This window comes from Streptomyces sp. NPDC014861, from assembly GCF_043081625.1.
Lineage (GTDB): Bacteria > Actinomycetota > Actinomycetes > Streptomycetales > Streptomycetaceae > Streptomyces.
Window position 1 is genome coordinate 1 of sequence record NZ_JBIBWV010000020.1, and the last position, 57,671, is coordinate 57,671.

45 protein-coding genes and 1 riboswitch (1 of these 46 running past the window's edge) are annotated in these 57,671 nt (G+C 73.9%); of the genes, 13 read left to right on the plus strand and 32 right to left on the minus strand.

Going from position 1 to position 57,671, the window contains the following annotated elements; genetic code table 11:
- Positions 1-200: ferrochelatase (locus tag ACF1BN_RS28910; RefSeq protein ID WP_392334534.1), on the minus strand; the 200-nt coding region annotated here is incomplete at its 3' end.
- 158 nt (positions 201-358) lie between these two features.
- Between ACF1BN_RS28910 and ACF1BN_RS28915 the strand changes: the two genes are divergently transcribed.
- Together ACF1BN_RS28915 and ACF1BN_RS28920 are read left to right on the plus strand one after the other, a co-directional pair.
- The gene (locus ACF1BN_RS28915; protein ID WP_392334535.1) at positions 359-1,618 is read left to right on the plus strand and encodes an MFS transporter; all 1,260 of its coding nucleotides are present in this window, start codon (positions 359-361) and stop codon (positions 1,616-1,618) included.
- Complete coding sequence (locus ACF1BN_RS28920) at positions 1,560-2,897, plus strand: D-arabinono-1,4-lactone oxidase (RefSeq protein ID WP_392334536.1); 1,338 nt, start codon at positions 1,560-1,562, stop codon at positions 2,895-2,897. Before ACF1BN_RS28915 ends, ACF1BN_RS28920 begins: the two co-directional genes overlap by 59 nt.
- Before the next feature lie 7 nt (positions 2,898-2,904).
- Here ACF1BN_RS28920 and ACF1BN_RS28925 read toward each other — a convergent pair whose 3' ends face one another.
- Positions 2,905-3,945 (minus strand): hypothetical protein, encoded by a 1,041-nt coding sequence (locus tag ACF1BN_RS28925; protein ID WP_392334537.1) that lies wholly within the window; start codon positions 3,943-3,945, stop codon positions 2,905-2,907.
- A 378-nt stretch (positions 3,946-4,323) separates the two neighbouring features.
- On the opposite strand from ACF1BN_RS28925, the gene sepH reads away from it, so the two are divergent.
- The gene (sepH, locus tag ACF1BN_RS28930) at positions 4,324-5,382 is read left to right on the plus strand and encodes a septation protein SepH (RefSeq protein ID WP_392334538.1); all 1,059 of its coding nucleotides are present in this window, start codon (positions 4,324-4,326) and stop codon (positions 5,380-5,382) included.
- 61 nt (positions 5,383-5,443) lie between these two features.
- Here the strand turns inward: sepH and ACF1BN_RS28935 are convergent, their stop codons facing one another.
- Positions 5,444-6,271, minus strand: coding sequence for a sulfurtransferase (locus ACF1BN_RS28935; protein ID WP_392334539.1), 828 nt, complete (start codon positions 6,269-6,271; stop codon positions 5,444-5,446).
- 157 nt (positions 6,272-6,428) lie between these two features.
- Between ACF1BN_RS28935 and ACF1BN_RS28940 the strand changes: the two genes are divergently transcribed.
- Complete coding sequence (locus tag ACF1BN_RS28940; RefSeq protein ID WP_392334540.1) at positions 6,429-7,202, plus strand: VOC family protein; 774 nt, start codon at positions 6,429-6,431, stop codon at positions 7,200-7,202.
- A 21-nt stretch (positions 7,203-7,223) separates the two neighbouring features.
- Here the strand turns inward: ACF1BN_RS28940 and ACF1BN_RS28945 are convergent, their stop codons facing one another.
- The 7 genes from ACF1BN_RS28945 to ACF1BN_RS28975 all read right to left on the minus strand — a co-directional run bounded on the left by ACF1BN_RS28945 (position 7,224) and on the right by ACF1BN_RS28975 (position 18,332).
- Complete coding sequence (locus tag ACF1BN_RS28945) at positions 7,224-8,573, minus strand: polysialyltransferase family glycosyltransferase (RefSeq protein WP_392334541.1); 1,350 nt, start codon at positions 8,571-8,573, stop codon at positions 7,224-7,226.
- A gap of 2 nt (positions 8,574-8,575) precedes the next feature.
- Positions 8,576-9,541 carry a glycosyltransferase family 2 protein gene (locus ACF1BN_RS28950; protein WP_392334542.1) on the minus strand — a complete coding sequence of 322 codons (966 nt, stop codon included), beginning with the start codon at positions 9,539-9,541 and terminating at the stop codon, positions 8,576-8,578.
- A gap of 63 nt (positions 9,542-9,604) precedes the next feature.
- Positions 9,605-12,394, minus strand: coding sequence for a YfhO family protein (locus ACF1BN_RS28955; protein WP_392334543.1), 2,790 nt, complete (start codon positions 12,392-12,394; stop codon positions 9,605-9,607).
- A gap of 193 nt (positions 12,395-12,587) precedes the next feature.
- Complete coding sequence (locus ACF1BN_RS28960; protein ID WP_189851994.1) at positions 12,588-13,238, minus strand: thymidine kinase; 651 nt, start codon at positions 13,236-13,238, stop codon at positions 12,588-12,590.
- A 52-nt stretch (positions 13,239-13,290) separates the two neighbouring features.
- Entirely contained in the window at positions 13,291-14,496 is a 1,206-nt protein-coding gene (locus tag ACF1BN_RS28965) for an alkaline phosphatase family protein (protein WP_392334544.1), read from the minus strand.
- Positions 14,496-15,095, minus strand: a complete 600-nt coding sequence (locus ACF1BN_RS28970) for a DUF5998 family protein (protein WP_392334545.1) — start codon at positions 15,093-15,095, stop codon at positions 14,496-14,498. Before ACF1BN_RS28970 ends, ACF1BN_RS28965 begins: the two co-directional genes overlap by 1 nt.
- Before the next feature lie 39 nt (positions 15,096-15,134).
- Positions 15,135-18,332, minus strand: a complete 3,198-nt coding sequence (locus ACF1BN_RS28975; protein ID WP_392334546.1) for a GNAT family N-acetyltransferase — start codon at positions 18,330-18,332, stop codon at positions 15,135-15,137.
- A gap of 206 nt (positions 18,333-18,538) precedes the next feature.
- Here ACF1BN_RS28975 and ACF1BN_RS28980 point away from each other — a divergent pair, with 206 nt between their 5' ends.
- Positions 18,539-18,820 carry an HPr family phosphocarrier protein gene (locus ACF1BN_RS28980; RefSeq protein ID WP_360318181.1) on the plus strand — a complete coding sequence of 94 codons (282 nt, stop codon included), beginning with the start codon at positions 18,539-18,541 and terminating at the stop codon, positions 18,818-18,820.
- 177 nt (positions 18,821-18,997) lie between these two features.
- Here ACF1BN_RS28980 and ACF1BN_RS28985 read toward each other — a convergent pair whose 3' ends face one another.
- The 4 genes from ACF1BN_RS28985 to ACF1BN_RS29000 all read right to left on the minus strand — a co-directional run bounded on the left by ACF1BN_RS28985 (position 18,998) and on the right by ACF1BN_RS29000 (position 23,749).
- Positions 18,998-19,681, minus strand: a complete 684-nt coding sequence (locus ACF1BN_RS28985; RefSeq protein ID WP_392334547.1) for a GntR family transcriptional regulator — start codon at positions 19,679-19,681, stop codon at positions 18,998-19,000.
- A 191-nt stretch (positions 19,682-19,872) separates the two neighbouring features.
- A complete protein-coding gene (locus tag ACF1BN_RS28990; protein ID WP_392334548.1) occupies positions 19,873-20,643 on the minus strand; it encodes a M23 family metallopeptidase in 771 nt (256 codons plus the stop codon).
- Between the two features lie 8 nt (positions 20,644-20,651).
- Positions 20,652-20,812, minus strand: a riboswitch (cyclic di-AMP (ydaO/yuaA leader).
- A gap of 196 nt (positions 20,813-21,008) precedes the next feature.
- Complete coding sequence (locus ACF1BN_RS28995; RefSeq protein ID WP_392334549.1) at positions 21,009-22,403, minus strand: M16 family metallopeptidase; 1,395 nt, start codon at positions 22,401-22,403, stop codon at positions 21,009-21,011.
- Positions 22,400-23,749, minus strand: a complete 1,350-nt coding sequence (locus tag ACF1BN_RS29000) for a M16 family metallopeptidase (RefSeq protein WP_392334629.1) — start codon at positions 23,747-23,749, stop codon at positions 22,400-22,402. The genes ACF1BN_RS28995 and ACF1BN_RS29000 overlap by 4 nt, the downstream gene beginning before the upstream one ends.
- A 188-nt stretch (positions 23,750-23,937) precedes the next feature.
- Here ACF1BN_RS29000 and ACF1BN_RS29005 point away from each other — a divergent pair, with 188 nt between their 5' ends.
- On the plus strand, positions 23,938-26,397 hold the full coding sequence (locus ACF1BN_RS29005) for a DNA topoisomerase (ATP-hydrolyzing) subunit A (protein ID WP_392334550.1): 2,460 nt from the start codon (positions 23,938-23,940) through the stop codon (positions 26,395-26,397).
- Positions 26,398-26,577: 180 nt separating this feature from the next.
- Here the strand turns inward: ACF1BN_RS29005 and ACF1BN_RS29010 are convergent, their stop codons facing one another.
- On the minus strand, positions 26,578-27,243 hold the full coding sequence (locus ACF1BN_RS29010; protein WP_392334551.1) for a TetR/AcrR family transcriptional regulator C-terminal domain-containing protein: 666 nt from the start codon (positions 27,241-27,243) through the stop codon (positions 26,578-26,580).
- Positions 27,244-27,336: 93 nt separating this feature from the next.
- Between ACF1BN_RS29010 and ACF1BN_RS29015 the strand changes: the two genes are divergently transcribed.
- Positions 27,337-28,824, plus strand: coding sequence for an FAD-dependent monooxygenase (locus ACF1BN_RS29015; RefSeq protein WP_392334552.1), 1,488 nt, complete (start codon positions 27,337-27,339; stop codon positions 28,822-28,824).
- A 10-nt stretch (positions 28,825-28,834) separates the two neighbouring features.
- Here the strand turns inward: ACF1BN_RS29015 and ACF1BN_RS29020 are convergent, their stop codons facing one another.
- Entirely contained in the window at positions 28,835-29,878 is a 1,044-nt protein-coding gene (locus ACF1BN_RS29020; protein ID WP_392334553.1) for a CobW family GTP-binding protein, read from the minus strand.
- Positions 29,879-30,111: 233 nt separating this feature from the next.
- Here ACF1BN_RS29020 and ACF1BN_RS29025 point away from each other — a divergent pair, with 233 nt between their 5' ends.
- Together ACF1BN_RS29025 and ACF1BN_RS29030 are read left to right on the plus strand one after the other, a co-directional pair.
- A complete protein-coding gene (locus ACF1BN_RS29025) occupies positions 30,112-31,962 on the plus strand; it encodes an ATP-binding protein (RefSeq protein WP_392334554.1) in 1,851 nt (616 codons plus the stop codon).
- Positions 31,959-32,639 carry a response regulator gene (locus ACF1BN_RS29030; RefSeq protein ID WP_392334555.1) on the plus strand — a complete coding sequence of 227 codons (681 nt, stop codon included), beginning with the start codon at positions 31,959-31,961 and terminating at the stop codon, positions 32,637-32,639. The genes ACF1BN_RS29025 and ACF1BN_RS29030 overlap by 4 nt, the downstream gene beginning before the upstream one ends.
- Before the next feature lie 20 nt (positions 32,640-32,659).
- On the opposite strand, the gene ACF1BN_RS29035 is transcribed toward ACF1BN_RS29030, so the two are convergent.
- From ACF1BN_RS29035 to ACF1BN_RS29045, 3 genes are all read right to left on the minus strand, one after another.
- Positions 32,660-34,252 carry a cation acetate symporter gene (locus ACF1BN_RS29035; RefSeq protein ID WP_392334556.1) on the minus strand — a complete coding sequence of 531 codons (1,593 nt, stop codon included), beginning with the start codon at positions 34,250-34,252 and terminating at the stop codon, positions 32,660-32,662.
- A complete protein-coding gene (locus tag ACF1BN_RS29040; RefSeq protein ID WP_392334557.1) occupies positions 34,249-34,686 on the minus strand; it encodes a DUF485 domain-containing protein in 438 nt (145 codons plus the stop codon). The genes ACF1BN_RS29035 and ACF1BN_RS29040 overlap by 4 nt, the downstream gene beginning before the upstream one ends.
- 282 nt (positions 34,687-34,968) lie before the next feature.
- Positions 34,969-37,086, minus strand: coding sequence for a type IIA DNA topoisomerase subunit B (locus ACF1BN_RS29045; RefSeq protein ID WP_392334558.1), 2,118 nt, complete (start codon positions 37,084-37,086; stop codon positions 34,969-34,971).
- A 438-nt stretch (positions 37,087-37,524) separates the two neighbouring features.
- Between ACF1BN_RS29045 and ACF1BN_RS29050 the strand changes: the two genes are divergently transcribed.
- Positions 37,525-37,755, plus strand: a complete 231-nt coding sequence (locus ACF1BN_RS29050) for a hypothetical protein (RefSeq protein ID WP_030495106.1) — start codon at positions 37,525-37,527, stop codon at positions 37,753-37,755.
- Between the two features lie 128 nt (positions 37,756-37,883).
- Here the strand turns inward: ACF1BN_RS29050 and ACF1BN_RS29055 are convergent, their stop codons facing one another.
- From ACF1BN_RS29055 to ACF1BN_RS29085, 7 genes are all read right to left on the minus strand, one after another.
- Positions 37,884-38,705, minus strand: a complete 822-nt coding sequence (locus ACF1BN_RS29055) for a serine protease (RefSeq protein WP_392334559.1) — start codon at positions 38,703-38,705, stop codon at positions 37,884-37,886.
- Between the two features lie 166 nt (positions 38,706-38,871).
- Positions 38,872-40,425 (minus strand): RNA polymerase sigma factor, encoded by a 1,554-nt coding sequence (locus ACF1BN_RS29060; protein WP_392334560.1) that lies wholly within the window; start codon positions 40,423-40,425, stop codon positions 38,872-38,874.
- Positions 40,426-40,803: 378 nt separating this feature from the next.
- Positions 40,804-41,694, minus strand: a complete 891-nt coding sequence (locus ACF1BN_RS29065) for a FadR/GntR family transcriptional regulator (RefSeq protein WP_392334561.1) — start codon at positions 41,692-41,694, stop codon at positions 40,804-40,806.
- A gap of 160 nt (positions 41,695-41,854) precedes the next feature.
- Complete coding sequence (locus ACF1BN_RS29070; RefSeq protein WP_392334562.1) at positions 41,855-43,600, minus strand: ATP-binding cassette domain-containing protein; 1,746 nt, start codon at positions 43,598-43,600, stop codon at positions 41,855-41,857.
- A gap of 124 nt (positions 43,601-43,724) precedes the next feature.
- Positions 43,725-44,489, minus strand: coding sequence for an NUDIX domain-containing protein (locus ACF1BN_RS29075; protein ID WP_392334563.1), 765 nt, complete (start codon positions 44,487-44,489; stop codon positions 43,725-43,727).
- Between the two features lie 108 nt (positions 44,490-44,597).
- On the minus strand, positions 44,598-46,655 hold the full coding sequence (locus tag ACF1BN_RS29080; RefSeq protein ID WP_392334564.1) for a glycogen debranching N-terminal domain-containing protein: 2,058 nt from the start codon (positions 46,653-46,655) through the stop codon (positions 44,598-44,600).
- A 115-nt stretch (positions 46,656-46,770) separates the two neighbouring features.
- Entirely contained in the window at positions 46,771-48,159 is a 1,389-nt protein-coding gene (locus ACF1BN_RS29085; RefSeq protein ID WP_392334565.1) for a DUF4192 domain-containing protein, read from the minus strand.
- Positions 48,160-48,302: 143 nt separating this feature from the next.
- Here ACF1BN_RS29085 and ACF1BN_RS29090 point away from each other — a divergent pair, with 143 nt between their 5' ends.
- Complete coding sequence (locus tag ACF1BN_RS29090) at positions 48,303-50,486, plus strand: RecQ family ATP-dependent DNA helicase (RefSeq protein ID WP_392334566.1); 2,184 nt, start codon at positions 48,303-48,305, stop codon at positions 50,484-50,486.
- Between the two features lie 228 nt (positions 50,487-50,714).
- Positions 50,715-51,341 (plus strand): hypothetical protein, encoded by a 627-nt coding sequence (locus ACF1BN_RS29095; RefSeq protein ID WP_392334567.1) that lies wholly within the window; start codon positions 50,715-50,717, stop codon positions 51,339-51,341.
- Between the two features lie 52 nt (positions 51,342-51,393).
- Here ACF1BN_RS29095 and ACF1BN_RS29100 read toward each other — a convergent pair whose 3' ends face one another.
- The 5 genes from ACF1BN_RS29100 to ACF1BN_RS29120 all read right to left on the minus strand — a co-directional run bounded on the left by ACF1BN_RS29100 (position 51,394) and on the right by ACF1BN_RS29120 (position 56,679).
- Positions 51,394-52,020 carry a hypothetical protein gene (locus ACF1BN_RS29100; RefSeq protein ID WP_392334568.1) on the minus strand — a complete coding sequence of 209 codons (627 nt, stop codon included), beginning with the start codon at positions 52,018-52,020 and terminating at the stop codon, positions 51,394-51,396.
- 106 nt (positions 52,021-52,126) lie between these two features.
- Positions 52,127-52,834 (minus strand): ribonuclease HII, encoded by a 708-nt coding sequence (locus ACF1BN_RS29105; protein ID WP_392334569.1) that lies wholly within the window; start codon positions 52,832-52,834, stop codon positions 52,127-52,129.
- Between the two features lie 566 nt (positions 52,835-53,400).
- Positions 53,401-54,315, minus strand: coding sequence for an ADP-ribosylglycohydrolase family protein (locus ACF1BN_RS29110; protein ID WP_392334570.1), 915 nt, complete (start codon positions 54,313-54,315; stop codon positions 53,401-53,403).
- Between the two features lie 12 nt (positions 54,316-54,327).
- Entirely contained in the window at positions 54,328-54,987 is a 660-nt protein-coding gene (locus ACF1BN_RS29115; protein ID WP_392334571.1) for a histidine phosphatase family protein, read from the minus strand.
- A 33-nt stretch (positions 54,988-55,020) separates the two neighbouring features.
- Complete coding sequence (locus ACF1BN_RS29120; protein WP_392334572.1) at positions 55,021-56,679, minus strand: ABC-F family ATP-binding cassette domain-containing protein; 1,659 nt, start codon at positions 56,677-56,679, stop codon at positions 55,021-55,023.
- Positions 56,680-56,729: 50 nt separating this feature from the next.
- Between ACF1BN_RS29120 and ACF1BN_RS29125 the strand changes: the two genes are divergently transcribed.
- Positions 56,730-57,407, plus strand: coding sequence for a TetR/AcrR family transcriptional regulator C-terminal ligand-binding domain-containing protein (locus tag ACF1BN_RS29125; RefSeq protein ID WP_392334573.1), 678 nt, complete (start codon positions 56,730-56,732; stop codon positions 57,405-57,407).
- A 4-nt stretch (positions 57,408-57,411) separates the two neighbouring features.
- On the opposite strand, the gene ACF1BN_RS29130 is transcribed toward ACF1BN_RS29125, so the two are convergent.
- On the minus strand, positions 57,412-57,671 hold the end of the coding sequence (locus ACF1BN_RS29130) for a YdbC family protein (RefSeq protein ID WP_392334574.1). Its footprint extends 346 nt past the window's final position; only the last 260 of its 606 coding nucleotides appear in the window; the start codon falls outside the window, past its right edge; it ends in the stop codon at positions 57,412-57,414.

The window sequence follows — 57,671 nt, forward strand, 5'->3', positions numbered from 1 at the left end:
GCGCGGTTGTGGTCGTTGATCGGGCTGACGCCGCCGAAGAGGAAGTAGTGCTGCCCCACTTCCTTGAGCCGCTCCTTGGGGATGCCGCGGCCGCGTGTCACGTTCTCCAGGAACGGGACGACGTCGTCCGGGCCCTCGGGGCCGCCGAAGGAGAGCAGCAGCAGGGCGTCGTACGGGGCGGGATCGTGCTGATCGGACATGGCACCGATCCTGCCACCCGCCGGCGGCGGCCCGTGGCGCGGCCCGTGCGGATTCGGGGGTGACCGGGCGGCTTCGAACCCTTAGGCTTTAGCTGTTAATTACACGTGTTGACCGCCGTGCGCGGACGGCACGCCGCGTCGCACAGCCGGAGAACCCCTTGGCCAGTCCCTACCGCGCGATCTTCTCGGCGCCCGGTACCACCTCGTTCTCCGTGGCCGGCTTCCTGGGCCGGATGCCGCTCTCCATGATGGGCATCGGCATCGTCACGATGATCTCCCAGGTCACCGGCCGGTACGGCCTGGCCGGAGCGCTCTCGGCGACCCTGGCGATGTCCGCCGCCGTGCTCGGCCCGCAGGTCTCCCGTCTCGTCGACCGGTACGGGCAGCGCCGGGTGCTCCGCCCGGTCACCCTGATCTCCCTCGTCGCCGCCGCCGGGCTGCTGCTCTGCGTGCAGCAGAAGGCGCCGGACTGGACGCTCTTCGCCTTCACCGCGGTGATCGGCGTCGTGCCGAGCGTCGGGGCCATGACGCGGGCCCGCTGGGCGGGCATCTACCGGGGGGACGCGCGGTCGCTGCACACCGCGTACTCGTGGGAGTCGATCGTCGACGAGGTGTGCTTCATCTTCGGCCCGATCATCTCGATCGGCCTGTCGACCACGTGGTTCCCCGAGGCCGGCCCGCTGCTGGCCGGCGTCTTCCTCGCCATCGGCGTCTTCTGGCTGACCGCGCAGCGGGACACCGAGCCGGCGCCGCACCCGCAGTCCTCCGTGAAGACCCCGTCGGCGCTCCGCTCCCCCGGCCTCCAGGTCCTCGCCCTGGCCTTCGTCGCCACCGGCGCGATCTTCGGCTCGGTGGACGTGGTGACCGTCGCCTTCGCCGAGGAGAGCGGCCGGAAGGCCGCCGCCAGCCTGGTCCTCGCCGTCTACGCGCTGGGTTCCTGCCTGGCCGGCGCGGTCTTCGGACTGCTGCACCTCAAGGGCGATCCGTCCCGCCGCTGGCTGCTGGGCGTCTGTGCGATGGCCGTGAGTATGATCCCCCTCCTACTGGCCGGGAACCTGCCGTTGCTGGCCGTGGCGCTCTTTGTCGCGGGCCTCTCCATCGCGCCGACGATGGTGACCACGATGGCCCTCGTCGAGAAGCACGTACCGCACACCCAGCTCACCGAGGGCATGACCTGGACCGGCACCGGACTCGCGGTCGGTGTCGCGCTCGGCTCCTCGGCCGCCGGCTGGGTGGTCGACGCCTCGGGGGCGGAGTCGGCGTACGTGGTGCCCGTCGTCTCGGGCGCGCTCGCGGTCGTGGTGGCGGTGCTCGGCCACCGCCGGCTGCGCACGCCGGCGTCGGACCGGGAGGGGCGAGATGAGCACGTGGACAGCGGGACCGGGGAGCGCCAGGACGGCGGGCAGCCCGTGGCGTAACTGGGCGGGGAACGTCACCTCCCGCCCGGTCCGGGAGGTGAGCCCGGCGTCGGCCGAGGAACTGGCCGCCGAGATCCGCCGGGCCGCCCGGGACGGACTGCGGGTGAAGACCGTCGGCACCGGCCACTCCTTCACCTCGATCGCGGCCACCGACGGCGTCCTGGTCCGCCCGGACCTGCTCACCGGGATCCGGCGGATCGACCGCGCGGCGATGACCGTGACGGTGGCGTCGGGCACTCCGCTGAAGCGGCTCAACGTGGCGCTGGCCCGGGAGGGACTGTCGCTCGCCAACATGGGCGACATCATGGAGCAGACGGTCGCCGGGGCCGTCTCCACCGGCACCCACGGCACCGGCCGCGACTCCGCCTCGATCGCGGCCCAGATCCGCGCCCTGGAGCTGGTGACGGCCGACGGGACTCTGCTGACCTGCTCCGAGAAGGAGAATCCGGAGGTCTTCGCGGCGGCCCGGATCGGCCTGGGCGCGCTCGGTGTGGTGACCTCGATCACCTTCGCCGTCGAGCCGGTCTTCCTGCTCACCGCGCGTGAGGAGCCGATGCGCTTCGACCGGGTGATCGCCGACTTCGACGAGCTGCACGCGGAGAACGAGCACTTCGAGTTCTACTGGTTCCCCCACACGGACAACTGCAACACCAAGCGCAACAACCGCAGCGCCGGACCCGCCGCCCCGCTGCCCCGCCTCGGCGGCTGGTTCGAGGACGAGTTCCTCTCCAACGGGGTGTTCCAGGCGGCCTGCTCGCTCGGCCGCGCGGTGCCGCCGGCCATCCCGGCGATCGCCCGGATCTCCAGCCGCGCGCTGTCGGCACGTACGTACACCGACATCCCGTACAAGGTCTTCACCTCCCCGCGCCGGGTCCGCTTCCTGGAGATGGAGTACGCGCTGCCGCGGGAGGCCGCGACGGCCGCGCTGCGCGAGCTGAAGGCGATGGTGGAGCGCTCGCCGCTGAAGGTGAGCTTCCCGGTGGAGGTGCGTACCGCGCCCGCCGACGACATCGCGCTCTCCACCGCCTCCGGCCGGGAGACGGCCTACATCGCCGTGCACCTCTACCGGGGGACGCCCCACCGCGGGTACTTCACCGCGGTGGAGCGCATCATGACCGCCCACGGGGGCCGGCCGCACTGGGGGAAGGTCCACACCCGGGACGCCGCGTACCTCGCGGAGGCCTATCCGCGCTTCGCCGAGTTCACGGCCCTGCGCGACCGGCTCGACCCGGACCGCCGCTTCGGCAACGACCACCTGCGGCGGGTCCTGGGCGACTGACGGACGGTCACCCGGCGCCGGCGCCGCTCGGGGCGGTGGGCGCGTCCTGGGGGGCCTGCCCGGTGGCGGGGGTCTCGGTGGGGGCGGGCGGCGTCACCGGGGCCGTCGGGCCCGTCGTCGGCTCCGTGGGCCCCACCGGCTCCACCGGCTCCTGCGTCGGGGTCGTGCCGCCGTCGGCGGAGCCGCTCGGGTCCGGGGTGGGTCCGGTCGCGGGGTCGCCGCCCGGCGTGCCCGTCCCGGGGTCGGGGGTGGTGCCGGTGGACGGGGTGCCCGCGTCCGTGCCACCCCCCTCCTCGGCGTCCTGCCCGGCGGAACCGGTCGGCGCGGGCGTCCGCGGCTCCTGGCCACGCTCCTGGTCCTGCTGCTGGTCCCGCTCCTGCCGCCGCCGCTCCTCGGGGGCGTCCTGCCCGCCGCCGTCCCCGCCACCGCGGACCACCGAGCCGAAGGTGGTGGTGCCCTTGGTGCCGCTGAAGTCCTCGCCGGAGACCAGCTCGTAGGTGGTGATGCCGCCCATGGTGACGCCGAAGACGAGCGCGGCGGCCAGCATCGGGCGCCTCCAGCCGCGCAGCCGGGTGCCGTGCGTGGTGGCCGTGCCGAAGTCCTCGTCGTACGGGAACGGCGCCGCGGGTCCGGTGACGGTGCCCAGCATCAGGGTGTGCCGGTCACCGGCCGGCGGCGCCTGGCGGGCGGACGGGTCCGGTGAGGTCGACGGGACCTGACGCGCCCTCGGCTTGGCGGCGGTCGCGTCCCGCACCTGCTCGCCCGTGCGGGAGAACAGGAGCTGGAAGAGCGGGCCGCCGCAGGTGGCGATGACACTGATCACGCCCGCGCCCAGGATCGTCCCGTAGACGCCGAGGGTGGAGGCGAGTTTGGCGGCGATCACCGCGGCGAGGGCGCTGCCGGCCACCTGAGGCACGCTCAGGTCGACCTTCCGCTTCTTCTCCGGGCCGGTTTCCGGGGCCTCGCCACCGGGCTCCGGCGCCCGTATCTCCGGCTCGTCCGTGTCGGTCGGCTGCCTGTGACGCATCTCCACCCTCTGCCTGGTCATCTGTTCCACCGTGCACCCAGAAGGGACATATGAGCGAAGCGAATAGTTCCGGTTCAGGGGGTTCTGTGAAGAGTGCCACGCGGGAGGAATGAGGGTGGGGGCCCAACTCCCGCGCACCCCGAGAAGTTGGGCGGCGCGCCGGTCCACCCGAGTGGCCCGAATGGAGTACATTGACGAACCCTGGGCCCGGACGCCTTCCGGGGCGCCCGGGAACGGAACCGCTACCCAGTGTGACTTCCAGTCACTCCGGGTAGTGAACAGGTAACCGTGCCATAACGGCGGACCGGGGTCCACGCCCGACACGCCGGGCAACTCGGCAAGGTAGTGGCAGGCTGCACCCGGGCAGGCCACACTCGACTAGCGGAAGCAGCGACGCACGTGACGTCGGCAGGCACCACCCGGGAGGTCCCCATGCCCGAACTGCGTGTCGTGGCCGTCTCCAACGACGGCACACGACTGGTGCTCAAGGCTGCCGACAGCACGGAGTACACGCTTCCGATCGACGAGCGGCTCCGGGCCGCCGTGCGCAACGACCGCGCGCGCCTCGGGCAGATCGAGATCGAGGTCGAGAGCCACCTCCGCCCCCGCGACATCCAGGCCCGGATACGAGCCGGTGCCTCCGCCGAGGAGGTCGCCCAGCTCGCCGGCATCCCCGTCGACCGCGTCCGCCGCTTCGAGGGCCCCGTGCTCGCCGAGCGCGCCTTCATGGCCGAGCGCGCCCGGAAGACCCCGGTGCGCAGGCCCGGCGAGAACAGCGGGCCCCAGCTCGGCGAGGCGGTGCAGGAGCGGCTGCTGCTGCGCGGCGCCGACAAGGACACCGTGCAGTGGGATTCCTGGCGGCGCGACGACGGCACCTGGGAGGTGCTGCTCGTCTACCGGGTCGCCGGCGAGGTGCACACCGCCAGCTGGACGTACGACCCGCCGCGTCGGCTCGTCCAGGCCGTGGACGACGAGGCGCGGGCGCTGATCGGCGAGACCGACGACACCCTCGCCGCCGCGCCGGAGCCGAGCTTCCCCTTCGTACCGAGGATCGCCCGGCTGCCCCGGGACCGGCCGCTGGACCGCGCCCTGGACCGGCAGCTCGACCGGATCGCCCCGGCCCCGCCGCCGGAGCACGAGGAGGAGCGGGACTCGCTCACCAGCCTCCTGGAGGCGGTGCCGAGCTTCCGCGGCGACCTGGTGGTCCCGGAGCAGCCCGACGGCGAGCCCTCCGACGAGGTCGAGGCGGAGGAGCCCCCGGCTCCCGCCGCCTCCGCCGGGGCGGGCGCCGCCTACGCCGACGTCCTCATGCCCCGCTCCGTCTCCGGCCACCGCGACCGGCTGCACGGCGCCACCGACCGGCAGGCGGAGGCCGACGGCGTCCGTCCGGGCCGCCGCGCGGCCGTCCCCAGCTGGGACGAGATCGTCTTCGGGACGCGCAGGAAGAAGCAGGACTGACGCCGACGGCGTACGGAGGGGCCCGCACCGGGCGAACCGGTGCGGGCCCCTCCGCGTCCGCCTACCGGGGGTCGGGTCCCGTGGCCACCGGGCGGGAAGGGTCCGAGGACCATTCCGACCAGGAGCCGGCGTAGAGGGCCGCGGGGATGCCGGCCAGCTCCAGGGCCAGCACCTCGTGGGCGCCGGAGACGCCGGAACCGCAGTACACGCCGACCTCCTCCGCCTCCGTCGCGCCCAGCGCGGCGAACCGGTCGCGGAGCGCGCCGGCCGCCAGGAAGAGGCCGTCCGCGGCCGTGTTCTCCGTCGTCGGGGCCGAGTGGGCGCCCGGGATGTGGCCGCCGACCCGGTCGATGGGCTCCACGTCACCCCGGTACCGCTCGGCGGCCCGGGCGTCCAGGAGCAGCCCCGAGCGGGCCAGGGCCGCCGCCTCGTCCGCGTCGAGCACCCGCAGCGCGCCCGGCTTCGGCGTGAAGTCGCCCGGCTCCGGCTCCGGCACCTCCGCCGACAGCTCCCCCGGCCAGCCGGCCAGGCCCCCGTCCAGCACCCGCACGTCCGGGTGCCCGGTCCAGCGCAGCAGCCACCAGGCGCGGGCGGCGCCCCAGCCGAGCCCGCCGTCGTAGACCACCACCGGGCGGTCGGCGCGGACGCCCGCCCGGCGCATGACCGCCCCGAAGGCCTCCGGGTCGGGCAGCGGGTGCCGGCCGCCCTCCCCGGGCGGACCGGCCAGTTCGGTGTCGAGGTCCACGTAGACGGCGCCGGGCAGATGGCCGGCCTCGTATTCCGGGCGGCCGGGCGGGCCCCCGAGGGTCCAGCGCACGTCCAGGAGGACCGGCGGCCGGGCTCCCGCCGACTCGCTCACGAGTTCCCTTGCGGAGATGATGGGCTTCATGGGGCCATCCTCGCGCAGCCATGCCCGCGCGGAGGGCGGACCCGGCGTCCTCCCGCAGGATCGCGCCAGAGGGTGCGACCGGGGCGCGCCGTGCGCGGTCCGGCACAACCACCGGCGGCGGGGCACGGCGACCATCAGGGCCGAGGAGAGAGTGACCATGACCGAGGCGGCGCGGCGCAGCCCGGGAACACCCTGCTGGGTGAGTCTGATGGTGCACGGGATCGAGGCGACGCAGCAGTTCTACCAGGCACTCTTCGGCTGGGACTTCGTCCCGGGACCGCAGCAGCTCGGCCCGTACGTCCGGGCGCTGCTGGGCGGGAAGGAGGTCGCCGGCATCGGGCAACTGCCCCCGGACCGGCACCTGAACATCGCCTGGACCACCTACCTCGCCACGCCGGACGCCGACGAGACCGCCGAGTCCATCCGCTGCTGCGGCGGGACGGTCGCGGTGGGCCCGCTGGACGCGGGCGAGGCGGGCCGCATGGTCGTCTGCGCCGACCCGGCGGGCGCGGTCTTCGGCGTCTGGCAGGCGGAGGCCCACCACGGCACCGCGCTCGCGGGACCGCCCGGGACCCCGGTGTGGAACGAACTGCTCACGTACGAGACGGCCACGGTCGGCAAGTTCTACCGGACGGTCTTCGGGTACGAGGTCGAGCCGGTGGGCTCGGCCGACCTCGACTACGCCACCCTGCACGTGCGGGGGCGCCCGGTCGCCTCGCTGCACGGCGTGGGCGAGGACCTGCCCCGGGACCGGGGTCCGCACTGGATGACGTACTTCGAGGTGGAGGACGTGGACGCGGCGGCGAAGCTGGTCGCGGAGCTGGGCGGCAAGGTGCTGCGGCCGCCCCGGGAGGCCACGGCCGGACGGCTCGCCCTGGTCGCGGATCCGGAGGGCGCGGTGTTCACCCTCGTGAGGTCCCGCGACCGTTGACGCCGACGCGTCCCGAAGGTGTCAGCGGCGGCCCCGGACCAGGCCGCGGCGGCGCGGCGCGGGAGCGGCCGAGGCGGGTGCGGCGCCCGGGAGGCCCAGCTGGGTGAGGCGTGTCGTGCCGAAGTGGTGGGCGACCGCCGGATCGGCGTGGTGGGCCGCCAGGTACAGCTCGGTCTCGGCCCGCAGGCCGGGATGGGCCTTGTGCCGCATGCAGTAGCCGACCGCCCGCACGAGCGGGGCGAGCGAGTCGGGGGCCGCGCCGGGCACGGCCGGCTCCTCCTCGCCGTCCAGCGCGGGGACGAGGTGGTCGACCACGGTGAGCGGGATCCGGTTGCTGTTCTCGAAGGGGGTCAGCCGTTCGAGGAGGTCCTCGGTGCCGACCCGGGCGACGGGCACCCCGTAGTAGACGGCGGCGGTGAGCATCGCCGTGGAGAAGCAGCCGACGACGAGCCGCAGCTCGCAGCGCTCGTAGAAGGTCTCGGCGAGCAGCGGCACGTCGAGGACGGTGAGCCGGACGCCGGCCTCCTCGGCGGCCTCCTGGAGGACGGTCGAATAGCCGGCGGGGGCGGTGGGGTGCGGTTTGAAGACGATCGAGGTGTGGCCGAGGGCGGCGGCGCCGCGGAGCATCCGGACGTGCGTCTGCTCCTCCTCCTCGAAGGTGAGGAGGCCGAGCGCGGCGAGGTACTGGCCAAGGAGGAGCGCGGTGGGCCGGGCGGCCACGGCGGCGGCGACCGCGGGGTCGTCCCCGGCGTCGGCGGCGATCTCGGCGAGGACCGCGCGGAAGGCGGCGTCGGGCACCAGTTCGGAGCGGATGCCGTACTCGGTGAGGAGCATCGGGGTCAGGCCGGGCACCAGGTCGAGGTGGAGGAGCCGGCGGATCCGGCAGGCGAGGGACTGGGCGACGTCCGTACGGGTGGGGCCGTAGCTCATCAGCCCGTCGGCGTACACCTCGACCGAGCTCTCCGCGAAGCAGGCGCCGAGCGCCTTGGCCGGGTTGACCTGGATGGACTCCACGATCAGGTCGACGCGGGCGGTGCCGAGGTCCCAGGCGGTGCGCAGCACCCGCTGCCAGAGCGGGGCCTCCTCGGGGCGGGGGGCCCAGGCGGCCGGGTGGTACGGGTGGATCGTCCGGTTCCAGTCGAGGACGCCGTCGAAGCGGGCGGCGATCCGCGCGTAGCCGGTCATGCTCTCCAGGCGGAGCGCTGTCTCGGGGATCTCGGCGTTGTGCGAGAGCAGCAGGAGGCGGCGGGCGTCTCCGGGGGCGCCGTACAGGCCGGCGTCGACGGCCGCGGCGACGGTCGCGGCGCCGTAGAGGGTGGAGACCTGGAAGATCTGGACCGGGAGCGGGCCCGTGGCCGTGTCGGTGGTCATGGTCAGAGGGTCCTTCCGGTCTCGCGCAGGTTCCGCAGAAGGGTGGCGCGGGGGGTGTCCATGGTGGCGAGGGTCTCTTCGAGGACGTCCTGGTCCATGCGGAGGAGGGCGTCGGCGACGTCGGTGCGCAGCCGTGCGGCGACCTCGGGCTCGTACTTCCCGGCCTTGTTCACGTGGAAGGCGATCATGGCGCAGTAGGTGCGCACGGCCTTCGGGAGGAAGCGGGCGGCGTCGCGGTCCCGGGAGACCTCCGCCAGGAGGAGGTCGTAGGAGGGGATGAAGTCCAGCTGGCGGTTGTCGCTGATCTGGGTGAGCGAGGTGGTGACGCCCCGGCGGTAGAAGACACCGTGCAGGGAGAGGGCGGCGTAGGTGCGGGCCTTGAGGTGGAGGCGCCAGACCCAGAGCCGGTCCTCCGCGGTGCGCAGCTTGGTCTCGAAGCGGGACTCGCCGTTCTCGAAGAGCGTGCGGCCGTAGACGCCGAAGGGGACGAAGGGGTAGTCGACCATCGTGATCATGCTGGCCGGGGCGATGCCGTCGCGGGGGTCCATGACGGCGTCGCGGACCTTGGCGGGGGCGTACTTGACGTGCCGCTTGCGTCCTTCGGCGAGGACGTGGTCGGTGCGGGCGAAGTCGACGCCCAGGCGCTCGATGCCGTCGACGGCGGCGCGGAGGTGGCCGGGGGCGTACCAGTCGTCGCCGTCGAGGAAGGTGAGGTAGTCGCCGGTGGCGGCGTCGATGCCGGTGTTGCGGGCCTGGGCGACGCCGAGGTTGGTCTCGTGGCGGATGACCCGGGCGTTCGGGATCCGGTCCTGCCAGCGGTCGAGGACGTCCGGGGTCTCGTCGGTGGAGCAGTCGTCGATCAGCAGGAACTCGAAGTCCGGGTCCGCGTTGCGGGCGAGGCTGCGCACGGTGTCGGGGGCGTACGGCCCGACGTTGTGGAAGGGGACGACGACGGAGAGTTTGGGCACGCGGTGAATCCCCACACTGGATCGGAGGCGGACACGGATGGAATCGGGGGTGTCTTCGGGCTGTCAGGCGCCGGTACGGCGGGCAGCGTAATCGGCGCCCTGGCCGCTCGAACGAGCCTCGCGTGGACGGCCGGTGAACTCTTGTCGTCCCTCGTGCGAACCGTCCTCCGAGCGGCGTGCGCTGCGCCGGGCTCGCCGGGCGAGGAGGGCGGTGGCGAGCAGCGCGAGGAGCGCGGCGCTGCCGGCCGCGGCGCCGAGCCGGACGCCGGGCGGCCGGAAGGAGCAGCTCACGCGGGTCGCGCGGCCGTCGAGGGGGACGGCGAGCAGGCCCCGGTGGGAGCGGGCGGAGACGGGTTCGGCGTCGCCCGCGGCGCACCGCCAGCCGGTGGCGCGGGGGACGGCGACGACGGCGACCCCGGTGCTGCCGGGCGGCAGTTCGGCGTTGAGGGAGTGGCCGGTGGCGGTGACGCGGGTGGCGCCGGCGGCGGTGAGCCGGGTCACGGCGGTGGCGAGGCGGGCGCGGTCGAGGCAGCCGACGGACTGCCGGGGCAGGGTGATCTCCCGCTCGGCGGCCAGGTCGATGCGGATGTCGCCGCCGGGCGGGACGGTGCCGAGGGCCCGCATGGCGGCGCGGACGGCCGGCGGCCGTCCGTCGAAGTCGGCGGGGGCGGCGCCCGCGAGGGCGGCGGTGCCCTTGTACTCGGGCGCCCAGAACCAGAGCTCGGCGCCGGCCGGGCAGCGGGCCGTGAGCGTGGTGCCGGCGCGGCGGACGGCGGGCAGGGTGTAGACGGAGGAGCCGAGGAGGAGTTCCTGGTTGCGGAAGGCGGACTCCTCGGGGTCGACGCGGGCGTCTCCCGAGGGATGGACGGTGACGAGCGGCGGTACGGGGGTGGCGGCGGCGGTCGCGGTGCCGTCGGGCGCGGCGTCCTGGCGTACCGGCCCGGTGGCCTCGGAGCGGATCCGGGTGCCGATCGAGAAGATCGCGTCGGTGACGGGGTTGTCGAGGGTCTCGGGGTGCCGTCCCTTGGCGTAGTGGCCGAAGCCGAGGGAGTCCAGGGTCCGCGAGGTGTTCTCGGTGGTGAGGCTGGAGTAGGCGTCGGCGCCCTCGCCGCCGAGGAGCAGCGGTTCGTTGCCGCCGGGCAGCGGGCCCGGGTCGGTGCGGTACGCCGGCCAGGCGTCGGCGCGGGCCACCTCGGCGGCCACCGCCCGCTGCCAGGGACCGATCCGGGGCGACCAGGCGACGTCGGCGCGCTGCTGCCGCTCGACGCGCATCCCGCTGACGGCCGTCTCGCCGGCCTGCGCGGCGAGCAGCAGGAGGGCGGCGGCGAGGGGCAGCACGCGGGAGGCGGGCGACGGGCGGGCGGCTGGTGTTCCATCGGCTGGTGGGCTGTCGGCTGATGGGCTGTCCGCTGGTGTTTCGCCAGCGGGTGGGCTGTCGGCTGGTGGGCTGTCCGCTGGTGTTCCGCCGGCCGGTGGGCTGCCGGCCGGTTCGCCGGGGGCTTGCGCGCGGGCGGCTCGGAGGGCGAGGAGCGCGGCGGCGAGGGCGAGCAGGGCGGCGGCAGCGGTGGCGGGGTAGGTCCAGGCGTCGATGTCGGAGCTGCCTCGGGCGGCGAGGGCGAATGCCCCGACGAGGGCGGCGGCGCCGAGGAGCGCGGCCGGGCGGGGCGGTCCGGGGGCGGCGGAGAGCCAGGCCGCGACGAGGAGCAGGCCGCACAGGACGAAGGTCTGGCGGTAGGGGTTGCCGTTGGGCGAGGCGCCCGCGTGCCAGAGCAGGTGGGTGGGCCCCCACTGGAGGGAGAGCGTCACCAGGACGATCAGCGCCGACCAGCCGAGCCGGACGCGGGGGGCGACGGCCCGGTTGAAGGGCAGGGTGAGGGCGAGGAGGAGGGCGGGGGTGCCGATGAAGAGGGCCGGCGTGTCCACGTTGGCGGTGGCCGGCAGGAGGCGGCCGAGCAGTTCGCCCCAGGAGGCGGGCGCGAAGACGGTCTCGGGGGTCGGGTCGGCGTACTTCGTGCCCCGGAAGACGACGAGGACGAGCGGGGCGGCGAGCCCGATGCCGACGCCGACGGTCCACGCGGCGCGGAGCAGGGTGCCGGGCCACCGGCGCGGGGGCCCCTCCGGGTCCACGGTGAACAGCCGGACGGCGAGGAAGAGCGCCGCGCCGAGGGTCGCCATGTAGGCGGTGTAGAAGTTGGCGATCCAGGCGACGGCGACGACCAGCGGGCCGAGGACGGGGCGGCGTCCGGTCCTGGCCCACTCCGCGACCAGGCAGAGCAGCGGGAAGGCGATGAGCCCGTCCAGCCACATGGGCACGGAGGCGCCGTGGTTGAAGGTCCAGCCGGAGAGCGCGTACGCGGCCCCGAGGAGGGCGGCGAGCGGCCAGGGGCCGGGGCGGCCGGCGGGCCGGAGCCGGACGAGCAGGGCCGCCATCGCCGCCCCCGCCGCGGCGATCTTGAGCGCGGTGATGACGTACAGAGCCAGTTCCGGCCGGTCGGCCGGGAAGAGGACGACGAGCAGCGAGAAGGGGCTGCTCAGGTAGGTGCCGATGTCGCCGAGGAAGTTCGCGCCGAAGCCGGAGTTCCAGTTGAGGTAGGCGTCGCCGTGGGTGTCGCCGAGCAGGAAGGCGCGCCAGTAGGCGTGGTACGGCAGGTACTGCTGGCCCAGGTCGACGACGTTCCGGGTGTACGGGCCGAGCGGGTGGCTGCGGGCGAGCGCGGTCGCCAGCGCGAAGACGGCCGCGGTGAGCAGGCCGGCGCCGGCCGGGGCGAGCAGCAGCGGGTTCCGCGTCGGGCGGGGGCCGCCCCGTGCCCCGTCCCGGTCGGGTGCGGGCACGGGTGTGGCGGGGGGTGGCACGGGTCCTCCAGGGAGCACGGGGCTCTCGTCGTTCACCCGCGGCGATCGCACGGCGGGACGAACCCATTACTCCTGGTTCGGGCGACCCGAAGTGGATCACTCGGCGATGCCCCGGCGGCCTGGAGGTGAACACCCGGTGTCACCGCATGGAGGGGCCGCGACCCGCCTTGGGGTCCGCTCCCGGTGGACCGCCTCAGGCGGGCGTGACCGGCAGCACGTCCGGCGACAGGGAGGCGGCCCGGCTGCTGGCGCTCGTCATCCGGCGGCGGTGGTGGCGACGGCACAGCACCTCGTACCCGACGACCTCCGCCGCGGTGTTCACGTCGCCGACGACGACCTGCTCGCCCTCGACGACCATGTGGCCGCCGACCGTCCTGGCGTTGTGGGTGGCGCGGGCGCCGCACCAGCACAGTGCCTCGACCTGGAGCTGCTCGATCCGGTCGGCGAGCTCGATCAGGCGCTGCGAGCCGGGGAAGAGCTTGGTGCGGAAATCGGTCGTGATCCCGAAGGCGTACACGTCGAGCCCGAGGTCGTCGACGATCCTCGCGAGCTGGTCGATCTGGGCCGGGGCGAGGAACTGCGCCTCGTCGACGATCACGTAGTCGGCCTTGCCGCCCTGGGAGAGCTGGTCGACCAGATACGCGTAGACGTCCATGCCCTCCGGCGCCTCGACGGCCTCGGTCACCAGGCCGAGCCGCGAGGAGAGCTTGCCGGTGCCCGCCCGGTCGTCCCGGGTGAAGATCACGCCCTGGAGGCCGCGCGCGTCACGGTTGTGGGCGATCTGGAGAGCCAGTGTGCTCTTTCCGCAGTCCATCGTTCCGGAGAAGAACACCAGCTCGGGCATGACGGGTCGGGGACCTTTCGGGTCGGGGTGCGGGACGGTGGGGCGGGGAGGGTCAGGGACGGACTTCGAGGAGCGGCACGTACTGCTCGGCGGGGGTCATCGACCCGTGCATGCCGGCCATCCGGGTCTCCAGCGGCTCGCCGACGGAGGCGACGAGGGCGACGTCCTCGTGGGCGGCGGCGACGACGTCGCCGATCCGGCCGTACACCCGCTCGTCCACCGTGTCGCCGAACCAGCCGAGGGCGATGGCCTCGTCGCGGCCGGCCACCCAGAACTGCTCGCCGAGGACCTCGCGCCAGCAGGTGAGGACGTCGGCCTCGGCGCCGGGGACGGCGTAGACGTGCCGGGCGCGCCCCTCGCCGCCGAGGAGGGCGACGCCGGCGCGCAGCTCCCAGTCCTCGTCGACGTCGATGCGGTGCTCCTCGTCGAAGGGGACGTCGACCATGCCGTGGTCGGCGGTGACGTAGAGCGCCGAGTGGGCGGGCAGTTGCTCGGCGAGCCGCTGGACCAGGCGGTCGACCAGCATGAGCTGGCCGCGCCAGGCGTCGGAGTCGAGGCCGAAGCGGTGCCCGGCGCCGTCGAGTTCGCTGTAGTACGTGTAGACCAGCGAGCGGTCGCCGGCGGCCAGCTGCTCGGCGGCGAGGTCCATGCGCTCGTCGCCGGAGAGGCGGCCGTGGAAGGTCCCGCCGCTGAGCGCGATCTGGGTGAGCGGGGTCTGCTCGAAGATCGGCGAGGACACCTGCGCGGTGTGGATCCCGGCCTCGTGGGCGAGCTGGAAGACCGTCGGGTACGGCTGCCAGGCCTTCGGCGGGGTCCAGGGGCGCCACTTGAGCTGGTTCATCAGCTCGCCGGTCTCCGGGTTGCGGATGGTGTAGCCGCCGAGGCCGTGGGTGCCGGGGGCGCGGCCGGTGCCGACGGAGGCCAGCGAGGTCGCGGTGGTGGCGGGGAAGCCGGCGGTGATCGGCCGGCCGGTGCCGCCGCGCGAGGAGCCGAGCAGCGAGGTGAGGTAGGGGGCCTCGTCCGGGTGGGCCTTGATCTGCTCCCAGCCGAGCCCGTCCACGAGGAAGACGCAGACGCGGTCGGCGGGGGCCAGCTCGGTGATCCGCGGGTCGAAGCCGGGCACGCCCTGGCCCGCGACGAGGGTGGGCAGCAGGTCGGCGAGGGATCCGGAGCCGTACTCGGGGACCGGGGCGGTCTCCGGGGCGAGCGGGACCGGCTCGTCGGGCCAGCCGTGGGCGACGGAGGTCGGCTGCGCCATCAGCGGCCGGCCGTCGGGGCGGTCGCGGCGGTGGCCTCGGAGAGCGCCTGGGCGAAGGTGAGGGTCTGCCGGACGGTGTCGGGGCCGTCGCCGGCCTCGCTGACCCGCAGGCTGAGGTCGTCGGCGGTGGCGTTGCCGGTGTAGCCGTGGTCGGCGTCGCAGTTCGGGTCGCCGCAGGCGGCGGGCTCCAGGTCGATCCGGGAGACGGCGCCCCAGCCGATGGTGAGGACGACCTCGCGGGGCACGGTGCCGGGGGTGTACGACTCCGGGTTGGCGACGACCCGGCTGACCACGACCGACGAGATCCGGTCGAGCTTCACGGACTCGGTGGACGTGGTGGCGTACGGGCTCGGGGAGCTGCTGTCGGCGGCCTGCTCGTCGGTGTGGCTGACGATGAAGCGGCTCGGGGTCAGCACGAGGACGGTGACGTGGCGCCGGACCTCGTTGGCGTCGAAGGTGGTCTCCTGGTGGACCACGTACGACGCGACGTCCTCGCCGCCGACGGCGGCCTCCACCGCCTCGGCCACGAGTGCCGGGTAGTAGCCGCTGCGCTCGATCGCCGCGCGCAGCCCCTGGGTCGTCGTACCGGTCTTCGCCATGGACTCCATCCTACGGGGCTGCGGACCCCCTCCGACCCTTCAGTAGCTGGGCAGGCGGCGCGGGCCGAGGTCGGTGGTGGGCGCGGCCGGGGCGAGCCGGACCACGGCGCCGAGGACGGAGACGCCGGTGGGGGCGACCACGGCCGGTTCGAGGGCGACGGAGACGATCTCCGGGTGGTCGTCGACCAGTCGGGAGACCCTGAGCAGCAGTTCCTCCAGGGCGGGGGTGTCGACGGGGGCCGAGCCGCGCCAGCCGAAGAGGAGCGGGGCGGTGCGGATGGAGCGGACCAGCTCGGCGGCGTCCCGGTCGGTGGCCGGAACCAGACGGTGGGCCGTGTCGCCCAGGAGTTCGGAGGCGGCCCCGGCGAGCCCGAAGGAGAGCACGGCGCCGACGGCCGGGTCGATCGCGGCGCGCACCACGGTGTCCACGCCCCGGGGCGCCATCGCCTGGACGACCGGCTGGAGCTCCTCGGGCTTGCCGAGGGCGTCGGTCAGCTCGGCGTAGGCGGTGCGCAGCTGCTGCTCGGTCGCCAGGTCGAGGCGGACGCCGCCGAGGTCGGGGCGGTGGCGCAGATGGGGCGCGGTGGTCTTGAGCGCCACCGGGTAGCCGAGCCGGGCGGCGGCCGCGACGGCGGCGTCGGGCCCGGGGGCGGGGAGGGCGGGGCGGAGGGCGATGCCGTACCGGCCGAGCAGTTCTCCGGCCTCGTCGGTGGTGAGCGTCACGCCCCGGGACTCCTGGCCGGCGCCCCGCTCGCCGAGCACCCGGTCGATGAGGGCGGCGGCGCCGGCCTCGTCGATGGAGTCGTACTCCGGTACGCGTCCCGGCTCGGCGGCCTGCCGCCGCCACTGTCCGTACCGCACGGCTTCGGCGAGCGCGCGGACGGCGCGCTCGGCGGCGGGGTAGGCGGGGATGTTCCGTACGGGGGCGCCGGTGGGTCCGGTGGTGGGGGCGCCGGGGGTGCCCGCGCCGGGGGTGGGGTTGCCCGCGCCGGGGGTGCCGGGCTGGGGGTCCTGCGTGCTCTGTGTGCCCTGCGTGCCCTGCATGCTCTGCGTGTCCTGTGTGCTCTCCGCGTCGCTCCGCCGGAGTTCCGCGTCCTGGGGCGTGGGGGCGGCGGCCGGGCGGCGGGGGCGCTCGGGGGCGGGGCGGGTGCTGGTGGCGGCGGAGAGGGCCTCGGCGAGGCCGCCCATCTCGACATGGACGACGACGACCGGCTTGGCGGCGCCGGTGTCCCCGCCGCCGGCGACGGCCTCGCGGAGGAAGGCGGCCAGCACCTCGGTGGTGCCCTCGATGCCCACCCAGGGGATCGCGGTGACGACGACCGCGTCGCAGGAGTCGTCGGCGAGGGCCGCGCCGAGGGCGTCCCGGAAGTCGGCCGGGGTGGCGGCGGTCGTCAGGTCCACGGGCCGCTGCGGCCGCAGCCCCTCGGTGAGGCAGGCGTCGTACGTGAGGAGGCCGAGGGACTCGGAGTTGCCGAGGATCGCGACGCGCGGTCCCGCGGGCAGCGGCTGTCCGGCGAGGAGGAGACCGGCGTCGACGAGCTCGGTGACGGTGTCGACGCGGATGACGCCGGCCTGGCGGAGCAGCGCGGAGACGGTGGCGTGCGGGATGCGGGTGACGGGGACGCGGTGGCCGGGCGGGGCGCTGCCGCTGTGCCGGGCTCCCTTGACGACGACGACCGGCTTGACGGCGGCGGTGCGGCGGGCGAGCCGGGTGAACTTGCGCGGGTTGCCGATCGACTCCAGGTAGAGGAGGACGACGTCGGTCGCCGGGTCGTCGTACCAGTGCTGGAGGAAGTCGTTGCCGGAGACGTCCGCGCGGTTGCCGGCGGAGATGAAGGAGGAGAGGCCGGCGCCGCGCCGGTGCAGTCCGGCGAGGAGGGCGATGCCGATGGCGCCGGACTGGGTGAAGAGGCCGATGCGGCCGGTGGCGGGCATCTCGGGGGCGAGGGAGGCGTTGAGCCGGACGTCGTCGGCGGTGTTGATGATGCCGAAGGCGTTGGGCCCGATGATCCGCATGCCGTACGAGCGGGCCTGCCGGACCAGCGCCCGCTGCCGCTCCCTGCCCTCGGTGCCGCTCTCGGCGTAGCCGGCGGAGAGGACGACGAGGCCGCGCACGCCGTGCTCGCCGCAGTCGGCGACGACCTCGGGGACCCGCTCGGCGGGGACGGCGACGATCGCGAGGTCCACCGGGGCGCCGATGGCCGCGACGGAGGGGAAGGCGGGTACGCCGTCGAGCTCGGCCGCGGGGGTGTCGAGCGCGGGGTTGACCGCGTACACCTGGCCGGTGAAGCCCTCGCCCAGCAGGTTCCGCAGCACGGTCCGGCCCACGCCGCCGGGGGTGCGTCCGGAGCCGACGACGGCGACCGAGCCGGGGGCGAGGAGCCGCTGGACGGAGCGGGCCTCGGCGCGCTGCTCGCGGGCGCGCTGCACGGCGAGGGAGCGGTCGGTGGGCTCCAGGTCGAGGTGGAGCCGGACGGAGCCGTCCTCGAAGCTGCGTTTCTGGGTGTAGCCGGCGTCCGTGAACACCTTGATCATCTTGGTGTTGGCGGGAAGCACCTCGGCGGCGAAGCGGCGGATGCCCCGCTCGCGGGCGACGGCCGCGATGTGTTCGAGGAGGGCGGAGGCGACGCCGCGGCCCTGGTGGGCGTCCTGGACGAGGAAGGCGACCTCGGCCTCGTCGGCGGGTTCCGAGGCGGGGAGTCCCCGGGCGTCGATCCGGTCGTAGCGGACGGTGGCGATGAACTCGCCGCCGACGGTGGCGGCGAGGCCGACCCGGTCGACGAAGTCGTGGTGGGTGAAGCGGTGGACGTCCTTGGCGGAGAGCCGGGGGTAGGGGGCGAAGAAGCGGTAGTACTTCGACTCGTCCGAGACCTGCTCGTAGAAGCTGACGAGCCGGTCGGCGTCGTCGGCGGTGATGGGCCGGACGCGCGCGGTGCCGCCGTCGCGGAGCACGACGTCGGCCTCCCAGTGGTCGGGGTAGGCGTGCTCCCCCGACGCCGGGTGCTCCCCCGACCCCACGGGCCGCCCCGGGGCCGCGGGCCCCTCCGGCGCCTCGGGCTTCTCCGCCGTCGCGGGCCCCTCCGGCGCCTCGGGCTTCTCCGCCGTCGCGGGCTCCCCCGGGACCATGGGCTTCCCGGGGCCCGGGTGCTGCCCCGGGGCCGGGCGCTCCCCCGCTCCCGCTCCCGCCGCCCCGCCCGTACCGCCCGTCCCGTCCGCCTGCTCCGACGCGCTCCGCATGGGGCAAAGCCTACGGCCGGGGTCCGACACCGGCACGGTTCGCGCACCCACTCCCCGGGCGTGTACGGCTCGCGTACCCCTGCCGCCCCGTGCAAGGTAGGAGGGCCGAACGTCGCACGGATGCGGGACCTCGGTCGGCTGGAGCACGCCGCACACCGTGAGAGACTGGTCTAGACAACCGCTGAGAAGACCTGAAGGGCAACACCATGGCTGAGCGCCGCGTCAACGTCGGCTGGGCCGAGGGCCTGCACGCCCGCCCCGCCTCCATCTTCGTCCGTGCCGCCACGGCCTCCGGTGTCCCGGTGACCATCGCCAAGGCCGACGGCAACCCGGTGAACGCCGCCTCCATGCTCGCGGTGCTCGGCCTGGGCGCGCAGGGCGGCGAGGAGATCGTGCTCGCTTCGGACGCCGAGGGTGCCGAGGCCGCGCTGGAGCGCCTCGCCAAGCTCGTCGCCGAGGGTCTCGAGGAGCTTCCCGAGACGGTCTGACCCAGCGGGTCGATCCTTCTTCTCCCGGACGGCCGTGTCCCCGGAATTCCCGGGCGGACACGGCCGTCCGGCATTTCCGGGAGCGAGGAATCCCGGCATTCCAGGTCGAGGCGATTCAGTTTTCGGGCAGCACGAAAAGCGCCACAGAATCGCTATTCTTTGTATACGGCGCCCGTGTTAATTCCGGACGCTCGCCGTGTTGACGGCATGTTGCGAAACCCTCACGCGGCCCCGCTCGGGCCTTTTCAGCCGGTGCAGCGGGAGCGTGTGCTCGGCGTGCAGGGCGGTCAGCGCGCGGGCCCGCTCGGCGTCCCCGCGCGCGACGGCGTCGACGATCGCCCCGTGTTCGGCCCAGGCGTCCACGGGGCGGTCCGGCTGGTCCACCACGTACATCCAGGCGATCTTGTGGCGCAGCTGGGTGAGCAGGGCGGCGAGCGCCGGGCTCCCCGACGCCTGCGCGAGCGTCTCGTGGAACCAGCCGCCGAGCGCCCGCAGATCCTCGCCCTGCCCCCGGCGGGCCCGCTCCTGCCCCAGCCTGACCAGACCGCGCAGCACCTTGAGGTGGGCGTCGGTACGCCGCTGGGCGGCCCGTGCGGCGCCGAGCGGTTCGAGCAGCGCCCGTACGTCGAGCAGGTCGGCGGCCTCCTGCTCGGTGGGCTCGGCGACCTGGGCGCCCGCGTGCCGGCGGCTCACCACGAAGCCCTCGGACTCCAGGGTGCGCAGCGCCTCGCGGACCGGGACGCGGGAGACGCCGTAGCGGCGGGCGAGCTGCTCCTCGGTGAGCCGGCTGCCGCGCCCGAAGACCCCCGAGACGATGTCGTCCCGGATCGCCGTGCATACCGATTGCGCGGGAACCCGCATGTCCGACCTCCGCTTTCGCTCCGCGCGCACCGAATTCGAGCTGCGCTTCTCACGCGACTCTATTGCAGCGCGCCGGAAATTCCGATGCCCCCTCGGAATTCGAGCTCCTCGGCAGCGGTCGTATCGGGCGAGGAGATACGAAAAGGCCCCGGCTCGTGGGAGCCGGGGCCGATTCGACGCGGGGTGACGGGTCAGAGGCTGACGCCGCGGGCGCGGAGGTACGAGACGGGGTTGAGGTCGGAGCCGTAGTCGGCGGTGGCACGGGCCTCGAAGTGGAGGTGCGGGCCGGTCGAGTTGCCGGTCGAGCCCGAGACGCCTATCTGCTGGCCGGGCTCGACGGACTGGCCGACGTAGACACCGATGGACGCCAGGTGGCCGTACTGGGTGTAGGTGCCGTCGTTCATCCGGATCACGATGTTGTTGCCGTACGCGCCACCCCAGCCGGCCTCGACGACGGTGCCGGAGCCGACGGAGACGACCGAGCTGCCGTAGGCGGCGTGGAAGTCGACGCCGGAGTGGCTGCCGGAGGACCAGAGGGAGCCGCCGGTCTTGTAGCCGGTGGAGACGTACGAGCCGGCGACCGGGAGGTTGAAGGAGGCGAGCCGGCGGCGCTCGGCCTCACGGGCGGCGCGCTCCTTGGCCTCGCGGATCTCCTGGGCGCGGGCCTCGGCCTGGCGCTTCGCCTCGGCGCGCGCCTTGGCGCGGGCGTCGGCCTCGGCCACCTCCAGCTCCTGGGCGGCGGCCTGGGCGCTGAGCTGGTCGGCGATGGACTCGTCGGCGATCACCCGGGTGAGGCCGGTGTCCTCGGCGGAACGGTCGTCCGTGTCGGCGGCGAGCGCCGGAGAGGCGAGGGTGCCGACGACACCGGTGGTGGCGAGGGCGGCCACGCCGGCGATGCCGGCGCTGCGGCGAGCCAGTCGGCTCGCACCACGATGCTTCCCGGTGGCACGGGTGAACGCCAAGACGGTTCCTTTCCTTCCTTCTCGCCTACCGGGTTAGCTGACGGGTTCGGAGCAGGAAGGTCTCCTACGGGCCCCTCCGCGTGGCGAAGGCGTCCGATTCACCCCAGGGACTGTGTGGGTCCCCGGCTCCCCAGGCTCGCGCCTGACGGGGACTCGGCGATGGCTGCCCGGTGCCGCGGGTGCGGCGCGTGCGTCGGTCGGACAGCCGGGACGACGCTAGGCCCGGCGGATGTCAATCACCAAACGGTCTCGCTGATTTGTAAGACATGCCACAGGCCAAACGATCACGGTTGACGCCATACAGGACAAAGCGGAGGTCTCCGACGCTTCATCGCATCGGAGACCTCCGCCGTGACGACGAGGCGTCAGCTCACCACGGACACCTCACCGATGCCGAGGGCCCGCACGGACTCCTCGATCTCGGCGGCGTCGCCCACCAGAACCGTCACCAGGCGGTCCACCGGGAAGGCGCTGACGACCGCGGCCGTGGCCTCGACCGTGCCCGTTTCGGCGAGCCGGGCGTACAGCCGGGCCTGGTAGTCGTCCGGCAGGTGCTGCTCGACCTGGTCGGAGAGGGTCGCCGCGACCGAGGCGGCCGTCTCGTACTTGAGCGGCGCCACGCCCACGAGGTTCTGCACGGCGACGTCCCGCTCGGCGTCGGTCAGACCGCCCTCGGCGAGCGTGCGGAGCACCTTCCACAGGTCGTCGAGGGCCGGGCCGGTGTTGGGGGTGTCGACCGAGCCGCTGATGGCCAGCATCGAGGCGCCGTGGCCCTCGCCGTCCGAGCGGAGCACCTGCCCGAAGGCGCGCACGCCGTACGTGTACCCCTTCTCCTCGCGCAGCACCGCGTCCAGACGCGACGTCAGGGTGCCGCCGAGGCAGTACACGCCGAGGACCTGCGCGGCCCAGACGGCGTCGTGGCGGTCCGGTCCGATCCGGCCGATGAGCAGCTGGGTCTGGACCGCCCCGGGGCGGTCGACGATGACGACCCGTCCGGTGTCGTCGGCGGTGATCGCCGGCATCGGGCGCGGCGCGGCCGGCTTGCCGGTCCAGCCGCCGAGCGTCTCGGCGAGGACCTTGTCCAGGTCCACGCCGGTCAGGTCGCCGACGACGACCGCGGTGGCGGCGGCGGGCCGCACGTGCCCGTCGTAGAAGGCGCGGACGGCGGCGGCGTCGATGGCCTCCACCGTCTCCTTGGTGCCCTGGCGCGGCCGGGACATCCGCGTGGTGGCCGGGAAGAGCTCCTTGTAGAGCTGCTTGGCCGCGCGGCGGCCGGGATTGGCCGCCTCGTGCGGGATCTCGTCGAGCCGGTTGGCCACGAGGCGCTTGACCTCGTCCGGGTCGAAGGCCGGGGCGGTCAGCGCCTCGGCGACGAGCCCGAGGGCCTTCGGGAGCCGGGAGACCGGGACCTCCAGGGAGACCCGGACGCCGGGGTGGTCCGCGTGCGCGTCCAGGGTGGCGCCGCAGCGCTCCAGTTCGGCCGCGAACTCCTCGGCGCCGCGCTCGGCGGTCCCCTCGGAGAGGGCGCGGGCCATGATGGTGGCGACCCCGTCCAGGCCCTCCGGCTCGGCGTCCAGCGGCGCGTCGACGAAGATCTCGACGGCGACGACCTGCTGGCCGGGGCGGTGGCAGCGGAGCACGGTGAGACCGTTGTCGAGCGCGCCGCGCTCGGGGGCGGGGAAGGCCCACGGCCTGGCCTCGCCGGCCTGCGGCTGCGGGTGGAAATCCATGCTGGTCAGGGGCTCGGCGGTGTCCGTCACTGGTCCGCTCCCTCTTCCTCGTCGCTGTCGGCGGCCTCGTTCGCCTCGTGCTCGCTGGGCTCGTAGACGAGAACCGCGCGGTTGTCGGGCCGGAGCCTGGCCGCGGCCACCTCGCGCACCTCGTCGGCCGTGATGCCGAGGACGCGGTCGACGGCGGTCAGCGCGAGCTGCGGGTCGCCGAACAGCACCGCGAAGCGGCACAGTTCGTCGGCGCGGCCGGCGACCGTGCCGAGCCGGTCGAGCCACTCGCGCTCCAGCTGGGCCTGGGCGCGCTCCATCTCCTCCGCGGTGGGCCCCTCGGCGGCGAAGCGGGCCAGCTCCTCGTCGACGGCCGCCTCGATGGCGGGGACCTCGACGCCGCCGGAGGTCTTGACGTCCAGCCAGCCGAGCGAGGGCGCGCCGGCGAGCCGGAGCAGGCCGAAGCCGGCGGCGACGGCGGTGCGGTCCCGGCGGACCAGCCGGTTGTGCAGGCGGGAGGACTCGCCGCCGCCCAGCACGGTGAGGGCGAGGTCGGCGGCGTCGCACGCGCGCGTGCCGTCCTCGGGCAGCCGGTAGGCGGCCATCAGGGCCCGCGCCGGGACGTCCTCGACGACGACCTCGCGCAGCTGCTCGCCGATGACCTCCGGCAGGCCGCCGTCGCGCGGGGCGGGCTTGCCGTCGTGCCCGGGGATGGAGCCGAAGTACTTCTCGACCCAGGCGAGCGTCTGCTCCGGGTCGATGTCGCCGACCACCGACAGGACCGCGTTGTTGGGCGCGTAGTAGGTGCGGAAGAAGTTCCGCGCGTCCTCCAGGGTCGCCGCGTCCAGGTCCTCCATCGAGCCGATGGGGGTGTGGTGGTACGGGTGGCCCTCGGGGTACGCGAGCGCGGTGAGCTTCTCGAAGGCGGTGCCGTACGGCACGTTGTCGTACCGCTGGCGGCGCTCGTTCTTCACGACGTCCCGCTGGTTCTCCATCGACTCGTCGTCGAGGGCGGCGAGCAGCGAGCCCATCCGGTCCGCCTCCAGCCAGAGCGCGAGCTCCAGCTGGTGCGTGGGCATGGTCTCGAAGTAGTTGGTGCGCTCGAAGCTGGTCGTGCCGTTGAGCGAGCCGCCCGCGCCCTGCACGAGCTCGAAGTGCCCGTTGCCGTGCACCTGCTGCGAGCCCTGGAACATCAGGTGCTCGAAGAGGTGGGCGAGACCCGTGCGGCCCTCGACCTCGTGGCGCGAGCCGACGTCGTACCAGAGGCAGACCGCGGCGACCGGGGTCAGGTGGTCCTCGGAGAGCACCACCCGCAGGCCGTTCGCCAGCCGGTGCTCGGTCGCTGTCAGGCCGCCGGAGCCGGCCTCGGCCGTGGCCGTGTGACCCATGGGCATGTACGTCCCTTCGATCGCGATCTGGAAAAGTGCTGCCACTGTATGCAAGCGCGCCGACACCTGGCGAAGTTCCCGGACCCCCGAGATGTCCCTCGTCCGGGTCGCGGTCCGCGTTGTCGGTGGCACGGTCCACAATGGTCCGCGTCAGATCAAGCTTTGTCGGAGAAGGAGCCGCAGCCGCGATGGCCCGCCGCAGCACGAAGACACCGCCGCCGGACGACGCGTACGAGGAGAGGATCCTCGACATCGACGTCGTCGACGAGATGCAGGGCTCCTTCCTCGAGTACGCCTACTCGGTCATCTACTCGCGCGCCCTGCCCGACGCCCGCGACGGCATGAAGCCCGTCCAGCGGCGCATCGTCTACCAGATGAACGAGATGGGCCTGCGCCCCGACCGCGGCTTCGTCAAGTGCGCCCGCGTGGTCGGCGAGGTGATGGGCAAGCTGCACCCGCACGGCGACGCCTCGATCTACGACGCCATGGTGCGCATGGCGCAGCCCTTCTCCATGCGCGTGCCGCTGGTCGACGGCCACGGCAACTTCGGCTCGCTGGGCAATGACGACCCGCCCGCCGCGATGCGGTACACCGAGTCGCGGATGGCCCCGGCCGCCCTGCTGATGACCGATTCCATCGACGAGGACACGGTCGACTTCGCGCCCAACTACGACGGCCAGGAGCGGGAGCCGGTCGCGCTCCCCGCCGCGTACCCGAACCTGCTGGTGAACGGCGCCTCGGGCATCGCGGTCGGCATGGCGACCAACATGCCCCCGCACAACCTCGGCGAGGTCGTCGCGGCCGCCCGCCACCTGATCCGCTACCCGAACGCGGACCTGGACGCGCTGATGCGCTTCGTCCCCGGCCCCGACCTGCCGACCGGCGGCCGGATCGTCGGCCTGAACGGCATCCGGGACGCGTACGAGACGGGCCGCGGCACCTTCAAGATCCGCGCCACCACCTCGGTGGAGACGGTGACCGCCCGCCGCAAGGGCATCGTCGTCACCGAACTGCCCTTCACGGTCGGCCCCGAGAAGGTCATCTCCAAGATCAAGGACCTGGTCGGCTCCAAGAAGCTCCAGGGCATCGCCGACGTCAAGGACCTCACCGACCGCGCCCACGGGCTCCGCCTGGTCATCGAGATCAAGAACGGCTTCGTGCCCGAGGCCGTCTTGGAGCAGCTCTACAAGCTGACGCCGATGGAGGAGTCCTTCGGCATCAACAACGTGGCCCTGGTGGACGGCCAGCCGCTCACCCTCGGCCTCAAGGAGCTGCTGGAGGTCTACCTCGACCACCGCTTCGAGGTCGTCCGCCGCCGCTCCGAGTACCGCCGCGGCAAGAAGCGGGACCGGCTGCACCTGGTCGAGGGCCTGCTCGTCGCGCTCCTCGACATCGACGAGGTCATCCGGCTCATCCGGGAGAGCGAGAACTCGGCGCAGGCGAAGGAGCGCCTGATGGAGCGCTTCTCGCTGAGCGAGGTCCAGACCCAGTACATCCTGGACACCCCGCTGCGCCGGCTCACCCGGTTCGACCGCCTGGAGCTGGAGACCGAGCGCGACCGGCTGACCGGCGAGATCGACGAGCTGACCGGGATCCTGGATTCCGACTCCGAGCTGCGCAAGCTGGTCTCCGCCGAGCTGGCCGCGGTCGCGAAGAAGTTCGCCACCGACCGGCGCACGGTCCTCCTGGAGTCGGCGGGCGCGCCCGTCTCGGCCGTCCCGCTGGAGGTCGCCGACGACCCGTGCCGGGTGCTGCTCTCCACGACCGGCCTGCTGGCCAGGACGGTCTCGGCGGAGCTGCCTCCGGTCGAGGCGGACGCCAAGCGGACCAAGCACGACGCGATCGTCTCGTCGGTGGCCGCCACCCAGCGCGGCGACGTGGGCGCGGTGACCTCCGCGGGCCGGCTGCTCCGGATCGCCGTCATCGACCTGCCCCAGCTGCCCGACACGGCCGCCGCGCCGAACCTGGCGGGCGGGGCGCCGCTGAGCGAGTTCCTCTCCCTGGAGGCGGACGAGACGGTGGTCTGCCTGACCACCCTGGACGAGTCCTCCCCCGGCCTGGCGCTCGGCACGCTCCAGGGCGTCGTCAAGCGCGTGGTGCCGGACTATCCGGCGAACAAGGACGAGCTGGAGGTCATCACGCTCAAGGACGGCGACCGGATCGTCGGCGCGACCGAGCTGCGGACGGGCGAGGAGGACCTGGTCTTCATCACCTCCGACGCGCAGCTGCTGCGCTACCCCGCCTCCCAGGTGCGGCCGCAGGGCCGGCCGGCCGGCGGCATGGCGGGCATCAAGCTGGCGGTCGGCGCGGAGGTGCTGTCCTTCGCCGCGGTGGACCCGGCGGCCGACGCGGCCGTGTTCACGGTGGCGGGCTCGACCGGCACCCTGGACGGCTCGGCGGCGACCTCGGCGAAGCTGACCCCGTTCGACCAGTACCCGCGCAAGGGCCGGGCCACCGGCGGCGTGCGCTGCCAGCGCTTCCTGAAGGGCGAGGACGTGCTGCTCCTGGCCTGGGCGGGCACCCTGCCGGCCCGTGCCGCGCAGAAGAACGGCCTTCCGGTCGAGCTTCCGGAGCCGGACCCGCGCCGCGACGGCTCGGGCACCCCGCTGCCGAAGCCGGTGGACGTGGTGGCGGGCCCGGCCCGCTAGCCGGCCCGCACGCGGTCCCGCGGCCCTTCGGGCGCCCACGGGACCGCCCGGGGGCCTTGCGGGCCCTCGGGCCGCCCCGCAGGCCGTCTCCCGGGGCCGTCGAGCGCAACCCCCGGTCCGGTACGACGAAAGCCCCCGCTCCCTCCCGGAGCGGGGGCTTCGTCATGCGCGGAGGGTCCGTCAGGGCCGTGCGGCGGGGGCGTACACCGTCTCGATCCCGGCGACGATCAGCCGCAGCCCCTCCTCGAACCGCTCGTCGTAGCCGGCGAAGAGCTCCTCGCCCGCCTCCGCCGCGAGGGGGTACGCGGCGAGGCGCCGGGCGCGCTCCTCGATGTCGAAGCCCTCTCGGCGCTCGCCGGGGAGCGGCTCGGTGCCCTGCTCCTCGGTGACGAAGCCGAGCGTGTACATGTACGCCGTGGTGCTGGCCCGCACCGCCTCGCGCAGCGTGAACCCGGCGTCCACGAGGGCGCCGAGCTGGCGCTCCATGTCCTGGGCGTGGTCGGTGCCGGTGAACCGGGCGCCGCTGTAGACCTTGGCGCCGTCGCGGTAGCGGAGCAGCCCGGCCCGCAGGCCCCGGTTGGCGGTGAGCATCAGCTCCTGCCAGCCGCCCCCGGCGGCCGGGCGGGCCTCCGGCTCGGCGACCATCCGCCGGTACATGACGGTCGCCATCTCGTCGAGCAGGGCCTGCTTGTTCTTGAAGTGCCAGTACAGGGCGGGGGCCTGGACGTGCAGTTCCTGGGCGATGGCGCGGAGCGTGAGCCCTTCCAGGCCGCGCTCGTTCAGCAGCCGCAGGGCGGTCTCCGCCACCTGGCCCGGCTCCAGCTTGGTCGTCTTCTTGGTCGCCACCCCGTCACGGTATCCCCTTGACTCCTTAACGTCGTTAAGGAGATGCTGAGGGGGCCGTCATTTAACAACGTTAAGGACTGGAGGCGGTCACTCATGTCCACGCCCACGCCCGCGACTGCCGCACACCGGGACACGGACGTCGTCATCTGCGGGGCGGGCCCGACGGGGCTCGTGCTCGCCCTCGACCTCGCCCGCCGGGGCGTCCGCGCTCTCCTCCTGGAGCGGGCCGACGGACTCTTCCCCGGCTCGCGCGGCAAGGGCCTCCAGCCGCGGAGCCAGGAGGTCCTGGACGACCTCGGGGTGCTCCCCGGGGTCCTCGCGGCGGGCGGCCCGTACCCGCGGATGCTCGCCTGGGAGGGCACCGAGCGGCGCGGCGAGTGGGACATGATCGAGCGCTCCGAGCCGACCGAGCAGGTGCCGTACGCCGACACCCTGCTGATCCCCCAGTCCCGCACCCAGGAGCTCCTGTACGAGCGTCTGACGGCCCTGGGCGGCGGCGTCCGGTTCGGAGCCGCCCTCACCGGCTTCCGCCGGGACGCCGAGCACGTGGAGGTGCGGCTGAACACCGGCGAGACGGTCCGGGCGGGCTATCTGGTCGGCGCCGACGGGGGCCGCTCCACCGTCCGCCGGGCGCTCGGCATCGGCATGGCCGGCGAGACCGTGGACCCGCGCCCGATGCTCGTCGCCGACGTGCGGATCGCCCCCGGGACGGTCGCCGACCGCGACCACTGGCACGTCTGGCGCGCGGCGGACGGCGGGGTGGCGCTCTGCCCGCTGCCGGGCGACGACGGCCTGTTCCAGCTGGCCGCCACCTTCGAGGACGAGTCGGCCGCGGTGGACACGACCCCGGACGGCGTCCGCGCCCTGCTCGCCGCCCGGACCCCGCTGACCGGGGACGCGATCACCGACGTGCCCTGGGCCTCGGACCACCGCGTCCGGGCCGCGCTGGCGGACCGGTTCCGGGAGGGCCGGGTCTTCCTCGCGGGCGACGCGGCCCACGTCCACTCCCCCGCCGGCGGCCAGGGCCTCAACACCGGCGTCCAGGACGCGTACAACCTCGGCTGGAAGCTCGCCCAGGTCCTGCTCCACGGGGCTCCGGCCGCGCTCCTCGACACCTACGAGGCCGAGCGGCGCCCGGTGGCGGCGGACGTCCTGGGGCTCAGCACCCGCCTGCACCGGGCGAGCGCGGACGGCGCGGCCGTCCAGCGGGGCGGGGAGGTCCGGCAGCTCGGCCTCGGCTACCGGGACTCGGACCTCGCGGTGGACACCCGCCCGGAGACCCCCGAGGACGCCGTGCGCGCCGGCGACCGCGCTCCGGACGGCCGGTACGGCGAGGACCGGCTCTTCGACCTCTTCCGCGGCCCGCACTTCACCCTGCTCACGGCCGGGACCGCCGAACCGCCGGCGGTCCTGCCCGAGCGGGTCCGCGCCGCCCGGATCCCGGCCGGCGGACCGTACGGCACGGGTGTCCTCCTGATCCGCCCGGACGGGTACGTCGGCTGGGCCGGCCACCGCGCCGACGCCTCCTTCGACGCCTACCTGATGGCCGTCGGTCTGGCACCGGCGGGCGTACCGGCCTGAACCACCGGCCCTACGCCTCGGGCTCCTCCGGCTGCGGCACGTACCGGAGCAGGCCCCACATGCTGTGCTCGTCCGGAGCGTCCTCGGGACCGCCGACCTCGCAGGCGGCGAGTTCCTTGCGCAGGCCGGCCGCGTCGACGCCGGAGCCGATCAGGACGAGCTGGGTGAGGCGCTCCTCCCCGGCCGGCCAGGGCTCCGGGCGGAAGCGCAGGAAGCGGCCGACCGCGTGCACCGCGTACCGGTGGTCGGGGTCGGCGGCGCCGAGGTCCACGAAGCCCTTGAGCCGGTACAGACCCTCGGGGCGGGAGTCGAGGAAGGCCATGAGCCGGCGCGGGTGCAGGGGCACCGCGGTGGCCAGGGAGACGGTGTCGTAGGCGGCGTGCGCGTGCGCGTGCCCGTCCTCGTCGGCGTAGAGGATGTCCTCGATCGACATCTGGCCGGCGATCTCGCCCTCAGGTACGACCCGGTCGAAGAGCAGCTCGGGATCGATCCGGCCGTGGTCCGCCTCGACCACCGCGGCGCGGCCCGCGAGCCCGGCGACGGTCTCCCGGACGGCCCGCAGCTCCGCCTCGGGCACCCGGTCGGCCTTGTTGACGACGACGAGGTCGGCGAGGGCTAGGTGCCGGTCGGTCTCGGGGTGCCGCAGCCGGGTGACACCGAACTCGGCGGCGTCGACCACCTCGACGAGACCCCCGTAGACGATCCGCCGGTTCTCGCTGGCGAGCACCATGCGGACCAGTTCCTGCGGCTCGGCGAGACCGCTGGCCTCGATCACGATCACGTCGAGGCGAAGCTCCGGCCGGGTCAGGACCTCCAGGTACTCGTCCAGCTCGCTCACGTCCACGGCGCAGCACAGGCACCCGTTGCCGAGGGAGACCGTCGAACCGACCTGGCCCGCGACGGTCATCGCGTCGATCCCGATGTCCCCGAAGTCGTTGACCATGACCCCGATCCGGGTCCCCCGGGCACTGCGCAGCAGGTGGTTGAGGAGCGTCGTCTTCCCCGCCCCGAGAAACCCGGCGAGGACGACGACGGGGATCTGCTGCGCGCTCAAGAAGCAGGCCTTTCGCTGGTACGACCACGGACGACGGCCCCGGGGGCGGGCACGGCCGCCCGGACCGCGAGCCACCCGGCGGCCCGTCCGAGCCGCCCGGACCGCGACCCACCCGACGGTCCGCCCGGACCGCCCACCAGGATAGGCAGCCCGCGCCACCGCACCTGCCCCACGCGCGCGCGTGCACCCGCCGCATTTCCGGTCGCGCGCGTCGCCCCCGTACCGTTTCGGGCATGAGCAGCCCCGGATCGACCCCCTCCGCGCGGCCGGACGGGCGCCGGCAGCGTCGGCTGGGGTGGCCTCGGCGGGTGTTCTCCCAGGTCCTGCTGATGCAGCTGGCCGTGGCCACCGGCGTCACCGTGCTGGCCACCGGGTTCTTCCTGGCCCCGCTGAGCGCCCAGCTCGACGACCAGGCCATGCGGCGGGCGCTGGCCGTCGCGGAGACCATGGCCTCCACCCGTACGGCCGCTGACCTGGCCGGAGGGCCGCCGTCGGCGACGGGACCGGTCCAGCGCGAGGCGGAACGGGTCCGGGCGGCGACCGGCGCCGAGTACGTGGTCGTCATGGACACGCGCGGAGTGCGCTGGTCGCACCCCGACCCCGTCCAGATCGGCCGGACCGTCTCCACCGACCCGAGCGAGGCCCTGGCGGGCCGCGAGGTGATGGAGATCGACAGCGGCACCCTCGGCCGCTCGGCGCGCGGCAAGGCCCCGCTGCGGAACGCCGACGGCGGAATCGTCGGCGCGGTCTCCGTCGGCATCGAGTACGACAGCGTCCGCGACCGCCTCCTCTCCGCGATCCCCGGTCTCCTGGCCTACGCGGGCGGCGCGCTCGCGGCCGGCGCGCTCGCGGCGTACCTGATCTCCCGGCGGATCCAGCGGCAGACCCGCGACCTGGCCTTCTCCGACATCTCGGCACTGCTCGCCGAGCGCGAGGCGATGCTGCATGGCATCCGCGAGGGCGTGGTGGCCCTGGACCGCAAGGGTTCCGTACGGCTCCTCAACGACGAGGCGCAGCGCCTGCTCGGCCTGGGCCCCGAGGCCGCCGGGCGCCCGCTCGACGCGCTCCTCGGGCCCGGCAGGACGGCGGACGTGCTGACCGGCCGGGTGGCCGGAACCGATCTGGTCACCGTCCAGGGGAACCGGGTGCTGATCGCCAACCGGATGCCGACCGACGACGGGGGCGCCGTGGCCACGCTGCGCGACCGGACGGAGCTGGAGCGGCTCGGCCGCGAGCTGGACTCCACCCGGGGCCTGATCGACGCCCTGCGCGCCCAGGACCACGAGCACGCCAACCGCCTCCACACGCTGCTCGGTCTCCTGGAGCTGGAGCTGTACGAGGAGGCGGCCGAATTCGTCACCGAGGTCGTCGGGGTGCACCGGGCCACCGCCGAGCAGGTGACCGAGAAGGTCCACGACCCGCTGCTCGCCGCTCTCCTGGTCGGCAAGGGGACCGTCGCCGCCGAGCGGGGCGTCTCGCTGCGCCTCGCCCCCGACTCGCTGCTCCCCGACCGGCTGGTGGACCCGCGCGAACTGGTCACCGTCGTCGGCAACCTCGTCGACAACGCCCTCGACGCCGCCGCGGGCACTCCGGACGCCCGGGTCGAGGTCGCGCTGCGCGCCGAGGGCCGGACGGTGGTCCTGCGGGTCGCCGACAGCGGTCCCGGCGTCCCCGAGGAGCGCCGGGAGCTGATCTTCACCGAGGGGTGGACGACGAAGGAAGCGCCCTCCCACGGCAGGCGCGGCCTCGGCCTGGCGCTGGTCCGGCGGCTCGCCGAGCGGCGCGGCGGCACCGCGCGCGTGGCGGCGGGCCCGGCCGGGGGCGCGGAGTTCGCCGTGGTCCTCCCGGACGCCCTGGCGGAACCGCCCCCGCCCGCCGTACCGACCGACCCCACGCCCTCCCCGACCGACCCCGCACGCCCCCCGCACACCTCGTCCGCCCCCACCGACCCCACACAGGCCCTGCGCCCCGCGCCGGCCTCGACCGACCCCACTCGGCCCGCACCCACCTCGTCCGCCCCGCCCGGGCCTCCCGCGCCGCGCGGCACGGCGGACCGCACCACGGCAGAGGAGCGGTCCCGGTGATCGACGTGCTCGTCGTCGACGACGACCTCCGCGTGGCGCGGGTGAACGCCGCGTACGTGACCAAACTGCCCGGCTTCCGGGTCGCGGGCACCGCCCACTCGACCGCGGAGGCCCTGGCCGTCCTCGACGGACGGCCGGTGGACCTCGTCCTCCTCGACCACTACCTGCCCGACGAGAACGGCCTCGCCGCCATCCGTGAGCTGCGCGCCCGCGGCCACCAGTGCGACGTGATCATGGTGACCGCGGCCCGGGACGTGGCGACCGTCCAGGCGGCGATGCGGCACGGCGCCCTCCAGTACCTCGTGAAGCCGTTCGACTTCGCCGGGCTGCGCTCCAAACTGGAGGCGTACGCGACGCTCCGCCGCACCCTGGAGAACGGCGGCGAGGCGGAACAGGCCGAGGTCGACCGGATCTTCGGCACCCTGGCGGCCGGCGCCGTCACCCCCGACCTGCCCAAGGGGCACTCCCCGACGACGGCCGAGCTGGTGCGCCAGGCGCTGCTGGCAGCCGGTGGGCCGCTCTCCACCCAGGAGCTGGCCGAGCGGACCGGCGTCAGCCGCCAGACCGCCCAGCGCTACCTCAAGCTCCTCGAACGCACCGGGCGGGTACGGCTCTCCCTGCGGTACGGCGAGACCGGCCGCCCCGAGCACCGCTACACCTGGGTCTCGTCCCCCTGAGGGCCGTGGCGACGCTCGCGTCAGGCCGCCCCCGCGCCCGTGAGCGAGCGCACCTCGGTCTCCGCGTGCCGCGCCTCGTCGGGCGGCTCGGGCGAGGTCACCGTCCCCAGCCAGCCGGCCAGGAAGCCGAGCGGGATGGAGACCACCCCCGGGTTCTGGAGCGGGAAGACGTGGAAGTCGACGCCGGGGAAGAGCGCGTCGGGGCTGCCGGAGACGACCGGCGAGAGCAGCACCAGCAGGACGGCGGGGACGAGCCCGCCGTACACGGACCAGACCGCGCCCCTGGTGGTGAAGCGGCGCCAGAAGAGCGAGTAGAGCAGCACCGGGAGGTTGGCCGAGGCGGCGACCGCGAAGGCGAGGCCGACGAGGAAGGCCACGTTGAGGTCCTGGGCGAGCAGTCCGAGCCCGATCGCGGCGGCGCCGATCACGGCGGCCGCGATCCGCGCCACCGCGACCTCGCTGTACGGCTTCCCGCCGGGCCGCCGCAGCGAGGCGTACAGGTCGTGGGCGACGGAGGCGGAGGAGGCCAGGGTGATCCCCGCGACGACGGCGAGGATGGTCGCGAAGGCGACGGCCGCGACGATCGCGAAGAGCACCGTGCCGCCGGTGGAACCCGCTCCCCCGCCGAGGTCGAGCGCCAGCAGCGGGACGGCGGTGTTCCCGGAGGCGTTGGAGGCGCGGACCTCGGCGGAGCCGATGATCGCGGCGGCGCCGAAGCCGAGGACGATCGTCATCAGGTAGAAGCCGCCGATCAGGCCGATGGCCCAGACGACCGAGCGGCGGGCGGCCCGCGCGGTGGGCACCGTGTAGAACCGGGACAGGATGTGGGGCAGTCCCGCGGTGCCGAGGACGAGCGCGAGGCCGAGGCTGATGAAGTCCAGCCGGGCGGTCCAGTCGCCGCCGTACCGCAGTCCGGGGCCGAGGAAGGCGGTGCCGTGGCCGCTGCGCTCGGCGGCGCCGGCGAGCAGGCCGTTCACGTCGCCGTGGAAGCGGACGAGGACGAGGACGGTGAGCGTGACCGTGCCCGCCATCAGCAGCACGGCCTTGACGATCTGGATCCAGGTGGTGGCCCGCATCCCGCCGAGCGACACGTAGACCACCATCAGCGCGCCGACGCCGACGACCGTCCAGGTGCGCGCCGCCTCGCCGGTGCCGCCGAGCAGGAGCGCCACCAGGCTGCCGGCGCCCACCATCTGGGCGATCAGGTAGAGCACGGACACGGCGACCGAGGAGGTGCCGGCGGCGATGCGCACGGGTCGTTCGGCCATCCGCGCGGCGACCACGTCGGCGAGGGTGAACCGGCCGCAGTTGCGGACGAGTTCGGCGACGAGGAAGAGCACCACGAGCCAGGCGACGAGGAAGCCGACCGAGTAGAGCATGCCGTCGTAGCCGTAGAGCGCGATCAGGCCCGAGATGCCGAGGAAGGAGGCGGCGGACATGTAGTCGCCGGCGATGGCGAATCCGTTCTCCATCGGCGAGAAGAGCCGGCCTCCGGCGTAGAACTCCTCGGCCGAACCGCGCCGGTTGCGGCTCACCCAGGTGGTGATGCCCAGGGTCACGGCGACGAAGGCGCTGAAGAGCAGCAGGGCGAGTGTCTGGTGGTCTCCGGTCACCGCTCGGCTCCCCTCGTCATCTCCTGGGTGTCCCAGCGCAGTTCGAGCGCGGCCCGGTCCCGGCGCAGCCGCGCGTGACGGGCGTAGGCCCAGGTGAGCAGGAAGGTGGTGAGGAACTGGCCGAGGCCCGCGAGCATCGCGACGTTGACCGAACCGGCCACCGGGCGGGCCATCAGCCCGGGGGCGGCGGTGGCGGCGACCACATAGGCGAGGTACCAGGCGAGGAAGGCGAGGGTCGCGGGGAGGACGAACCGGCGGTACCGGCGCCGTACCTCCTGGAAGGCGGGGCTGCGCTGGACCTCCAGGTAGACCGCGGCCGCCGAGGGCAGCGGGTTCGCGGGCTCGTCGTACCGCTGCCGCGGTGGCTCCGACGGGTTCCCGCCCGGCCCGTCGTCCCACGCCCGCGCGCGCTCCTGCTCGTCCAGCTGCTCCACCGGTCAACTCTCCTTGTCAGCGAACCGTTTCGGCCGCGTGCCCAAGGATGGACAGAGCGGGCAGATCCCGGACTCTTCTCCCTCCGGTCTTCACCCCATCAGGTGACTCACCGGCCGGGCGACTGACCGGGCCGGGCCGATATGCGTAGGGACGCCGACGCGCGTACGCGTAGGGACGCCGACGCGCGTATGCGCAGGGACGCCGACGCGCGGAGGAACGCCGGACGGCCCGGCCCCCGCGGTGCGGGGACCGGGCCGTCCGGAACGGAGCGGTACCGGGGCTCAGGCGTCGATGCGCGAGCGGTCGAGCGTCGCCGCCGAGCTGGTGATGAACTCCTTGCGGGGCGCCACGTCGTTCCCCATCAGCAGGTCGAAGACCTGCTCGGCCGCGTCCAGGTGGCCGATGTTGATCCGGCGCAGGGTGCGGTGGCGCGGGTCCATCGTGGTCTCCGCGAGCTGGTCGGCGTCCATCTCGCCGAGGCCCTTGTAGCGCTGGATGGAGTCCTTGTAGCGGACGCCCTTGCGCTGGAACTCCAGGAGCGTCTGCCGGAGCTCGTTGTCGGAGTACGTGTACACGTACTTGTCCTGGCCCTTCTTGGGCTGGACCAGCTCGATCCGGTGCAGCGGGGGCACCGCGGCGAAGACCCGGCCGGCCTCGACCATCGGGCGCATGTACCGCTGGAAGAGCGTCAGCAGCAGCGTCCGGATGTGGGAGCCGTCGACATCGGCGTCGGTCATCATGATGACCTTGCCGTAGCGGGCCGCGTCGATGTCGAAGGTGCGGCCGGAGCCCGCTCCTATGACCTGGATGATCGCGCCGCACTCGGCGTTCTTCAGCATGTCCGAGACGGACGACTTCTGGACGTTGAGGATCTTGCCCCGGATCGGCAGCAGCGCCTGGAACTCGCTGTTCCGGGCGAGCTTGGCGGTGCCGAGCGCGGAGTCCCCCTCGACGATGAAGAGCTCGCTGCGCTCGACGTCGTCGCTGCGGCAGTCGGCCAGCTTGGCCGGCAGGGACGAGGTCTCCAGCGCGGTCTTCCGGCGCTGCGCGTCCTTGTGCTGGCGGGCGGCGATCCGGGTACGGGCCGCGGCGACGGCCTTCTCCAGGACGGCCCGGGCCTGGGCCTTGGCGTCCCGCTTGGTGGAGGTCAGGAACGCCTTGAGCTCGCGGGCGACCACGGTGGCCACGATGCGGCGGGCGGCCGAGGTGCCCAGGACCTCCTTGGTCTGGCCCTCGAACTGCGGCTCGGCGAGACGGACCGTGACGACCGCAGTCAGGCCCTCCAAGGCGTCGTCCTTGACGATGTCGTCCTCGGCGACGCGCAGCAGCTTGGCCGAGCGCAGCACCTCGTTCACGGTCTTCGTGATGGCCTGCTCGAAGCCGGAGACGTGGGTGCCGCCCTTGGGGGTGGCGATGATGTTCACGAAGGACCGGACGGTGGCGTCGTAGCCGGTGCCCCAGCGCAGGGCCACGTCCACGCCGAGCTCGCGGGTGACCTCGGTGGGGGTCATGTGGCCACGGTCGTCGAGGACCGGCACGGTCTCCTTGAAGGTGCCCTGCCCGGTGAGGCGCAGCACGTCGCAGACGGCCTTGTCCTGCGCGAGGTACTCGCAGAACTCGCTGATGCCGCCGTCGAAGCGGAAGACCTCCTCGCTCTTGCCGATCCCCTCCAGGTCCCGCTGGTCGCGGACGACGATGGTGAGGCCGGGCACGAGGAAGGCCGTCTGGCGGGCGCGTTGGTGCAGCGTCTCCAGGGCGAGCTTGGCGTCCTTGAGGAAGATCTGGCGGTCGGCCCAGTAGCGCACACGGGTGCCGGTGCGGGTCTTGGGCACCCGCTTGCCCTTGACCAGTCCGCTCGACGGGTCGAAGGGGCTGTCCGGACCCTGCTCGGTGAAGATGCCGGGGACGCCGCGCCGGAAGCTGATGGCGTGCGTGGCGCCGTTCCGGTCGACCTCGACGTCGAGGCGGGCCGAGAGCGCGTTGACCACGGAGGCACCGACACCGTGCAGACCGCCGGAGGCGGCGTACGAGCCGCCGCCGAACTTTCCGCCGGCGTGCAGCTTGGTCATGACGACCTCGACACCGGACAGACCGGTCTTGGGCTCGACGTCGACCGGGATGCCCCGGCCGTTGTCCCGCACCTCGACGGAGCCGTCGTCGTGCAGGATGACGTCGATGTGGTCGCAGTAGCCGCCCAGGGCCTCGTCGACCGAGTTGTCGATGATCTCCCAGAGGCAGTGCATCAGGCCACGGCTGTCCGTGGACCCGATGTACATTCCGGGGCGCTTGCGGACCGCTTCGAGCCCTTCGAGGACGAGCAGGTGCCGCGCGGTGTAGTTGGAACCGTCACGGTCTGCGGTCAGCAGCGCACTGGACGGCACGGACGTTTCGGCGGTCACGCGGTTCGCTCCTCGCTGAATTTGAAATCTTGCCCGATGGGGTGAGTACCGGCGTCGCTCACCGCTCAGAGGGTACCGATGCCTGGTAGGGCCGTTGAAACGCCACCCTCCCGGTTTCCTCATGCTAGTCCAGACTCGTATGGATGTTCGATCCCTCGAAGGGGTGACGCGAACATCACGTTCCCTTCCAGGCATGAACCATCTAGGCTCCGGGCACGTCCTCATGAACAACCGGCAACCCCGCCGGGAGGACGACCGACACACACCACAGCAATGCGAAACCCGTAGAGCGACGCAATACGGCTCATTCGCCGCCAACCGGCAGCAGACAGCCACCTTGGGAAAAAGTTTCAAGGAAAAGCCACGAGCGGGAACGTTTCCGGCCTGGTTGGATGTTGACCCTGGTACGACAGCTCGTCGAGCTAGAGAAGAGGCGACGTGACTACTGTTCTGACCCCCGCGAGCCCCCTGACGGCCGCTGACCGCTGCGACCGCTGCGGCGCCCAGGCTTACCTGCGTGTCGTCCTGGCCAGCGGAGGTGACTTGCTCTTCTGCGCCCACCACGGTCGCAAGTTCGAGCCGGAACTCAAGAAGATCGCCGTTGAGATACAGGATGAGACGGACCGGCTGACCGACGTGCCGGCCCGCACTGTGGGCGACGAGCACTGACGCCGCGCCACCACGACGAGCTCAGGGCCGGTCGCTGACGGCCGGACGACGGGCGGTCATCCCCTCGACCAGGGGATGACCGCCCGTTCTCGTGCCTGCGGGGCCCCGGGAAGGGGCCCCGCGGCCCTTCAGAAGCGCTCGGGCAGGACCGCGGACACCCGCGTGTAGACCCCGGGGTTCTCGGCCTGCCCGCAGCCGCTGCCCCAGGACACCAGGCCCACCAGCACGCCCCGCGCCACCAGCGGGCCGCCGCTGTCGCCCTGGCAGGCGTCCCGGCCGCCCGCGGGGTCACCGGCGCACAGCATGGTCGTCCGGCGGTACGAGACGCCCCCGAAGCCGCCCGGGTACGCCCGCTCGCAGGCCGCGTCCGGCAGCACCTGCACGGGCGCCGAGCGGAGCGAGGAGGCGTAGCCGCCGTTCCCGGTGGTGTCGCCCCAGCCGTACACCTGGGCCGGCGTGCCCGGGCTCTCCGCCTCGTCCCCCGGCGCCGGCGTCCTGATCACGTAGGACGGGGGCAGGGCCTCGGCGAGGGTGAGCACCGCGAGGTCTCCCGAGTTGGTCGACGGGTCGTAGTAGGGGTTCACCCAGGTGCTCGCGACCCGCACCTCCTGTCCGCCCTGCCCGAGCAGCTCGGCCCGCCCCGCGATCACCGAGAAGTCCCGCAGCTGCCAGGGGGCGCCGCCGAGGACCTCGCGGCCCAGGCAGTGCGCCGCGGTGAGGACCTTGGTGGGCGCCACGACGACTCCGCCGCAGAACTGGCCCGCACGCGTACCTCCGAACCGGTCACGGCTGGACAGCGCCACCGCCCAGGGGGCGTCGGCGATCGCGGCCGGGCTGCCGCCCACCACGACCCTGTCCGCGGCGGCCGGGGCGGCGCCGGCCACCTGTCCGGCCACCGCCGCGATCAGACCGAGGGCACCCGTCAACGCTCGGGTGAGGGGACCACGCATGGAGCCTCCTGACTCTCCGCTGATATCCGTTCACCCAGCGTCCGTCAAGGACGGCTCGCCTGCACCCGCGAACAGCCGAAGGGCCCGGCCCCCGAGCGGGGAACCGGGCCCTTCGTCCACGGCCGTGTACGTCGTGGTGATCAGACGGACCGGACGGATCCGAGGATCAGTCGAGGTAGTCGCGCAGGACCTGCGAGCGCGACGGGTGGCGCAGCTTCGACATCGTCTTCGACTCGATCTGGCGGATCCGCTCACGGGTCACGCCGTAGACCTTGCCGATCTCGTCGAGGGTCTTCGGCTGACCGTCGGTGAGGCCGAAGCGCATGGAGACCACGCCCGCCTCACGCTCGGAGAGCGTGTCGAGGACGGAGTGCAGCTGCTCCTGGAGGAGCGTGAAGCTGACCGCGTCGGCCGGCACGACCGCCTCGGAGTCCTCGATGAGGTCACCGAACTCGCTGTCGCCGTCCTCACCCAGGGGGGTGTGGAGGGAGATCGGCTCGCGGCCGTACTTCTGGACCTCGATGACCTTCTCGGGGGTCATGTCGAGCTCCTTGGCCAGCTCCTCCGGGGTGGGCTCACGGCCCAGGTCCTGGAGCATCTGGCGCTGGACGCGCGCGAGCTTGTTGATGACCTCGACCATGTGCACCGGGATGCGGATGGTGCGGGCCTGGTCGGCCATGGCGCGGGTGATCGCCTGACGGATCCACCAGGTGGCGTACGTGGAGAACTTGTAGCCCTTGGTGTAGTCGAACTTCTCGACCGCGCGGATCAGACCCAGGTTGCCCTCCTGGATCAGGTCCAGGAAGAGCATGCCGCGGCCGGTGTAGCGCTTGGCCAGCGAGACCACCAGACGGAGGTTGGCCTCCAGGAGGTGGTTCTTGGCGCGGCGGCCGTCCTCGGCGATGATCTCCAGCTCGCGCTTGAGCTTGGGGGCGATCTTGTCCGAGTTGGCGAGCTTGTCCTCGGCGAAGAGACCGGCCTCGATGCGCTTGGCGAGCTCGACCTCCTGCTCGGCGTTGAGCAGGGGGACCTTGCCGATCTGCTTCAGGTAGTCCTTGACCGGGTCGGCGGTGGCGCCGGCGACGGCGACCTGCTGGGCGGGAGCGTCGTCCTCGTCCTCGTCGGACAGCACGAAGCCCTTGGTCTCGCCCTCGGTCTCCTCCTCGTCCTTGCCCGGCGCGACGTCCTCGAGCAGCTCCTCGCCCTCGGCGAGCTCGTCGTCGGACTTCTTGGACGCGGTCTTCTTGGCCGCCGTCTTCTTGGCGACGGTCTTCTTGGCCGCGGTCTTCTTGACGGCGGTCTTCTTGGCCGCCGCCTTCTTCGCGGGCGACGCGGCCTCGTCGGCCGGGTCCGCGCTCTCGGCCGCGGAGGCCGTGGAGCCGGTCGCGACGGTGGTCCTCGTCACCGTCGCCGCCCTGGCGGTGACGGTGGTCTTGGCGGCGGTGCGCTTGGCGGGGCTCTTCGCTGCTGCGCTCTTGCGGGCGCGCTTCGGCGACTCCGCTGCACTGACCATCAGCGTCACACCCTCTTCCTCGAGGATCTGATTGAGGCTGCGCAGAACATTCTTCCACTGGGTTGGCGGAATCTGGTCAGCCTCGAAGGCCCGACGCACGTCATCGCCGGCGATCTGCCCATCAGCCTTTCCCCGCTCGATGAGCGCCATCACAGACTCGGACTCGGCGATCTCCGGCGGGAGCGTACGGGATGTGCTGGCCGACACGAACAACCTCTCGGAACGATGGAAACGGCTTCCGGCCCCGCCCGGGATCGGGCCGGAGCCGACGACCGTCGACGGGGAATGTGCCGACGGCGCGGGCTGGACCGGGGAACTGCACAGCGCCTGCACCGGCTGCTGTATTCCTTCCTCGGCTGTCACCTCTTAGGTCATCGCACGGCTCGGAGGAGTGTTACGCCCAATCTTCGTGTCCCGAGTCACACCGCATTCGCGACGAACCAGACGTAGTGGTGTCAAGCGTACATTCGGCGCCGCCGACACCCTGGCGCGTCCGGGGAACCCTGCCGGGCTCCCCGGACCGCGCTCGGATCCGGCGGCTCTCCCTGCGTACGCGCCCGTGTGCTGCCGGCCACGGCCCGCGGATCAGTGCTCTCGGGGGGCGGGGACCACGCGGGGCTCCACCTCGGGGTGGACCGTGAGCAGTTGGCGCATGGCGGTCTCGGCCCCGAGGGCGTCCCCCGCGGCGAGGGCGTCGACGATCCGGGCGTGGTGGGCCAGGCAGCTCTCTCCGGGCCGGTCGCAGCCGGTGACCAGCCCGCCGGAGACCTGGAGGGCGGCGCCGACGATGCCGGAGAGGTGCTCCAGCATGCGGTTGCCGGCGAGCTGGATGAGCAGGGAGTGGAACTCGGTGTCGGCCCGGGAGAAGGTGATGCCGTCACCCTGCGCGTACGCGTGCCCCATGATCTCGACCATGTCGGAGAGGCGCTGCTGCACGTCCTCGCGTCCGTGACCGGCGGCGAGACGGGCCGCCAGCGGCTCGATGGTCCAGCGCAGCTCGTTGAGCTCGCGGCGCTGGTCGTCGCGCTGCGGACCGAAGGCTCGCCACTCGATGATGTCGGGGTCGAGCAGGTTCCAGTCGCTGACCGGGCGGACCCGGGTGCCGACGTTGGGCCGGGCACTGACGAGGCCCTTGGCCTCCAGGACGCGGAGCGACTCGCGCACCACGGTGCGCGAGACCTCGAAGCGCTGGCCGATCTCCTCGGGGACGAGGGGGCGGTCCGCGCCGAGGTCGCCGGAGACGATCATCTGGCCGAGCTGCTGGACGAGCTGGCCGTGCAGGCCGCGGCCGCGGCTGCCGGCGGTGCGGCGGCCGACCCGGCCGAGGTCCGTCTCCACGCCCTCCCAGGCGGGCGGGCTCACGCGGTCGGCGACAGGGGCCTCCGCGTAGGGGTAGCGGTCGAGATCGCCCGGGGCGCCGAGGCCGGAGTCGACGGAGCGGGCGGCGGTCATCATCGTGTGCGCAAGGGTACTCACGCATCCTTTGTCGGCGTGCCCTCCGTGACCCTTGAGGTCTTTGGTGAAAAGCACACGAAAGGGTGATCGGCACCCCCTACACAATTGACGATTATTCGGACATAACCGGCATTCTCCAAGGGAGTTGCGACCCAAGCGGAAGAGACCGATCCGGGAGCGGTCACCAACGGGCCTGCCGACGAACGCCGGTGAGCAGATAGGCGCAGAGCAAAACCGTCAACGTGAGCGCGAGAGCCACACCGGCGGGCTGCGCCACGACCACCAGGACCCCCTCGAACCACCGGTCGAGCGAGGGCGCCCAGCGCGGTCCCGCGAACTCGCCCAGGCGCGCCGGGAGTCCGGCGACGGACCGGACGGCGGGACCGCTCATCACCTGGCCCAGCAGCGGGACGAGGGCGACCGGGACGAAGAGGACCGCGGCCACTCCGGCCGCCGCCGCGCGGAACACGCCGGCTCCCAGCACCCCCGCCCACGCGCAGCCGACCGCGAGCGCCAGCCAACTCGCACTCATGGCAGCCCAGTTGTCCGGTACGGAGATCAACTCGGCGCCGTAGAGGAGGCGGAGGGCGGCCAGATCGACCGCCGCCACCAGCGCGCCCAGGAGCAGCGCCAGGGCCGCCGCGACGGCGAGTTTGGCGAGCAGCAGCGCGAGCCGTCGGGGTACGGCCCCGCGTCCCGCCGCGAGCGCGGGATAGCGGTACTCCTCGCCGAAGGCGAGGGCTCCGAGCAGACCGGCACCGAGCGCGGCCGGCGGCAACGGCAGCAGGTCGGGCCAGGCCGCCAGGACCGCCGGGAGCGGGGTGCCCCCGCCCCGCCCGAGCAGCACGGCGAGCACGGCCGACACCGCGAGGACGGCCGCCGCCACCAGCCCCGTGGACGGTACGCCCGAGATCCGGCGCAGCTCGTACCGCAGCGGCCGCAGGGGTGAGCGGATCGGCCGGCGCGCCCTCGCGGCCCGGTCGGGGCCCGCGGCCGTTCCCGGCCCGCCGTACGCCCCCTCCTCCCCCGCCTCCTCCGGCCGGGCGGGGACGGGGCCCGTGTCGCCGGTCTCCTCCACGAGCCGGTGCACGGGGACACCGTGCCGGAAGGCGGTGTCCCCCACCTGGGCACAGTCGCCGCCGTACACCAGGAGGAGGGTGCCGTCCTCCGTGACGACCTCGACCGGACGGCGTGCCGCCCTGGCCTCCTGGGCCACGGCGGCGGCGAGCCGGGCGGCGTGCGGGGTGCGGACGGCGACCCTCGGCCGCAGCCGGGTGCGCGCGAAGTCGCCGACGCCTTGGGCGGCGACCAGGCGGCCGGCGTCGAGGGTGACGACGCGGTCCGCGTTGCGGGCCGCGTCCTTGGGGTCCCTGGTGGTGTACAGGACCGTGCCGCCGGCCTCCGCGTGCGCGCGCAGCAGCTCGTGGAGCCGGGCCTGCTCCCCGGGGGACAGACCCGCCCCCGGGTCGTCCAGGATCAGCGTGTGCGGCGTCCCCAACAGGGCTGCGGCCAGGGCGAGTCGGCGGTCGGCCCCGCGCGGCAGGGTGCCGATCCGCCGCCCCTCCAGGCCGGTGAGCCCCACGGCGCTGATCACCTCGTCGGCCCGGGCGACCGGAACTCCCGTGCCCGCGGCGAGCATCCGCAGCTGTCCGCGCACGGTGCGGGAGGGATGCCCGGGCACGTCGCCGAGGACCACGCCGATCTCACGCGCGGGCTGCGCGATCCGGCGCAGCGTCCGTCCGCGGAAGTAGGCGAGTCCGCGCCCCGGGTCGAGTTCGAGCAGGAGGCGCAGGGCGGTGGTCTTGCCGGATCCCGGTGCGCCGACGAGGGCGGTCACGGCCCCCGGCGGGGCTTCGAAGGTCAGATCGTCCACGGCGGGCGGGCGATCGCGGCGGGGGGTGCTGGTCAGTCCGATGGCCTGGAGCATCGCTTCTCTCGCGGTAGGTGTCACCGCTCCGCGGACAGGGCGGCGCTACCGCAGCAAGATAACGCCAGATTTCGGACTTTCGCCGCAGGGTTGCCGCCCCGGGGGCGGCGGATCGACGGGCTCGTCAGACCTCGGGACGCAGCATCGGCGGGTTGAGCAGGGTGGCGCCGCCGGCCCTGAACAGCTGGGCGGGACGGCCTCCCTGACGCGTGGTTGTCCCGCCGGTCGGCACGAGGAAGCCGGGCGTGCCGGTGACCTTGCGGTGGAAGTTGCGCGGATCGAGGGAGACGCCCCAGACGGCTTCGTAGACCCTGCGGAGCTCGCCGACGGTGAACTCGGGCGGACAGAACGCGGTGGCGAGCGAGGAGTACTCGATCTTGGAGCGGGCCCGCTCCACCCCGTCGGAGAGGATCTGGGCGTGGTCGAAGGCGAGCGCGTCCGGGGAGTCGCTCCCGGCCGCGCGGGCCTGGTCGAGGAGTTCCTCCACGGGTGCCCAGCGCGCGCTGTTGGCGTCGCCGCCCGGCCGGGGCGCGGGCAGGTCGGGGGCGAGCGCGAGGTGCGCGACGCTCACCACTCGCATCCGCGGGTCCCGCTCGGGCGCTCCGTACGTGGCCAGCTGCTCCAGGTGCGCGCCGTTGTCCGGCACCGGCGGGGGCGCCGAGGGGTCGTGGGCGCGCAGCCCGGTCTCCTCGGCCAGCTCGCGGGCGGCGGCCGCGCCGAGGTCCTCGTCGGCGCGGACGAAGCCTCCGGGCAGCGCCCACCGGCCCTGGAAGGGCGCTTCTCCCCTGCGGACGACCAGGGTGCACAGCGCGTGACTCCGCACGGTGAGGACGACCAGGTCGACGGTGACAGCGAAGGGCGGGAAGGCCGACGGGTCGTAGCGAGGCATGGGGCGATCATAGTCGTCTCCCTGACGATAAGCACGACCCGCGTGCTCGCCGTCCTGCGCTTCCTCCCCCGGTCGCGAGGACTTCGTCGTCTCCGTGCCCGGCATCCGTCATACCCCCAACTGCAGACCCTCGGCGGCCTCCTCGACCATACCGAGTCCGAGGCGGCTCACCCGCACGGCGAAGGGTTCGCCGGCGACCACGAATCCCGAGAACCGGATCGCCCCCAGCGGTGCGGAGGGCATCGGTTGGACGGCCACGCTCCGGCCCGGGGCGTCGGGGCGGATCCCCGCCAGGGCGGCGAGCGCGTGGACCGCTCCGGCGGCCGCGACGGCGGCGGGCCGGCAGGCTGCCGGGTGCGGCAAGGGGCGCGCGCCCGCGGTGCGCTGCTCGCCCGCGTACATCTCGGGGAGCCGGTGGTCGAAGTGCTCGGCGGCGTCCAGGAGGCCCCGCAGCAGGCCCGCCGCCTCCTTCTCGTATCCGGCGGCCGCGAGTCCGGCGACGGCGACGGCCGTCTCGTGGACGCGGACGGCACCGGCCCGGTGGCCGAACGGGTTGTGTCCGGGTTCCTTGGCGCCGAGGCCGCGCAGTCCCCAGCCGGAGTCGAGCGCCGGGGTGCCGAGCAGTCGCGCGACCTGTTCGGTCTCCGCCCGGTCGAGGAGCCCGGGGGCGTACCCGCCGCCGTCGAGGAGCCCGGTGTCGAGGAGGTGAGCGGCCCACCCGCCGAGCTGGGACCAGGAGCGTCCTCCCGCGGCCCGGGCGGCGGCGGGCCGGCCGCCGGACGGGTCGTCGAGCCAGAAGGTGCTCCGGAAGCGCTCGCGCAGGGTGCGGGCCGCGGCCCTGAGGTCCGCGCCGCCGGGCCGCCCGCAGGCGTCGAGGAGGTCGGCCCCGAGCAGGGCGGCCCGGTGGGCGTGGGCCTGGGTCTCGGCCCGCCAGGGGCCGCCGGGCGCCGGGTCCGGCAGCAGTCCGTCCTGGTCGAGGCCGCGGCGCAGCCAGCCGAGGCAGCGCTCCGCCACCGGAAGGAGCTCGTCGAGGTCGGCCGCGGGGAGACCCCAGCGCCGGGCCTCGGCGAGGACGACGGGGTAGGCGAGGGTGGCCTCGACTCCGGTGCAGCGGGGCGGGAGGTGCGGACCGGCGTCCCGCAGCGGGCCGGGAAGGCGTCCGGCCTCGGTCCCGGTGGTGAGCTGGTTGTGTCCGAGGGCGCGGAGCGTGGTGACGGCGAGGCGGGTGCCGAGCGGCAGGGCCATGCGGGCCGCCCAGAGGGCCTCCGCGGTGACGGGGCCGCAGCGCCACGGGACGCCGGCCGCGAGATGGACGTCGGCGGGGTGCGCGGAATCGCGCTGGAGAAGGGCTCGGAGGTCCTCGACGGAGGCGCGGAGCAGAGCCCCCGGCCGGGGGTCGTCGCCCTCCGCCTGGGCGTCGGGGAGCAGGTGCCCGCCGGGGCGGCCGGTCCCGCCGGACGGGGTGGCGCCGGGAGCGCCTCCGGCGTGGACGCGGAGGTGGAGGGTGAGGGCGGCGCCGGGGGCGAGGTCGGCCTCCCAGCGGAGGACCCCGGCCGCCGCCAGGGCGTCCATGGGCGCCGGGTCGGCGGTGACGGCGACGGACCGTCCGTCGGGGGCGGTCCAGCGGAGGCCGGTGCCGTGGACGCTGGCCCGGAGGTCGGGGCGGGCCCGGCCGGACGCGATCGCGCCCAGCTCCGCGAGATCCGTGCCCAGCACGATTTCCACCGGGAGGCGGACCGGGCGGGGGACGGCGCTGCGGAGGGTGATCCGCTCGGTGCCGTCGGCGCCGCGGGAGCGCTCGACGGTGACGCCCGGATCGGGTCCGGTGTCCCCGGGGGCGCGGAGGGCGCCGACGAACACGGCCCGGTCGGCGGCGGCGAGCCGCCCCTGGAGGGGGACGGGCTCGCGCCCGGCGATCCGCAGCACGCTGCGGGAGAGGAGGCGGCGTCCCGACGCGTACACGCCTTCGGGTCCGTGCCCGGTGAGCTGGCCGTGCCGGGGAGAGACGGCGAAGGCGGGCAGGGCCACGCACAGGAGGGCGTCGTGGACCGGGGGGAGTTCCCCGGGGCGGGCTCCGGGGGCGGCGGGGGCGCTCCCTCCCGGGAGGGGTTGCCTGGTGGGCTGTTCCGTCGGGTGTCCGGGGGCCGGGACAGGGCTGAGGACCATGAGGGGTATGGCGTGCTCTCTGTGCGATCCGGACGGCCGGCAGGACGTCGGCGGCACGGCTCGCCCGGCTCCGCCACAGAGGTGAACGGTCGGGCGGTGCGCGGGGTCACGGTCGTCATCGGCCGCTCCTCGTCCCTCGTCGGCCGCCGGGCCGCGGAGCGGAGCCGCCGGGCCGGGTGGAGGCCCGTCCTGCGGGCCGCGCGCCCGGAGCTCCGCGGCCCCGGAGGGTGGCGGGCCCCGTCCTCGGGAGAGCCGGTCGCGGTCCGCCGTGACGGGCGGCCCGGGTGCGGGTCCGCGTCCGGGTACTGCGGGTGTGCAGGGCCGTGGTGCGCTCGGCCGCCTCCCGGTTCTCGCGCTCCCCGCGCAGGCAGGACCGCAGCGCTTCGGGATCCAGACCCTCGTTGCACGCCTGGTGGAGCAACCGGGCGAAGACGTACTCGGGATCCGCCCGGAGGGCGAGGTTGAGGGCGACGCGGGCGGTCGGTTCGTCGCCGGTGGACCAGGCGGCCCAACCGGCCAGGGACAGCGGGGCGGCGGCGTACTCCTCGTAGGGGGCGACGCAGCGCCGGGCGAGGACGCGCCAGAGCCTTGCGGCGGCGGCGCCTTCGCCTCCCTCCATCCATTCGGCGAGGCGGTCGCGGGTGAGGCGGTCCTGGAGGCCCAAAATCACGGCCGCCGCCTCGGCGGGCTCGACCCGGGCGTCGTCGTCGGCGTCGAGCACGGCACGGCCCAGGCGGGCTCCGTCCGCCCCGGTCCGGCGCGGCGGCTCGGCGAACCTGCCCAGGAGCCGGCCCGCGAGGGCCAGGGTGGTCTCGCGCACCAGCGCCCGGCCCCGCTCCTCCGCGCCCTCCACGACTCGGGGGACGATCGCGGCCGCGGCCGCGTCGAGGGCGGAGCGCTGCTCCGCGTCGCCGGGCGCTCCGGTGGGCTTGAAGCCGGCTTCGAGGTCTCGGAGCGAGCCCCGCACCTGGATCCCGGCGTAGGCCGCCGCCGCGGCCATCACCGAGGTGCCGCTGAGGGCGAGCGGGGTGCCCTCGGGCGGGCAGCACCGTTCGTCGGGGCAGCAGTACGAGAAGTGGCGGCCGTCGGAGATGCACAGCACCTCGTAGACGGGGATGTCGAGGGCGCCGCAGGCCGTCCTGAGCCGCTGGGCGAAGGGGCGCAGCCGCTCGTGGACCTGGGCGGCGGTCTCGCCCGGGCGGGGGTCCTGGCAGAGGAAGCCGACGATGCCGTCGGGTGGCGCGCTGTGCCGGGCGGACGTCTCGACGAGGCATTCGGCGAGGTGGTCCGCGGTGGAGTCCCATTCCCCGGGCGCGCGGGGAATCCCGACCCTGATCCGGCCGCCGAAGCGTCCGTTGGCTCCGTGCAGGGCGACGAGGACGACCGAGTCGGTCGGGTGGAAGCCGAGCACGAACGGCAGGGCGTCGGCGAGCTCGGACGGGCTGCGCAGGGTGATCTGCCGGCCGTGGGTGGATGCGCTGGTCTCGTGGTGATTCGCGTTCATGACGAGGACGTTCTCGTGATCTCCGATTTCCTACAACCCCTGTGGATAACTTCATCAAATGCAGTGTGATGACCTGATTTGCACTGTCCACAGATCGCCGTCCGGTTCGCCGAATGTCCGAGGCATCGGGTTGCATGGGACGCATGACCCACGCAGACCTCCCGGAAGACCGAGCCGCGCTCCGCGCCACGGCCGACGCCGTACTCGCCCGACTCGTCGGCGATCCGACCGGCACGGCGAGGCTGCGCGAGGACCAGTGGCGCGCCATCGAGGCCCTGGTCGCCGACCACCGCCGGGCGCTGGTGGTCCAGCGGACCGGCTGGGGCAAGTCCGCCGTGTACTTCGTGGCGACCTCCCTGCTCCGCGAGCGCGGCAGCGGTCCCACGGTGATCGTGTCGCCGCTGCTCGCGCTCATGCGCAACCAGGTGGACGCGGCGGCGCGCGCGGGCATCCGGGCGCGCACGATCAACTCGTCGAACTCGGAGGAGTGGGAGAGCGTCCACGAGGAGGTCGCCGCCGGCGAGGTCGACGTCCTGCTCGTCTCCCCGGAGCGGCTGAACAATCCGGACTTCCGCGATCAGGTCCTGCCGCGGCTCGCGGCCGCCACGGGACTGCTCGTGGTCGACGAGGCGCACTGCATCTCCGACTGGGGACACGACTTCCGGCCGGACTACCGACGGTTGCGGACCATGCTGGCCGACCTCCCGGCCGGAGTCCCGGTGCTCGCCACCACCGCCACGGCCAACGCCCGGGTGACCGCGGACGTCGCCGAGCAGCTCGGCACCGGCGCGGGCACCGACGCCCTGGTCCTGCGCGGCCCGCTGGACCGGGAGTCCCTCAGCCTCGGCGTGGTCACGCTGCCCGACGCGGCCCACCGTCTGGCCTGGCTCGCCGACCACCTCCACGAGCTGCCCGGCTCCGGCATCGTCTACACCCTGACCGTCGCGGCAGCGGAGGAGGTCACCGCCTACCTCCGCCAGTGCGGTCACGCGGTCGCCTCCTACACGGGACGCACGGAGAACGCGGACCGCCAGCAGGCCGAGGACGACCTGCTCGCGAACCGGGTGAAGGCACTGGTGGCGACCTCGGCCCTCGGCATGGGCTTCGACAAGCCGGACCTCGGCTTCGTCGTGCACCTCGGCTCGCCGTCCTCCCCCATCGCCTACTACCAGCAGGTCGGCCGCGCCGGGCGCGGGGTGGAGCACGCCGAGGTGCTGCTGCTGCCGGGCAAGGAGGACGAGGCGATCTGGCGGTACTTCGCCTCCGTGGCCTTCCCGCCGGAGGAGCAGGTGCGCCGGACGCTCGACGTGCTCGCCGGTGCGGGCCGGCCGATGTCGCTGCCCGCGCTGGAGCCTCTGGTCGAGCTCCGCCGGACGAGGCTGGAGACGATGCTCAAGGTCCTCGACGTGGACGGGGCCGTACGCCGGGTCAAGGGCGGCTGGGAGAGCACCGGACAGGCGTGGGTGTACGACACCGAGCGGTACGACTGGGTGGCTCGGCAGCGGTCGGCCGAGCAGCAGGCGATGCGTGAGTACGCCACCACGACCGGCTGCCGGATGGAGTTCCTGCGGCGTCGGCTGGACGACGAGGAGGCCGCTCCCTGCGGTCGCTGCGACAACTGCGCGGGCCCGCGGTTCGACCCGAAGGTGACGGACGCCGCGCTCGACGCGGCCCGTGGCGAGCTGGGCCGTCCGGGTGTGGAGGTCGAGCCCCGCCGGATGTGGCCGACCGGTCTCGCCGCCGCCGGCGTCGATCTGAAGGGCCGGATCCCGGCCGGTGAGCAGGCCTTCTCCGGCCGCGCGCTCGGACGCCTCTCGGACATCGGCTGGGGCAACCGGCTGCGTCCCCTGCTGGCCGAGGCGGCGCCGGACGGACCGGTGCCGGACGACGTGGTGCAGGCGGTGGTGCAGGTGCTCGCCGACTGGGCGAAGGGACCCGGCGGTTGGGCGTCCGGCGCCTCCGACGCCCCGGCCCGTCCGGCAGGCGTGGTCACCGTGGCCTCGCGGCGACGGCCGGCCCTGGTCGGCTCGCTCGGCGCGCGCATCGCCGAGATCGGCCGGATGCCGCTCCTCGGCTCGGTGGAGTACGTGCCCGAGGCGGCGGACGCGCACCTATCCCGTACGAACAGCGCGCAGCGCGTGATCGGGCTGCACCGGGCCCTGGAGGTTCCGCCCGGGCTCGCTGAGCGCGTGGCCTCGGCAGGGGGTCCCGTGCTCCTGGTGGACGACCTGTCCGACACGGGCTGGACCCTGTCCGTGGCCGCGCGGCTGCTGCGCCGCTCCGGAGCGGAAGGAGTCTTTCCGTTGGTGCTCGCCGTCCAGGGTTGAGACTGGCTGGGAAACGGCGAGTGAATACTGGGTAACTGGGCAGGGATATCAGTGGCATAACGGTTGATTACCGTCAGCTGCCTCAATTGCTCGTTGCCGCCCCCGCTCGGGCCACGCCAGAATTGGGGAACCGCCCCACACGGCTCGAAGCGGTCCGGAAGGACTGTGCCGTGCTGCGCCCTCACCCGACTTTGCCCGCCTCGCGGGCGCGTATCCGAAGGGAGGACCGTGACCCTCGGATTCGCTCCGTCCACCGCCTCGCTCGGCTCGAAATCCGCCTCAGCCAGCCGGCTCGCCCGGATGCTGGAGCCCGCCGACTGGGCCGCGGCCGGAATTCCCTTGCTGCGCAGTCCGCGTGAGGTCGTGAGCGGGCTGCACTCCCGCCATCGTCCGCTGCCCACGACCGCTGTAGTGGCGGTGCTCGACCACGAGGAACGACTCACCGCGAGCGCCTCGTTCACGCGTCGCCCCGGCCCCGCCGACGGCTGGGAGTTCCGGAACGCGCTCCTCGCCCATCTGCGGCGTGTGGTCCCGCACGACCTGCGGCGCCGCGCCCCCGTCCGGACCGCGGTGCTCGTGTACTGCCGTGACGGCGACGAGCGCTGGACGGAGGACGACGGGGCCTGGATGTGGGGGCTCCGCGACGCCTGCACGCTGCACGGCCTGCGGTGCGGCGCCTACATCACCCTGACGAAGGCCGGCTGGCAGGTCTTCGGCGAGGGCCGGGGCGGCCGTCGGCCGAGCTCGGACTCCACGCCGCTGGCACTCGGCGAGCCGAACATCGAGATCGGCCACCTCGCGCCGCGGACGGCGGGCGGGGCGGCCGAGCCCTTGCGCAGGGCAGCGGCGCGCTGAACAGTCCGGCCGCTCCGCCGGGCCGTCGCCGGTCCGGCGGAGACGCGACCTGTCAGACCCCGGCGCCGAGCAGCGCGCCGGCCCACTGCGAGTCGCCGCAGACCACGAGCAGGGTTCCCGCACGCGACAGGGCGACGGGGAGGGCGCGCGTGGCGACCTCGTCGTCCCCGCCGTTCACGGCGACGATCACCACGGGACGGGCGACGACACGGTCCACCGAGGCGGCGTCCGCGAAGAACACGTCCTCGGCGGTGTCCTGCTGGGCCCAGTAGGCGGCTTCGCCGAAGGACAGCTCGTGCGCGGCCCACGGGTGGCGGTCGCCGGTGGTGAGCACCAGGACCTCGCCGGGAGCGCGACCGCTGTCCAGGAGCAGGTCGAGGGCCTCCTCGGCGGCGTCGAGCGCGCCGTCGGCGGGGGCCGGGATGAGCTGGAGCTGGGGGCTGCCGTCGCCGGAACGATTCTCCGGACGGCTCTTGGGCGCGGGCGGGCCGGGAACGGGCCGCTGGGCCGACGGGCCGGGACGGGCCGGACCGGGGCCCGGATGACCGGGTCGCGGGGAGGCCGCCGAACGCGGACCGGGTACGGGACGGGGGGTCGGCGCGGGGCGGCCGGCGGCCGCGGTGGCGCTAGGACCCTGGGCGCTCTCGTGAATCTGAGGCTCCTCGGGAGTCAGAGGCATGGGTGGATGTCTATCAAATGCCGTTTCGGACGGCATCGTCGGGTGGGCACACGGGGGTGCCCCCGGTCCGGCGGGACCTCGTCGACGAGGTCCCGCGGCCGGAAGATCAGAAGTCGAAGCCGAGTTGGCCCCCGCTCTCCAGAGCGGCCGCCTCGACGGAGAGGCGGACCTTCTTGAGATGACGCCATCGGGGCATGGCGTCCAGGTAGGACCAGGAGAGCCGGTGGTACGGGGTGGGCCCCAGCTCTTCGAGGGCGGCCTTGTGGACGGGCGAAGGGTAGCCCGCGTTGGCCGCGAAGCCGAAGCCGGCGCAGTCGGGGCCGGTCTCCAGCTCGGCCATCATCGCGTCCCGGCGCACCTTCGCGATCACGGAGGCCGCGGCGACGGCGACGCAGGACTGGTCGCCCTTGATCACCGTGCGCACCCGCCAGGGGCTGCCCAGGTAGTCGTGCTTGCCGTCGAGGATCACCGCGTCCGGGCGCACCGGGAGGCCGTCGAGGGCCCGGACGGCCGCGAGGCGCAGGGCCGCGGTCATCCCGAGCTCGTCGATCTCCTGCGGGGACGCCTCGCCGAGCGCGTAGGCGGTGACCCAGCGCTCCAGCTCGGCGGCGAGCACGGTACGCCGCTTCGGGGTGATCAGCTTGGAGTCGGTCAGTCCCTCGGGGGGACGGCGCAGGCCGGTGACGGCCGCGCACACGGTGACGGGCCCGGCCCATGCCCCGCGTCCGACTTCGTCGACCCCGGCGACGATCTTGGCGCCGGTAGTGGCTCGGAGCGACCGCTCGACGGTGTGAGTAGGGGGTTCGTACGGCATGGCGCCTGACAGGTTACGCCGCCGGGTGCCGCGTGCGGTACCCGGATTCCCGTCAGGCGGTTCTCACCTGCGGCCCGAGCCGCCTCGGACGCTTCCCGGGCAGGCCCGCGGAACCATGATCCGGCCGTGGACAGCCGCCGGATCGGGAACGCTCCCTTCGCTGCCGCACACCCCGGAGCGGTACATGGCGAGCCCATCGGGAACGTCGGAGACGAGGCCGCCGAGGAGCCCGAAGGCGCGCCGTTCTCCCGCCCTCCCCGCCTCTGTTCGGGCCCCCGAAGCACCCGCCGGGGGTTTCTGGGCACCCGTCTCGATCAGGCCGGGAGAGCACTCAGTGGCCCGCTCGTCGCACTCGTGAAGCAATGACCCTCGGACCGGGGCCGGGGTGTGAGGGCTGCGCTGCGGAGTGCGAGGACTGCGCGTCGGGGACACAGCGGCAGAGCACATACAGCTCGCCACGGACGCCGACGAGACCGGAAGCCCCGCCGGAACGTGGAAATCCGGCCTGGTGACGTCGGCAGCCCAGCGCCGCTGCCCGGCCCCGGCGGGGCCGGGCAAGCGCCGCGTCAGCCGGTGGGCGAACCCTGCGGCACCCAGGCGGGCAGCGTCTCGGTCCGGTCCAGCCAGTCGGCCGGCGGCGCGCCCGCGGCCGAGGAGGCCACCACACCGCCGGCGATGGCGCAGGTCGTGTCGACGTCCCCGCCGACCTGGGCGGTCGTCCAGAACGTCGCCTCGAAGTCGCCCAGGGCACGGGCCGCCGACCAGAGGGCGAACGGGACGGTGTCGTGGGCACTGGTGCGCCGGCCGCTGCCGAGCACCGCCGCGACGGTGCCGGCGTCGCCGTAGTCCAGCATGTCCCGGGCTCGGCGCAGGCCCGCGCCGACCGCGCTGCGCGGGACCAGGGCGATGACCCCGTCGAGCAGCGCCTCGGGGGTGGGCGGCCCCGCCGGGGCTGCGGCGAGGGCGGCCGCCGCGGCGACGGCCATGGCTCCGACGACGGCCTCGCGGTGCTGGTGGGTGGTGTAGGCCGAGATCTCGGCCTGGTGGGTGGCCTGCTCGGGGTCGTCCGCGTACCAGGCGCCGAGCGGGGGGATGCGCATGGCGGCGCCGTTGCCCCAGGAGCCCTGGCCGTTGAAGAGCGCGGCGGACAGCTCGCGCCAGTCGCCGCCCTCGCGGATCAGCCTGAGCATCCGGTTGACGGCGGGGCCGTAGCCCCGGTCGAAGTCATGGTGTTGGGCGAAGGACATGGCCAGGGCGTCCTGGTCGATGCGGTCGTGTCGGGCGAGGACGGCGAGGACGGAGCACGCCATCTCCGTGTCGTCGGTCCATTGCCAGGGGCCGGGCGGCAGTTCGCGCCGCTTCAGGAGGGGGTAGTGCGCGGGGACGAAGAACTGGGATCCCAGTGCGTCCCCCACGGCCAGTCCGCGCAGACTGGCGAGGGCGCGGTCGAAGCGCCGGTCGAATGAGGAGTCAGCGGTCATCGGTGCGCCACTCTATCCGGTGGGGCCGTACGGTTCCGGGGTACACCAGCGTTCGAACGGGCGGTCCAGGCGGTAGCGCCCGTCCTCGCCGAGCAGCAGGACCCGGGTCTCGGCGTTGCCCGGGTTCGACAGTGATTCGAATTCGGCCACGCTCCAGTGGAACCACCTCATGCAGAAGAGCCTCATCGTCAGGCCGTGGGTGACCAGCAGGACGTTCGGCGGGTGGTCGGGGGCTTCGAAGCTGCGGTAGAGGCTCTCCAGGAACGCTCCGACACGGTCGTACACGTCGGCTCCCGACTCCCCCTGCGCGAAGCGGTAGAAGAAGTGTCCGTACGCGTCCCGGTAGACCTTCTGGAGGCGGACGTCCTCGCGGTCCTGCCAGTTGCCCCAGTCCTGCTCCCGGAGCCGCGGCTCCTCGCGGATCCTGACCTGTCCGAGCGGCAGCCGGAAGGCCTGCAGGGTCTCGTGGGTGCGGCGGTAGGGCGAGACGTACACGCTGACCGCCTCGTCGCCGAAGAGCTCCCTGAGCCGCTCCCCCGTCTCCTCCGCCTGGTGACGGCCGGTCCCGGTGAGCCGGAGGGCGTGGTCGGGCTCCCGTTCGTAGACGGTGTCGTCGACATTGCCTTCGGACTCTCCGTGCCGTACGAGAACGATGCGCCGCGGTCGTGCCATGCTCCGACCCTAGAGGGAGCCGCCCCGTTCGGCTCAGTCGAGGAGGCGGCCGGAGTCCATCCGGCGTATCCGTCCGGTGAACCTGCGCCGCAGCGCACGGTCGTGCGAGACGACCACGAGCGCCCCCGGCCACTCCTCCAGCGCCTGTTCCAGTTCCTCGACCAGGCCGAGGGCGAGGTGGTTGGCGGGTTCGTCGAGAAGCAGCAGGTCGGCGGGGCGGGCGAGCAGCCGGGCGAGCGCGAGCCGGCGGAGCTGGCCGGCCGAGAGGGCGCCGACGGGCACGGTGAGGTCGTCCGGCCGGAACAGGCCGTACGACAGGATCCGTTCGGTCAGTCCGTCCTCGTCGAGCCCGAGCGCCAGCCCGTGGCCGAAGGCGGCGAGCAGCGGCTCGGCCGGCCTGCGGACGGTGACCTCCTGGGCCAGGAAACCGGTCCGGCCCCGCCGTCTCACCTCGCCCCGGTCGGGTTCCAGGTCACCCGCCATGACGCGGAGCAGTGTCGACTTGCCCGCGCCGTTGCCCCCGTGGACGAGGAGCCGCTCGCCCGCCGCGAGCGCGAGGGTGTCGACGGCGAGGCGGCTGCCGATCCGTACCCCTTCGAGGGAGATCAGCTCGCCCTCGGCGCCACCGGTCTCGGGTCGGGCGGCGAAGGCGAGCGGCGGCGCCGGCTCGGTCACCGGTTCCTCCCTGAGCCGGCGCAGTCTCTCCCGGGCGTTGCGGACCCGGCCGGAGACCGATGCCTGGACCCGGCCGCCGGCCCGGTCGTAGGCCATCTTGTTGTTGTCCTTCCTGTCCCGGCCCGCGGCCACGGCGTGGGCCGCGCCCTCCGCGTACGTCTCCAGGCGCTCCGTCTCGGCCCGCCACTCCTCGAACTCCTGCCGCCGTCGTCGGCGTGCGGCTTCCCGGGTGGCACGGAAGCCCGCGTACCCGTCGCCGTGGCGCACGAGATCCCTGCGGTCGGTGTCGACCTCGACGAGGGCGGTGGTGACGCCCTCCAGGAAGACGCGGTCGTGGGAGACGGCGACGACCGTTCCACGGTGGCCGCGGAGGGACTCCTCCAGCCAGTCGAGCGCGGCCGGGTCGAGGTGGTTGGTGGGTTCGTCGAGCAGGAGCACCTCGGGGGCTGCGGAGACGGCGCAGGCGATCCCGAGCCGGGCCTGCTCCCCGCCGGAGAGAGTGCCGAGCCGGCGGTCCCTGGGGATCCCGGCGATCCCCAGGGCGTGGAACGCCTTGTCGACGCGGGCGTCGGCCTCGTATCCGCCGCGGAGTTCGTAAGCGGTGAGCAGCTCTCCGTACGCGGCGAGGTCGGCGGGGTCTCCGCAGCTCAGGCGGGCTTCGAGGACGCGCAGCCGTTCCTCCATGGCCCGGAGGTCGGCCAGGGCCGTGTCGACGGCATCGGCCACCGTGGACTCGGGCGGCAGCTCCGGGGTCTGGCGGAGGAGCTGTATGCCGTCCTCGGTCCGGGTGACGACCCGGCCTTCGTCCGGCGCGATCGAGCCGGCCAGGAGGTGGAGGAGGGTGGACTTGCCCGCGCCGTTCTCCCCCACGATCCCGACCCGCTCGCCGGGGCGGACGGACAGCGAGACGCGGTCGAGGAGCGTCCGCTCCCCTCGGGAGACGGTCACGTCGTGGAGCGAGATCTGTGCGGGCACGGCACCTCCAGGCGATGAGGCCAAACACAACACTTGTTGCATTAACTCCGAGTGTGGCACACTCGGAGTCACTAATGCAACGGGAGTAGCAATTGAACGATTCGACCGAGGAGCCCGGCGCACCCGCCCCGGGCAGTCGGCGCCCCGGCGGACGTACCGCCCGCACCCGGGCCGCCGTGCGCGACGCCGTCCTCACCGGCCTGGCCGAGCAGGGGTACCCGTCCCTGACGGTGGAGTACGTGGCGGAGCACTCCGGAGTGCACAGGACGACGCTGTACCGCCGCTGGGGCGGCGTGGAGGGCATGGTGGCCGACGCGCTCGCCCTCGCCGGCGAGGACGACTGGGCCCCGCCGGACACCGGCCGCCTCGCCGACGACCTGCGCGCCCTGGCCCGAGAGGTCGTCGAGGGGTTCAAGGACCCGGCCGGCGCCGCGGCGCCCACCGCCTTCGTCGGCGCGGCGTTCCAGTCGGCGCGCGCCGCGGACGCCCTGCACTCCTTCTACGCGGAGCGGTTCCGCCGCTGCGAGGTGGTCGTGGCCCGGGCGGTCGACCGGGGCGAGGCACCCGCCTCGACGGACGCCGGCGCGGTGGTCCGCGCGGTCTCCGCCCCGCTCTTCCTCCGTCTGTTCGTCACTCGCGAAGCCGTCGACACGGAGCTGGCCGACCAGGCGGCGGACGCCGCCCTGGCAGCCGTGGAGGCAGGGGTGTTCAGCCGGAGAGCACCCGCCCCGCCCGGCCGCCCCGCAGGACCGGACTCGACCGGGGACTGAGGGTTCAGACGGTCCAGGTGGGTTCGAGCCTCACCACATCACCCGAGAGGGCGGCCACGTCCGCCTCGGTCTGCGCCCGCAGGCCGAGGCGCTCCACCCGCTCCTCGCGGTACTTGCCGTGCTCCGCGGCGGAGTTCCAGAGGGACAGCACCAGGAACTCGTGGCCCGGCGCCTCGCCGAACAGCCCGCGCAGCATGCCCGGAGAGCCGGCCATCGCCGGATTCCACACCTTCTCCTGCATCAGCGCGAAGTGCTCCACCCGCT

Coding starts and splice junctions, on each gene's coding strand:
- ACF1BN_RS28920 (WP_392334536.1), top strand. CDS start 1,560: ATGAGCACGTGGACAGCGGGACCGGGGAGCGCCAGGACGGCGGGCAGC.
- ACF1BN_RS28925 (WP_392334537.1), bottom strand. CDS start 3,945: ATGACCAGGCAGAGGGTGGAGATGCGTCACAGGCAGCCGACCGACACG.
- ACF1BN_RS28935 (WP_392334539.1), bottom strand. CDS start 6,271: ATGAAGCCCATCATCTCCGCAAGGGAACTCGTGAGCGAGTCGGCGGGA.
- ACF1BN_RS28940 (WP_392334540.1), top strand. CDS start 6,429: ATGACCGAGGCGGCGCGGCGCAGCCCGGGAACACCCTGCTGGGTGAGT.
- ACF1BN_RS28945 (WP_392334541.1), bottom strand. CDS start 8,573: ATGACCACCGACACGGCCACGGGCCCGCTCCCGGTCCAGATCTTCCAG.
- ACF1BN_RS28960 (WP_189851994.1), bottom strand. CDS start 13,238: ATGCCCGAGCTGGTGTTCTTCTCCGGAACGATGGACTGCGGAAAGAGC.
- ACF1BN_RS28965 (WP_392334544.1), bottom strand. CDS start 14,496: ATGGCGCAGCCGACCTCCGTCGCCCACGGCTGGCCCGACGAGCCGGTC.
- ACF1BN_RS28970 (WP_392334545.1), bottom strand. CDS start 15,095: ATGGCGAAGACCGGTACGACGACCCAGGGGCTGCGCGCGGCGATCGAG.
- ACF1BN_RS28975 (WP_392334546.1), bottom strand. CDS start 18,332: ATGCGGAGCGCGTCGGAGCAGGCGGACGGGACGGGCGGTACGGGCGGG.
- ACF1BN_RS28980 (WP_360318181.1), top strand. CDS start 18,539: ATGGCTGAGCGCCGCGTCAACGTCGGCTGGGCCGAGGGCCTGCACGCC.
- ACF1BN_RS28985 (WP_392334547.1), bottom strand. CDS start 19,681: ATGCGGGTTCCCGCGCAATCGGTATGCACGGCGATCCGGGACGACATC.
- ACF1BN_RS29000 (WP_392334629.1), bottom strand. CDS start 23,749: ATGGGTCACACGGCCACGGCCGAGGCCGGCTCCGGCGGCCTGACAGCG.
- ACF1BN_RS29005 (WP_392334550.1), top strand. CDS start 23,938: ATGGCCCGCCGCAGCACGAAGACACCGCCGCCGGACGACGCGTACGAG.
- ACF1BN_RS29015 (WP_392334552.1), top strand. CDS start 27,337: ATGTCCACGCCCACGCCCGCGACTGCCGCACACCGGGACACGGACGTC.
- ACF1BN_RS29025 (WP_392334554.1), top strand. CDS start 30,112: ATGAGCAGCCCCGGATCGACCCCCTCCGCGCGGCCGGACGGGCGCCGG.
- ACF1BN_RS29055 (WP_392334559.1), bottom strand. CDS start 38,705: ATGCGTGGTCCCCTCACCCGAGCGTTGACGGGTGCCCTCGGTCTGATC.
- ACF1BN_RS29070 (WP_392334562.1), bottom strand. CDS start 43,600: ATGCTCCAGGCCATCGGACTGACCAGCACCCCCCGCCGCGATCGCCCG.
- ACF1BN_RS29075 (WP_392334563.1), bottom strand. CDS start 44,489: ATGCCTCGCTACGACCCGTCGGCCTTCCCGCCCTTCGCTGTCACCGTC.
- ACF1BN_RS29080 (WP_392334564.1), bottom strand. CDS start 46,655: ATGGTCCTCAGCCCTGTCCCGGCCCCCGGACACCCGACGGAACAGCCC.
- ACF1BN_RS29085 (WP_392334565.1), bottom strand. CDS start 48,159: ATGAACGCGAATCACCACGAGACCAGCGCATCCACCCACGGCCGGCAG.
- ACF1BN_RS29090 (WP_392334566.1), top strand. CDS start 48,303: ATGACCCACGCAGACCTCCCGGAAGACCGAGCCGCGCTCCGCGCCACG.
- ACF1BN_RS29100 (WP_392334568.1), bottom strand. CDS start 52,020: ATGCCTCTGACTCCCGAGGAGCCTCAGATTCACGAGAGCGCCCAGGGT.
- ACF1BN_RS29105 (WP_392334569.1), bottom strand. CDS start 52,834: ATGCCGTACGAACCCCCTACTCACACCGTCGAGCGGTCGCTCCGAGCC.
- ACF1BN_RS29110 (WP_392334570.1), bottom strand. CDS start 54,315: ATGACCGCTGACTCCTCATTCGACCGGCGCTTCGACCGCGCCCTCGCC.
- ACF1BN_RS29115 (WP_392334571.1), bottom strand. CDS start 54,987: ATGGCACGACCGCGGCGCATCGTTCTCGTACGGCACGGAGAGTCCGAA.
- ACF1BN_RS29120 (WP_392334572.1), bottom strand. CDS start 56,679: ATGCAACAAGTGTTGTGTTTGGCCTCATCGCCTGGAGGTGCCGTGCCC.